The organism is Cohnella herbarum, assembly GCF_012849095.1.
In the GTDB taxonomy this organism is placed as follows: domain Bacteria; phylum Bacillota; class Bacilli; order Paenibacillales; family Paenibacillaceae; genus Cohnella; species Cohnella herbarum.
The window spans coordinates 173,015-230,685 of sequence record NZ_CP051680.1 but is presented as its reverse complement, the minus strand read 5'-3'; the positions used below and the strand labels follow the sequence as shown (position 1 = coordinate 230,685).

Genomic DNA, 57,671 nt, shown 5'->3' with positions numbered 1-57,671 from the left:
TGAACAGGCCGACGGTCGCTAGCGCGGGCAGCGACAGCGGCGCCACGACGCGCCACAATATCTGGACGTGTCCCGCGCCATCGATGAAACCGGCCTCGAGCAGCTCCTTCGGCAGCGCGCGAATGAAGTTCAGCAGCAGGATGACGTTAAATACCGGCACGGCGCCGGGCAGCACGAGCGCCCATAGCGTGTCCATAAGGCCGAGCTCCTTGACGAGCAAGTACGAGGGGACGAGCCCGCCCGCGAACAGCATCGTGAATACGAATATCCAGGCGTACCAAGTGCGCAACCGGAACTGAGGCACTTCCTTGGACAGTGGATACGCGGTGAACAGCGTCAATACCATATTAATGACCGTCCCCAGCGCGACGCGCTTAAGCGAGACGAGAATGGACGCGAGAAATTCCTTCTTTTGGGCGACGTAGTTGTAGGCGGTCGTCGTGAAATCGACCGGCCACATCGACACTTTGCCCGCGTCGATCGCGGTGTTCGAGCTGAACGATACGGCAAGCACGTTCAAAATCGGCATGATGCACAGCGCGGCCATCAGGGCCAGCGCGCTGTATATCGATGCGGTAATCAGCCGGCTGCCGAGCGTTTGAGGCTGTACCATGGGGCCATTCTCCCCCTCCTTGAAGCCCGCTCAGAAAATGCGGTAATTGGCGAATCGATAGGCGAAAAAATAGGACACGGAGATGAGCAGCAGCGAGATGACCGACTTGAACAGGCCGACGGCCGTGCCGACATCCAATTGCCCATTGATGAGCGCCATCCGGAAGACGTACGTGTCCAGGATGTCGCCCGTCTCGTAGACGGTCGGACTGTACAGGTTGAACACCTGGTCGAAGCCTGCGTTCAGCACGCTGCCGAGCGACAGGGTCAGCATTAGGATGACGATCGGCACGATGCCGGGAAGCGTAATATACAGCGTTTGCTTCAAGCGGCTCGCTCCGTCGATAACGGCCGCTTCGTACAGCGCCGGGTTGATACCGGTCAGCGCGGCCAAGTAGATGATCGTGCCGAAGCCGAATTCCTTCCAGACGTCCGTCCCGACGAGGACGAACGGAAACCAGCTTTTATCGCCGAGGAAAAAGATCGGCTGGAAACCGAGCCACTTCAAAAACTGGTTCACCATACCGGAATTCGGCGACAGCACGTCGATCAGAATGCCGGACAAAATGACCCAAGACAAAAAGTGGGGCATATAAATAATCGTCTGTACCGTCCGTTTGAACGCTTTTTTTCTCAGCTCGTTGAGCAGCAGCGCGGTGATGATCGGGGCAACGATTCCGGCGACAATTTTCATGACGGAAATGAAAAGCGTGTTGAGGATGACATGCATCGTCTCGGGAAGCGAGTATACATATTTGAAGTTGTCGATTCCGATCCATTTCGAACCGAACAAGCCTCCCGTCGGCAAAAATCTCTGAAAGGCGATTACGACGCCGACCATCGGGCCGTAGCAAAAGATGACGATCATTACCAATCCCGGCAGCAGCATGAGATGCAGCGGCCATTCCAGTATCCACTTGCGGCGGGATCCCGGCGCATTCGTCATTGGGGCAACCTCCTCGTAAGCCGTCGTTCCAACAAGCAGCCCGTTCCGCCGGCGCGGCTTACTTGAGGGCGCCGCCATCCGCCACTTCCTGCAAAATCTGGTCTCCGCCTTGTTCGTGCCAGCCTTTGACCCATTCGTCGAAATACTCGATCGGCTTATCGCCGGTTATGATGTCCTCGAACGCCCGGATTTCATTATCGCGCAGCGTCGGACCTTTCGTTTTCATCGTTTCGGTCGGCGGGCCGAAGTAGCTGCTCATGACATACAGGTCGTTTTTCTTGTAATCGCCGAGAATCGCGAACGCTTGGCGCACCGCTTCAGCGGCCCACAAGGTGTTGTCTCCCGCCTTATACTTCTCGATGTCTGCGTAGGCATTTTTCATGCCGGTGGACAACTTGGACGTATCGCCGGAGGCGATCGCTTCGTTCAGCGCGCGATAATCGTCCTGATTCAAATCCGCGAAGCTACCGCCGATCGCCGCGTACGCCCACGGACCATACGTCACGTCGTTCTCGGTCACGGTCGTATACTGCTTCTCGACCTCGCCGCCTCGTTCCAGGTAGCCGTACATTTTGTCGTTATAGTAGTTCAACAGCTTGAACACGGCTTCCGGGTGCTTCGCTTCCTTTTTCACGACGTAGAACTGCCGGGGCAGCGCGCCGGTCGTTAGGGCCTTGGCTGGCTTATCGTCCGCCGATACGAGCGGGTAAGCCTGCCAGTCGACTTTCGGATCGTCGTTCTTCATGTTGTTGACCGGCCACGTCGCGATCCACCAGGCACCGAAAGACATGCCGACCTTGCCCTGCGTCGCCAGATCGCCGGACTTCACGCCGTCAATGACGGTGAATTCCGGATTGATCGCGCCTGCCTTGTACAGCTCCTGCAGCTTGCCGAGCGCCGTCTTCACCTCCGGCTTCGTGTCGGCGAACACCGGCTTGCCATTCGCGTCCTTCAAGAACACGAGGTTGACACCAGAGCCTCTGGCCGGGTTGAACGGATAAGCGTGGTATCCGTTGAAGAAGCCGTCGAGCGCGGACCAGCCGCCGAACAGGTTGTAGTCCAGGCTCAGCCCCCACGTGTCCTTCTTGCCGTTGCCATCCGGATCGTTGTTGGCGAACGCGATGGCGATCTTCATGACGTCATCCATCGTTTTCGGCGGCTTGAGGCCGAGCTTGTCGAGCCAGTCTTTGCGGATCCACAGCATGTTGCCGTCGTCGCGTCCGCCGCCTCCGACCGGAATGCCGACGAGACGGCCGTTGTAGCGCGACGCGTCCAGCTTGATGCCACCCGCTTCCTCGAGGCTTTTCTTGGTCAGGGGGCTCGTGTATTTGTCGTACAGATCGGTCAGGTCGGCAAGTTGACCGGCTTGGGCGAGAGTCTGGAACTGTTGGTCGTCCACCACCAGGAAGTCGGGCAGTTCGCCGCCGACCATCGAGACGAGCACCTTGTTCTTATACTGCTGATCGCTTACTTTCCACTTGTTCGTCACCTTGATGCCGAGGTCGGTCGCATAATTCCGATACCAGACGTTGTCGTCGTACGAATCGCCCTCGCGGAACTTGACGCCCGCGTTAATCGCGCGGACGGTCGTCACTTCGATCGGCGGATCGTACTTGCCGAACGGCCCGTCTTCCTCCGCAGGCGCGCTCGCGCTTGGACTCGCGGCTGGACTCGCGCTAGTCGGCGGACTCGCCTTTGGCGACTCCCCTGCGTTGTTACCCCCGTTCTCGGTGCAGGCTGCGCTGAGCGTCAACGTCAACGCCACGGCCAGCAGCGCAGGAGCTTTGTACCATTTCCCCTTCATTGCCATTCCTCCCTAATTTGGTTGGTATCTGTTCTACAGCCCTCATTATGGAGAATCCGCAACCGCAGGAAAATAAGAATGTGTTGGCTTTGCTTATCCTCTGTCGTCCTCTTAGTCCAGACGGATCGAATCGCGGAATTCCTGGGGGGACATACCGGTCATTTTGCGGAAAAACCGGGTAAAGTAGGAGGGTGTCCAATACCCGACGCGGACACCAACATCGGCGATGCGCAGATCGGATTCCATGAGCAGCCGCTTCGCCTTGGCGAGGCGCTCGCGGTAAATGTAGTCGGACAGACTGCCGCCCGTGCTTTTGCCGTACAGCTTGGACAAGTAGGTAGGCGTCAGATGAACGACATCCGCCAGCCGGTTCAGCGACAGATCGCCTCCCAGATTGGCCTCGATGTAGTCGTTCACCGCGCGCACCGTCTCGCTCGTCTCCCGCTCTCCGTCCGCTTCGTCCGCGTCGAGCAGCAGGTCGGCGAGCCGCCGGAAAAAGGCGTCCGCTTCGGACCAGCCATCGTGCTCATGAACCGAGAACAGCTTGTACAGATCGATGCGTCCGGCGTATTGGGCGAACTTCCCCCGGCGATTCAGACGGGCGATGAACAATGCGGCCAGCGAATAAAAAACTTCCAGCGCCGGTCCGCTTCCCGCCCAGCCCTCGCCATCGGCGAACGCCATCACTTCGCCGTACAGCTCATCGAACTTGCTCTTGTCCCGGTCATCCAAATACGTGCCGAGCAAATGAATGCGATTGAGCGCCAAACGGTCCCGGCCGACATCCTTGTCCTCAAGGTATCGGTCGGACAGCAAAATTTCCTTCGTCGTACCGAGTCCGTAGGCGAACACTGCGCTCAGCCTGTCGTACATCGCGGGTAAGGCGCACCAGTCGGCCGGCTCGCTGGACACGACGAACGAGCAGACGAGCTTCAAGTACTCGCGGCACACTGCCTGCGCTGTCTCCAGCGTACCCTGAACGAAGCGCGTCCATCGACCCTCCTCGGCTTCCGCGGTTGGTTCGTTCGGATTCTTCCCCGCCTCTGTCTCCACTCCAGCTTCCGCTTCCGCATCGCCGAACGACGCGGTCGGCTGCATTAGCCAGACGAGCCGGTCGTGCCGCACCGTCAGATGAACGGACACCGCCCGTCCAGAAAGGTGTTCCTCGACGATATTGTTGATCGAATATAGATACAGCGCCTTGTCGCCCGGCCGCAACTCGCCGGGCCAGCCGTCGACGCGGCCGGCCGCCATGAGCACGGACCGCTCCGGATGCAACGGGATGCCGAGTTGCGAGAACCGGGCATGGCGCGAATCGGCGGTGCCGGCTTCACCCTGAAGAAGCTCCTGCAAATACTCCTTGCGAAGCATCGGCACCGAGGCCAACAGGCGCTGCCTTGCGCCCTCGATGAGCCGTTCGTAGGACATGTCTTGCGTCAGCTCCCGGATCGCCTTGCAGACCGCCTCGATGATCGCCTCGTCCCATTCGGTCTTCAGCACGTAATCGACCGCACCGCCGCGCATCGATGATTGGATGTATCCGAAGTCGTTGTAGCCGGTCAGGAACACGACCTTGCATCTCGGCCACAGTCGGTTGATCTTCACCTGCAAGCCAATGCCGTTAAGGCCCGGCATCTCGATGTCCGACAACACGATGTCCATCCGCAGACGGCTCGCGATCTCCAGCGCCTCGAGTCCGTCGTACGCAGCGTATAACTCGAGCGGCAGCTCCGACCGCTCGAACTGCTGCACTAACCCGTCGACGATGACCGGTTCGTCATCCACGATCAGCAATCGATACATCTCCATCTCACCTTTCGTCCTGATCGGGCTCAGCGACCTCTTCGCCGCAAGCCTGCCTGTCGATCGCCATCTCCACGCGCAGTCCGCCCAGCTCGCTGCGCGACAGGAACAGCCCGCTCCCCGGTCCGTACATGATCTGCAGCCTTCGCTGAACGTTGAGCAGTCCCGCGTGCTCCATCCCGTCCGGAGAGGCCTGCCCGGCCAGTTCGGCCGAAATGAGTCGCAGATTGTCGTCGGTCAACCCTTCGCCGTTGTCCTCGACGACGATCGCGTAGGCGCCCGCCCGCATCTCGAAGCCGACGCGAATGCAGCCGTCCCGGCGCCTGTCCTCCATCCCGTGCTTGTAGGCGTTCTCGATGATCGGCTGAAGCAGCAGCCGAGGAACGGGAATCGTCCGCCACGATTCCGGCAGCTTGCCGAACTCCACGACGATTTTGTCGGAGAACCGGATGTTCTGGATTTCCCCGTATGCCCACGAATGCTTCACTTCCGTCTCCAACGGCACCCGGTCGGAGGAATTGTACGTGATGTACTGGAAGTACTCGCCGAGATGCTGGCTGAAGCGGATAACTCCGCCCAGGTCGTTCATTTTGGCCAACCGGTACAGCACGAAGTATGTATTGTACAAAAAGTGAGGGTTGATCTGCGACTGCAGCTGCTTCAGCTCCGCGCTCTGGGCGCGTATTTTCTGCTCGTACACCTGCCGGATCAAATGGTGGATGCGCTCGACCATCCGGTTGAAATGCTGGAACAGGTAGCGGAATTCGTCGGTCGATCGCGGCAACGCGGCTGGCTCTATCATGCCGTCCTCCGCTTTGCGAAACGAGCGGATCAGCTTCTGCAGCGGCCGGTGAATGAGTCGGTAGATCCAGTAGGAATATGCGACGATGAAGACGAGCGAGAGCAGCGACATCAGCCAGAACATCCAGCGCGACGCCGCGATCTGCCCGAACACTTCGCTGCGCTTGACGTACGCAATCAAATAGCTGTCAAGCGAGGTCGAATACTCGAACGCAGCCAAATATTCGCCGTCGGGCAGCCGGAGCGGGGCGACGCCCGACGGTTCATCGCGCTCTTTTACGGTACGTAGGAAGTCCGCGAACTCGTCGGAAGATGACGTGCCCTTGCTAGCTACCGACCAGCGGCCCTCCGCGTCGAGCAGGATCGCACCCGACTGGCCGTAGCCGGCGAAGATGTCCAGCCTTTTGGAAACCACCTGCTTGTCGAGCTCGACCGACAGGACGAAGGACGGCGGCTTATCCGGCATCAGATCGGCCGGAAACGACAAGCCCAGGAACAGACGATCGCGCCACGGCACGAGCGCGAAGCCCGCTCCTAGCAAGCCGATGCGGTGCACGCCCGAGACGGCTTCGTACGATTCGGTCAGCCCGTCGCTGATCGAATGGCTGCTGGACAGCGTACGGCCGATCGTCACGATATGCGCACTGGCGTCGGCGACGTATTCGCTAGAATTTCTGATCCATTCCAGCCGGTTCTCGATGTGCCGAACCGCGCTGCTCCATTCGGAATGGCTCATGTACGTGCCGATAAACGCAAAATGCTGCAAATCCTGGTCGACGACCATCTCCAGGAGCATGTCGGCGATATGGTCCTGTTCCATCGTAAGTGCGTTCATATAGAAGCCGACCCGCGACTCCAGCGACTGGTTCAGCTCGCGGCGCACGCTCGATTCTCCCCATTGGTTCATCATCAGCCCGATGCCGTACATCGGCACGATGACGAGCATAAAGGCAAATATCAGCTTGGGAAATAGCGTTCGTTGCCAGCCGTTGCTGCTCAGTTCCATCGGTTCGCGCTCCTTCGCGCATAAATTCGGTGCGGCCGTACGTGCGGCGTCAATGCCTTCCCGCGCGATAAGCCGACACTCGGCTGCGGCGGTACCGCTTTCATAAATTGCCAAAGTGGAAATATTTCACGAATCGGCCTACCTTTAATTATTCAACGGACAGTCGGTCGTTGTATATAGCTTTTTAAGGACATCGCTTATCGTTTGTAGATCTGTTCGTTATATTCGCCAATAGACATCTCCATTGACGGCTCCGAGCAAGCTGCGTTAGACACGTCGACCTACTTCCTACCATAAATAACGTTTCGACATCCCCCAATGGGGTTCGTCATTCCATTCGCCAACGGTTCGTTTGACAATCACCAAATGCTCCAATTCATGCTCGACAAATCTTCGCAGCATCTTTCGAGCTGTCCATACCTCATGTGACTTTTCAGCCTGAAAAGTCCCTTCTCTAAGCTCAGCCTTTTTGCCGTATCCAACCCAAGGACGCGCGACAAGTACCACGGGTAACAATTTCGCACATGAATAGGTTATCTCTTTTTGTCCGTTTCCCCTGTCCCGATTCCGGCATTACCGTAACAAACTCTAGCAACTCGGTCCGCGCGTAATTCAAACTATTAACCGCCTGTACAAGTTCGGCGTCTGTGACTGAAACAAGATCTAACTCGAAAAGGCCAACGGCAGCGCCGGATATTCCGAAATTGACAATCTCCTGCTGTTCGCCCAACACAAAACTGAGCTCTTCCCCTGCGAAATCCGGAACCTTTTCACCGTGCCGTCTTAACCAGGTGTAAAAATTCACTGTAATTTGATATAATTCGATTAGTCAGTCGAGTGAAGGCTTCCGAAATCGGAACTAATAATGGAATTTCAGTATAGTTATCAATCGTGTTAGAGTACCCTTGTATAATACCTGAAATATTCATAGCTCTAAACTGAACATGCTGTAAGACCAGTAACAATAAGGGAAAACAGAACTTTAACGCTTCACTTAAAAAGTGAAATGATTATATGGAAAAAGAGCCCTTACTCTGGTAGTGTTAAAGGCGTCGAAACCACAACACCCACCAAAGGAGACTCTTCTATGGCAAGTCTACAAGAGTACGGCATGAACTTCAACCCCCGAATGAAAGTTAATTTTGAAGGCGGCGATCTGACCTCAGATGCTGGCCTGCTTCTCTATAAAGAATTTGATCATAAACTGGGCCTGTCTCAGACCGTTAAGCAATTGCTCGTCGTCAATGATCCCGTTCATCATCGGGATCATCCTAATTCTGATGTTGCCCTTCAGAAGATTTATCAGCATCTTTGTGGTTATCACACTGAGCCCCGTGACCATTTTGTACTGGACTTGGACTCCTCTGGATTTGCGGCTTTTGGCAAGCAGCATGGCGCGAACTACAATCATCACTATGCGCAAAATGAATTTCATCCGCTGTTTTGACGGATTAACCGGCGACTGTTTGCGTGCAGAGCTTCGTGCTGGAAATGTGTACACTTCTAGTCAGGTTGTAAGATTTATGGGACCTGTTCTGGAACGTTATCAATCTTGGGCACCTAAAGCCTTAATTGTCTTTCGCGGTGACAGCGGCTTTGCCGTTCCGGGCTTGTTTGAACTCGCTGAAACAAAAGGACATAAATACGCGATTCGCCTGAAAGCCAATGCCCGTCTACATTCTGCTGCGCAAGCGATGGCAACGGCAAGTCCACTACCGTGAATTCCAGTACAAGGCCAAATCCTGGAACTGTGCGCGGCGTGTGGTCGTGAAGATGGAGCGTCTTGCGGGAGAACTTCACATCCAATTTACTTTTATTGCCACGAACATGCGCTTGCAACCACGCAATGTCATTCGCTTTTACTTTCAACGTGGACACATGGAGAATTTCATCAAGGAAGCGAAAAACGGTTTTGCCTGCCATAAGATGAGCAGCACCGGATTCGAATCCAATGCGGTTAAATTGCAATTGGCGATGTTAGCGTACAATTTCAACAATTGGTTTCGCAGGCTTTGTTTACCCGAAGCATTTAGGCCAAACCGAATGGAAACGCTGCGTACCAAGTTGATTAAGATTGCTGGAAAGCTGATCTATTCCGGTCGATATTGGACATGGAAGCTGTGCAGCTCCTGCATCTACCAGAATCCCTTTATCCAAACGCTAAACAATATCCAACGGTTGCCTGGATTCGGGTGATTGGTGGACTTCATCACTAATTTCAAATGTAGCATTTCGGCGAAACGGGCAAGTGCGCCCAATTCTCAATCCATATAATGGATATTCCCATTTTATTCAGCGACGGTTTTAGAGTCCCTTCCAATATAACCACAAAACATAAATTTGAATGACTTCGGAAAGTTAATTTACCTTATATATTCAATTAAACCAACCAACTCATGGATCTATGAATATTTCAGGTTAAAGTAACTCAAATTAGTGCGGAAATAATAGTAAACTGTGTGGGTATTGCGTTTTTAATTGATGTGGATGACATATCTTGTCACACTCCTTGAAACAATTATAGCTTATTCTTTGTAGTGTGTGGCACCGGATAAACCACCATGTTCCTGGTGCCAGCGCTCAGTGATTATTTCGCCGACAAAGTGCGTGAGCGCTGACAGCATACGGGGAACGTATCGGATGAGTGGTTTTGTTATTCTCAAAAAACGGTCGAGGGTCCCTCTACCGTCCTTTTTATGTTTGAGATCAAACCGGACCCTTTTTTCAAAAATTGTGAATATAAAGCGACAGTATCAAGCTCTTAACAGAACCTGTGCTGCCGCCTTTTACTGTGTAACTGCATCCATTCCATAAGCTTGAAGGATCCATCCCTCTCATATTAAAGGAAATTGTATCACAGCTAGCTCTTTTGTTTCAGGACGATTTCTTAGGCTCCTATAGAGCTGAGCTAATTCCCCTCGTGCATCTATCCTACAAAAAGCTTGATTTCTACTATTTCAAACACTTTAAGCACACATCTATCCTTAAGTCACAGTGTTTCATACAGCAAAGCATCTATATATTTCAGAACATCTACGTACCCTGACAACTAAATACGTTTTATTCGGTACTTTCCCACTAGCCTGAAATGGAAAGTAGAAATGCAGACTACGCCACGACCATTTTGCTATTCAGAAACGAATGTTCAGCAAATTGCGAGCGATTTTGTTAACCGGATAAATCGAAACCTATTTAATAAGGAGATCGCTCATGCCGGATGATGAAAATCAACCCATTGTTGAAACTGACCCTTACCTGCTACTTTTTCAGATCATGCCCGATATCGTAATAGTCGAACAAATGTGTACCATGTTAGGCGGCATCAGTACCAAAACGGGCCGCAAATTACTCCAATCAGGACGTATCGCTCACTTTCGCATTGGTCGCTTTTACAAAATCCCGAAGCTGAGCATCATCCATTATTTACGTGAAAACTTAGCCCTCGGCACAAGCGTTCATGACACTTTATAGCTTTGAATCCTTTTTGATTCCGTTGTTATAATTAAAGTGTCGATGGTAGGTAGCTAGGGCTGCTAAACTTTGAAATTCCTTCTGAGTCCATTGAAGAGGAACTAGCGCTACCAGTTGAGGATGAAACAGCACCTGATGAAGAAAGTCCAGCCGGCATTCTGTTCGCAGATTTCATGTTGGCATGGCTTGGCATGATGAAGTATCAGGTTGAAGTGACTACTCATGCGGCTTATTGTTTTAATGTGAAGGGCAAAATTGTTCCTTATTTCAAGGACAAGGGGATTTTGCTGGAAGAACTTCAAGCGAAGCATCTGCAAGACTTCTATCTGTTTGTCCTGAACAAGTACAAGATTACTGCCCACACTGCTCAGAAGTATCATGCCAATATTCGTCAGGCCCTGCAACACGCCTTTCGGATGGACATGATTCCTTCCAATCCGGCAGATAAGGTTGATCGGCCTAAGAAGCAACAGTTTAACGGAAGTTACTACAATATCGAAGAACTTAATCAGCTATTTGAAGTCGTGAAAGATGATCCATTGGAATTGGGCGTGTATTTAGCAGCATTCTATGGCCTCAGACGGAGCGAAATTGTCGGATTGAAGTGGAGCGCTATCAGTTTTCAGCATCAGACCATTTCCATTCGTCACACCGTCACTTCCATATCGTATGAGGGGAAACAGATCATCGTAGAGAAGGATCGTGCAAAGAATAAATCGAGTTATCGCACTCTGCCGCTCGTACCTGCCTTTTTTGAACTATTGAAACGACTGTGGGAAGAGCAACAACAAAATCGTGCCTTGTTCAAAGATTCCTATTGCTACAAATATGAAGAATACATCTACGTGAACAAACTGGGAGACCGCATCAAACCGGGATATATCACACAACATTTCCCGATCGTTCTCCAGAAGCATGAGCTAAAACATATTCGTTTCCATGAGCTTCGCCACAGTTGTGCAAGCTTGTTGCTTGTCAATGGGGTCAGCCTGAAAGAAATTCAAGAGTGGTTAGGGCATAGCCATTACTCCACAACGGCTAACATTTATGCTCACCTGGATTATAACTCTAAGGTTTCGTCGGCACAGGTCATGAGCAACACGTTACAAGTCCCAATCAAACAAAAAGCTCCTGAACCGTCACAAGGACAAGTTCAAGAGCTCGTACATTCTTAGGGTGGTGCGGTCGAGAGGACTCGAACCTCCACGGCTGTTACACCACTAGAACCTGAATCTAGCGCGTCTGCCAATTCCGCCACGACCGCATGCGTGAACGTGAGCTTCGAATACTTCTAAGCCGAATTGGCTGGCGGCAAGAGTATCTTCGTCGAAATCACGTATATTAAAATATCATAAAAGACAAACCGAAGTCAAGCGAACGGACAAAGTTTAAATTTTCAGTTAAATTCGAGAATTTCAATAAGAAGGCGAGATCGGGCTCCATCCCGGTATCGACATTCCGGACTGAAACCGAATATTCCCGCTTGCAGCCGAAGAGATGGCAGCCGTCTCCATGATCTGAAGATCCGTCCCGCCCAGATCCCGTACGGCTTGCAAATAATAATGAGTGCTATTCTCATTATTCGCGAACAGGGCGACTCCCAACCCGATTAAATGTTTCGTCATCGCATCTAGTTCCCCTGCATCGAAAATTTCTCCGGTAAATTGCTCGTATCCGATATTTACCTCTGGAAGCTTGTCCGAAATCCGCGACTTCGCGGCATCGTTGTTCGATTCATTGATGATCATGCTTTTACCCTCGCGATCGTTCGGAAATAGAAGTCCTATCTTTCCTTCTTCCCTTCTACTCTTCCACAATCGCGCCGTTTTCATTCATGGGACCATTGCCGCGGTTCGCTTGCCAACTGAATATCGTATCCGCGTTTAACCTTCACGACTCTACGGTTCGGACGACGAATGAGCAATTGCTCCTCATCCCATGCGACTACGATGCCGACGACGTCGTTTAGTTCCAACGCATCCCTAACGATTCTGACTTTCGTTCCATCCACCCGGTATTGATTGAGTTGTTCATCATTCATAGCTTACCCTTCTCCTCCTCTTGTGACGAAAACCCGCAGGACCAAGGTCCTTGCGGGTTCTCCGGGGTTCTCTTGCCAGCAGCACCGAATAGCTTACCCGACGTGCTCCCTCGTATCGTTCGTTTCATACCAGTAATCCAGAACTTTGCTGGACATGACCCGTTTGCTGACGTATTCCGCCTGATGAGTCGCGAATCGTTCCGTCCATGGGATCTTGAGCTCTTCGCACAGCTTAACGATCGTGAGTAATTCGGACCAAGCTACATAACGTTTATACCAGAAAAATTGCGGGTGTTCGATCATGTATGGATACAGGTCGTCGAACTCCGTGTGTTTGCAGTCGAGCGCGCGCTCGAAATGGACTTTAGCCTCTTCCAACTTGTTCAGGAAGAAGTCCACCGACAAATTGACTTGATTATCGTTTTCCATTGCTGTTCGCCTCCCCACCTGCAGGTTAGTTCTATTATACGATATAGCATTCCGATTGGGAAAGGACGTTCATCGCCCTTATCTTAATCGGCAAACGTAATCGTGTTATCGTCGAGCGATTGAATCTTCACCAATGTTTCCACTTGGTAACCCAAGTCGCGCAACGTACGTCCTCCAGCTTGAAAAGATTTCTCGAGGACGATGCCGATTCCCTTAAGCGCGGCGCCGGATTGCTCGATAATCTTGATCAAACCGCGGGCCGCATCTCCGTTCGCGATAATATCGTCTATGAATAACACGGAGTCGTCGGCGCTCAACAGATGACGCGATACGATTAAATCCGTTACGATTCCTTTGGTGAACGAAGGAACTCTCTCGCAATAAGCATCGGGCTCGCCCAACAACGTCTTTTTCCTGCGGGCAAATACGAGCGGAACTCCCAATTGAAGAGCGGTAGCGAATGCAACGGGGATTCCGGACGATTCCACCGTGATCACCTTCGTTATTTTCTCTCCGGCAAATCTGGCCGCGAATTCTTTGCCCATCTCCATCGTCAATTGCGGATCGACGCCATGGTTAAGCAGAGAATCCAATTTCAACACCCCGGAATTTATGACGCTTGCTTCCTTTAGGATCCTTGCTTTAAGAATTTCCATCGTCTTCCCCACCACCCGTTGTCTTTTCCGTTTAACGTACCATATCCTTTTCCCGCGCGCAATATCGGGATGCACATTTTCGCATGACAATCTTTGGCGTAAGCGATGAAAAATCGACATGACTTTAGTCCCGACAAACTGCGACGTTATGCGACAAAAGAATGATTTCTTATATTTTTTTGACAAGCCCGAAACTTTTCCATGATCTGTTATGTCTTATATAGTATCAACGGTTATATTGGAGGGATGAACATGCCGAGATACTCCCCTGCCCGACTGAAAATATGGGGTGCGCTTCTGCTGTCGGTTAGTTTGGTATCGTGCAGTTCATCCCCGATCATAGAATCCGCATCCGGTCCCGCAAGCGATCCGCCTGCGATTTCATCGCCTGAATGGTCGCCTGAAGACTCCTCACCCGAAGAAGCGATCATTCAAACCATGGATCCGCCTGCCGTCACTCCGGAACCATCGCAACCGGCGGCCAGTAAACACCCGGACGCAGCTTCGCCGCCCGTCGAGGTATCTACGATTCAACCCAAATCGACAGAACCGGAGGACGCTCCAAATCCTGCTTTCCAGCCTAAAAGCCCTTCGTTGGCAAGCATTAAGCTCGGCGTCTCGGATAAGGAAGTCGTCAAGAGATACGGTCTTCCGTCGGACACCTACTTGCTACCCGGAGACAAGCAAACGGTTAATATATGGGAATACGACGGCTACTCCATAGGTCTTAACGACAAAGATAAAGTCGTTTACGTCGAGATCAGCTCTTCCGGCGTCAACACTGGCATACAAGGTTTGTTATACGGCATGAGCGGGTCCGAAGCGGCTCAATTGCTTGGAATTCCGAACGAAGATCATACGAACGTTCTCGCACTCGAAGTATCCGGCGGATGGTTAAAGCTCGATCTCGACCCCGATACGCAGAAGGTATTGTCGCTTAAGCTTCTGAGCAGAGAGATTTAAGTAGAAACGCCTTCAATCACCGGTTGTTCCGTGTGATTGAAGGCGTTTTTTTGCAGCTAATGAAGATGCTATTGCTGCTTGATAGATGATGTAAAGTAGTCTGTGTACCAACATTTGGAGCCTTAACAGGCAACAAAAAAGTAGGGTATCCTCGGGATTACGACATCACCAAGAAGGAGCCCTACTCGATGACTACTATATCCGAAAATGCGTACGACAATCTACTTGAAAATGCTGTAAAAAAGCTGTTGCAGGAGAAGCTAGAACTGCTCATGCGTGAAGAAATTAAGAACTACATGCTTAACGAGCAACAGGATCAGCGAAACAGTCGTAATGGTCACTACAAGCGTACGTTCCAAACCCGTTACGGAACCATAAACGAACTCCAAGTTCCTCGCGACCGTAAAGGCACTTTTCAAACGCGTTTGTTCCAACCCTACCAACGTAGAGAAGGCTGGTTGGAAGAGGCCATCATTCATATGTACAAAGGCGGAATGAGCACACGCGAAGTTGCCAAGTTCATCGAGAGCATGTTCGGTACTCAGTACTCTCCGACCACCATCAGTAACATTACACAGACGGTTATGGAAGACATCGAACAGTGGCAGAAGCGCCCGTTAGAGAAACGCTACTCCGTTATCTATTTGGACGGGCTCTATGTTAAGCTCAAACGTAATACAGTCAGTAGCGAGGCTGTTTACTTGGTCATGGGTATCGACGAGAAAGGGATACGTCAAATTCTAGGATTTTACGTCGGTGGCCAAGAGAGTTCTAACGTTTGGAAAGAGGTCTTAATTGACTTAAAGAACCGCGGAGCAACCGAAGTGCTAGTTGGCGTTTTTGACGGGCTACCTGGACTTGAGGAAGCTTTTCGAGCAGTGTATCCTCAGGCCGATGTGCAGCACTGTATCGTCCATAAAGTGAGAAGTACCTTTCCAAAAATTCGAGTCAACGATAAAACCGAGTTTCTCGAAGATTTGAAGGGTGTATACACGGCATTTGATGGCGATGTAGCTTTGGCGGTCTTCGATGGGTTCAAAGCCAAATGGAGCAAGCAATATCCGAAGGAAGTGAAGTCGTGGGAGGAACAACTCCCGACGTTACTGACCTTCTACAAGTTCCCAGCACTCACACGACCTGCGATTTACACTTCGAACCCCATTGAACGGACGAACAAAGAGTTACGCAAGCGCCTGAAGCCAATGAATAGTCTAACTAACATTGAAGCAGCAGAGAAAATCATCTACCTCCAATCCCTAGACTACAATGAGAAATGGTGCGGAAGAGCAATTCGAGGCTTTGTAGACCCAGACACCAAAGCAGCATTTGAGAAGATGTACACTGAGAAATATTCAAGACAAAAGACTTAAAGCTGTAGCTCCCGCGCCTTCGCTTGAGCTACGCGCCTCAAGTCACACGACCTTAAACAAATTGATTTTTTCTATCCATCGTCCCGATGGAAAAACCTACTACACAGACTACTTGACGCTACCGTTATGGAGCGGAATAGCGGTGCCTAGCACCGTTATTTGGCGTAAAACCCGGTTATGGAGCGGAATAGCGGTGCCTAGCACCGTTATTTGGCGTAAAACCCGGTTATGGAGCGGAATAGCGGTGCCTAGCACCGTTATTTGGCGTAAAACCCGGTTATGGAGCGGAATAGCGGTGCCTAGCACCGTTATTTGGCGTAAAACCCGGTTATGGAGCGGAATAGCGGTGCCTAGCACCGTTATTTGGCGTAAAACCCGGTTATGGAGCGGAATAGCGGTGCCTAGCACCGTTATTTGTCGTAAAACCCGGTTATGCAGCCAGATAGCGGTAACTAGCTAGAACCGTTATTTCCGCCAAAAACTCCCTTTACAGCTCCCCGCGCTCCGCCAACATATGAACAGCCAACACGAACATCGCGTGCGACCAAGTTAGAGGTACGACCCAAGCCGTCTCACCCGTTACCTGATCCACTTGCTCAGGGAGCAGGCCGGACGACGTGACATGCTTGACCGCATAGTCCAGATGACGCCTTGCCTCTTCATATCGGCCTTGAAGCGTTCGATAGTGGCTTAACCACAAAGTAGTCAAAATCCACGGATTGCCTCCGATATACGAATCATCCTCATATCTCCTGATGCCGCCGACGGGATGCGAAGTCAACAGTTGCTCGATCGTATCGGCCGTTCGGGCCATTCTCGGACTATCTACGGGAACGGCATTAAACGGTACGCTTATGCCTAGCAAGCTGATATCCACGATGGGATCGAACTCAAGGACGTACCTCATGTAGCCTTTGTCCCGTTGTTGAACGAAGCCGCGCTCTCCTCTAGCGATTGCCGCTTCATAGTCTTCCTTGGAAACCGTCAGCTTTAATCCGCGATAATACGAGCCTTTGGATTCGTTCCAGCAACGTTCCTCGATGGCCAAAGCGATTCGTTCGGCCGCGCTCCGCCATAGTTCCGCCAGGCGATCTTTCCCTTTGCGCGAAGCGAAGGAAGCCGCAGCCGTTAAGCCCCCGTACACGGCCGCTGCCGAGTAGGTATGCTCCGCTTCGCGTTCCTCCCACAAATCCCTCGTCGGCAACGGGAGCCCTGTCTCCGGGTCCAAATACTGGACCAAGAAGACCGCTCCCCGCTCAACCGCAGGCCACATCCGTTCGAGAAAAGCTTCTTGCTCCCCGGAATGAAGGTAATACTCCCACATCCCCCAGATCAACGAAGAACCCTCGTCGATCTGCAGTCCCCAATGAGGGGCCAAGCTTCCGTCGTGGTAATGACGCTGCTGCCAGGAACCGTCCGCTTCTTGCGCAGTGATGGACCAGTCGTAAAATTTTTCGGATAACGCGCCTAAGCCGGCTTTGTTAAACGCCGTCGTTACGAAAGCCGCATCGCGCCCCCAACTATAGGCATATCCGCCGCATCGGCTGAAATATTCATCGAACTCCGGAGCGGCGACTATCGTTCCCGTCGCTTCGTCCGCCATCAGCTTCATGGCTAGCTGGGAACGTTCGTATAACGCAACGATTTGTTCGTTCCCGCCGGGACATGGAGCCGCGTTCGCCAAATAATCGGACCAGTACGTTTCCATCTCCGTAAACCATTCCTCGTAACTCCGGCTCTTCGCTACCGTTAGCGCGCCTAAAGCTTCGTGACGAGAATGTCCGGCCGCGATATAGATAGGAAGAAGTACCGATTGTCCCGGCTCGATTGCCGCGAAAACCCACTTCATTGCGCCGTCCGGCTGCATGTCAATCTGATTGCCGTTCAAGTAGCCGTTCGCGGCACCGTGCCAAGCTCCGCTTCCAGCTTGGTATTCGCTGCATTCGATCGAGCTTCCGACTGCGAAAGCATATTGATGCCGGAAGTGAAGCAACGCATCTTCCTGAACAGCGAACTCGGTTGTCATATATAGCTCGTTGTCCATAATCTGAAACGAGCCATAATGATAGAACTCTAAATCTCTCGTTTCTTGCCCGCGATTCGTCAACCGGTAACCTCTAACCATAAGCGGTTGCCCGGGAACGGCATAATCCGTCTGTTCCACTTCGACCGAATAATCCGGATGCGTGGAAATAACGCGATAAGCGTTCGTACGCGGCAAGTAGTTTGCAGAATGCTGCCAACCCGCTTCCGGATCATCGAACCAAGTTACGCCCCCCGGCGTAGACCCGATTCTTAAACCGGTGCGAATTTCGTCCACATGCTGCGGATAATCGATGTGCGGCCACCATAGCCGGTATAATCTCCCCGTTTGTCCGAGCGAGACGAGCATGGCGGAATTGCCCGCAATGGCATCCACGAGATAAGGTTTCTTACGTAGATGATATTGCAGTTTTTGTTGTTTAATCATAGTGCAGCTCCTTTGAAGCCCGGAACGCGCGGACGATTCTCCCGGGCCGGGTTGTCGTTAGCTCACATCGCTGAACCGCGCTTCCGCGGTCAGCGCCCGAAGCGACGACTAACCGGCTGGAGCACCCAACCGGCAGTCATTCGCTTCCCCCTCGGGTCCATGAATCGTCCTTATCCTATTTTACCTAATCTAATCTATCTATCAACCCCATCTCGCATCATTCGTCATAAATCTAGTACTAATCGAGCCAATGCTGCAGCCAGAGTGCCCCCAACGAAACGAATAAGACCGGAATCGTAAGAATAAATCCGTATTTCATGTATGCCCCCCAGCCAATATGTATACCGTCTCTTCGCAGCAATCCGAGCCACAGTAGCGTTGCTAACGAGCCTAGCGGCGTAAGCTTGGCCCCTACCGACATTCCGATCAAGCTGGCGAACGGAAGCACGGACTGATCCTCGAGACCGGATATGGATAAGGAAGACACAAGCACTGCCGGAAGATTATTCATAACCGCCGCAAGCAACGAGAAGAGTACCCCCGATCCGAAAACAGCTCCGGCGAGTCCCGATTCGGCTACCGGCACCAATCCTTCGGTAAACCATTCCGTTGCCCCATGCAAATGCAAATTGTACACGATCATATTCATCGCCAACGCGAATATTACGATAAGCCACGGGGTTCTTCTCACGATACGCGCGGAATCGGAACTTTTCGTCGCTGCGCCAACAAGCCATAACACGATCGCTCCCCCGCAAGCAATGAACGAGACTGGCATGCCCATCGCCTCCGAACCGAAATAACCGATAAGAATCAGCAATAGAATTACCCATGATAACCTGAAAACGATACGATTGCCGATTGCCGAAGAAGGTTCGGGAAATGACTGTACTGTCCGCCCGGCTGCGGTATCTTTGCCGATCGTTCTGCCGAATACAGACACGAGAACCGCTATCGTAGCCATCGAGGCCGTAATTCCGGGGAATGCCATATTCCGCGCGTAATCTCCGAATGAAATGCCGAAGAAATCCGCGGTCAATATATTCGTTAGATTACTGACCATGAGGGTCGCGCTAGCCGTATCCGCCATAAAGCCGACGGACAGCAGGAATGCGATCCGGGCTTTTAATCCCATCCCGAGCAGCGCCGTCACTTCGAGCACGATCGGCGTCATGATCAGCACCGTACCGTCGTTATTGAAAAATGTCGTAATCAAACAGGACAACGCGGATAGACCGACCAGAAGAACAATCCGTCTCCTATGATAGCGTTGAACGATGTGGAGCGCCGCCCAGCGAAAAAAACCGTTGTCGTCCATGACTGCGGTCAGGATCATGATCCCGATAAGCGATAGAGTAGCATTCCACACGATCTGCCAAATATAGGCGGCATCTTCCCATGCAAGCGAACCCGTCAAGAGAAGCAATAATGCCGCCGGAGCGGCGAAGAACGCTTCGTTTAATCCTTTGGGTCGCCAAATAATCAAGGCTAGCGTAAGCGCGAATACGAGAATCGAGAAGGACAAGATCATAGATGATAACTCCTAAAGTCATGCCCGTCCTATTCCCGACATAGAGTATAGGAAGCGACGGACAAGGTTGTGTCGGGAGGTTCCTTGAAATGAAGCAATGGGCCAAAAGTATTCAGATAGCTCTCGTATTTATCGGAACCGTCGTCGGTGCGGGATTTGCCTCGGGAAGAGAGGTTCTGCAGTTTTTTACCCGCTTCGGTCATTGGGGACCGTACCTTATTATCGTATCCACGCTATTCTTCGTGTGGATCGGGGCCAAGGTCATGCTGTTATCCGCCGAGTTGAAAGCCAAATCGTATGAAGACCTCAATAAGTACTTGTTCGGGGAAAAAACGGGGCGCTGGGTCAGTCACCTCATGCTCGTCGTGCTGCTCGGAGTCAATGCGGTCATGCTGGCCGGAGCCGGCTCCGTATTCTCCGAACACTTGAATTTAAGCTATCAGACCGGGTTGATCGTGACGATGTTCGCTTGTTTCATGCTGCTGCGCAAAGGGATGAACGCGATACTGACCATCAACACGTTCGTCGTGCCGCTCATGATCGGATTTACGGCGTTCCTCGTGATCGAGACGCTGCGAAGTCCGAGTTCCGGTCATTGGCTAAAGGCAACAAGCGATGTTTCTCCCTGGGCTGCCTGGCTGTCCCCATTTCTATATGCCGCCTTTAACTTGTCCATGTCCCAAGCCGTATTGGTCCCGCTCGGATCGGCAATCGGCGATGCTAAGATTCTGCGCCGGGGAGCATGGATCGGAGGAATCGGAATCGGCGTGTTACTCCTCGCAGGCCACATCGCATTGTCCGCGCGAATGCCCGGTATCGCGAAATTCGATATTCCGATGGGAGGAATCGCCCTCGAACTGGGAGCATGGATTCACTGGATCTTCGTCTTCCTGATCTTCATGGAAATCTTCACGACCCTTGTCGCCGATATTTACGGATTGACTTTGCAATTGCAAGAAAGAACGAAAGCATCCCAATGGATGCTTACCGTCATTCTATTGCTGCTTTGTTTCCTTGCCGGTCAACTCGGCTTCGGACCGTTGTTATCGACGCTGTATCCGATGTTCGGACTTCTCAGCTTAGGATGGCTCTTCTTGATCAGCCGCGATAGAGCCCGAACTTCCAATCCGCCTAAACCTCCTGTTCCCCCAGAGACAGGATCCGGACTGATGGAATCCCCGAAGCTATCGTCCGCGCCATATACCGATGGCAGGTAAACAGTACGATCTGCCTCGAATTTGCCAACTCCGACAGCACGGGGAGCGCTTGCGTTAACCTTTGCTCGTCGAAATGAACGAATAGATCATCCAACAGGAGCGGCAACGGATGCTCTGGAGATGCCGCGTCGCATAAGGCAAAACGCATCGCCAAGTAAAGCTGCTCTTGGGTTCCCCGGCTTAAGAAGGCGCTATCCAGCGAGCGACGATCAGGCGTCTCTGCGAATAGGGTCTTACTGTCCCCGGGAGCAACGATTCGAACGTATGCGTCGTTCGTCATCCGCCGGAAGTAACGAGAGGCGCGCTGCAGCACTTCCGGTTGCTTCTCTTCCTCGAATACGGCTTTCGTCTGTACGATTAGTCTCTCGCCGATCGCTAGAACGGCATAACGCTCTGTTAAGCGTTCCAACTTCGCTTGAAGCTCCCGCAGCCTCTGCCCGTGATCCTCGAGCTCCGCCTCAGATCGCTGCCGATCGAGCTCTTGCGTCAGCCGTCCCCGTTGATCCAACAGCTCCGTACGGCGCGCTTCTTCCGCAATCAGCAGATCTTTACGTTCGCGTAGCAGCGACGTTAGCGAAGCTTCGTCATAGGCGCGAAGCAGCTCATACAAGCGCGACTGTTCTTCGGAATCTCTTCCCGACTCGAGTCGCAATTGAATTTCCCGCGCTTCCTTCCGAAGCGCCAGACTGCGCTCTTCGATTCTTAGCCGGCTCTCCAGCTCGGCTTCCGATCCGACATGGGCTTCGCGGAATAAATCTGCGATGCGAATGTCTATGTTCGCGAGGAGGGCTTGCTCTTCCTCAACAGTAGCTTCTATCAAGGCAAGCTGCCCCTCTAGTTGCTCCGCTTCATTCTTCAAGCCTACATGCCGCTTCGATTCCTTGTACAAGCCTTGCACGGCCTGAACGATATCCGCGGGTATTCCGGTCGGCGTAGAACAGATCTCGATTAAACGGACCGCCGTTTGTTCGAATTCCCTAATCGCCGCTTGAAGCGATTGGGAACGTTCGGCTACGCGTTGGCGTTGCCTAAGCGCGGCCTGTCCTTGCTCGGCGATTCCGAATAGTTCGGGCAGGCTGTCGGGGGTAAGATGGGGTGGCAACCGTTTCGATGCCAGCCATTGCTTCCAATTCGTCTGAAGTTGATTCATCCGCGAACGTTGTTCCAGCGCATCTCTTTCTACCAAATCCCGCTCCATTCGAAGCTCCTGCACCCGGTTTTGCAACTCTTGTTGCTTGTCTCTCAGCCGATCGCTCTCCTCCAAGCGCCCAAGCTGTTCGTGAACGGCGGTCCTAAGTTGTTGCCATACGGCGTCGATCGTATGCTGAGACTCCCTCATGTCCGGGACGAGCGATTCCGGGAGCTCCGGCAACAGTCGCGAAGCTGCCGTTTCCGCATGTTGAACGAGTTGACGAAGCCGGTCGTTCATCTGCTTATGATGGAATCGTACGGCGATCAGGTCGTCTTCAGCCGATGCGGAGAAGGCGTCGTCGCTGCCGCCTCTTGCCTCCTGTCGAAAATTCCGCCGAGATACGAATATAACCGCACCGGCTGCCAGCAGTAGCACTGACGATAGGAAATATACGAATAAGGGCACTGTGCGGCTTAAGCTTAAGCCTATTCCTATCGGCAAAGCTATTGCAATTGCTCCCAACAAGCCGGCGATCGCGTATCCCGGCGCGGAACCGCGTTTGGCTTTCGAGTTAACGCGAGAAGCGGTTGAACGAGGCGATCTAACGGACGACCTCGACCTCTCGTAATCCCGGCGGGCATCCTCTAGACCGTGCCAAGCTTGCAACAGCGCAGCCCGGGTCCGAGGAACGAAATATCCGAACGAAAACTCGCTCCCGTTATTTCCATCGGCGGGCTCCCGCCCAATTCCATATTCGTCGGCAAGGTTGTCTTCGGATTGAACCACTTCCTGCTGCCTTGCGAGCCTTCTCATTTCGGCCTGAAGAGCGATCGCCGCCTTTTCTTCTTCCTCCCACGACTGTTGAACTTTGCGTATTTGCTCGCGTTCCGCCGCCATTCCTCCGAATGTTAACAGCTCCGCCTCGCCCCAAGTCGCAGAAACCCGGGATAGGATGCTGCTTATCGTTTCCTCTAACGTCCTGCGCTCAGCCTCAAGCTCCGCACGTTCTTCGCGTTTGGCCGTTATCGCTTCCCGCATCGACTCCAGACGTTCCCATTCCAGGTGAACGTTTACCCATTCCGCTTGCCACGTCAACTTCTCCCGTAGCTGTAACAACTCCGTTCGCGCGTTCCTTGCAACCGCTAGCCTGCTTGAACTTTCATACTTATCTTTCTTCAATTCCGCCCACCTTAGGGCCGTATCTTCGCGTAACAATACGGTTGAAGGCTCCCTTAGCTGATCCCGCAATTCGGCATCCTCCGTAAGGAGCATTTCCCTCTTCAGCCACCATTCGCGCAACTCGAACGCTCCTTGAAGCTTCGCCGTTTCTCTGCGCAATTCAGGGATGCCCTCTTCCATGGAAAGTAACAGATGCTCGACACGGGCAAGAGCTCCCTTTGTCTCCAGATAGGCATGGATTCCATCCCGGCCTTGCCGTATGGCGGCTTCGGTTTCTTTGATCGCGACAAGCAGCCGATTCATCTCCTGCGTTGTCCCTTTCGGACGGTAGAGGCGATCCATCTCCGCGCCTAGCCGGCGACTCGCAGACGTGATCGCGGAGCCGCCCGCAAGCCCTGCGTGGTATAGATAATTGCCGACCTCTTCCCCTTGCAGCGTTCGCAATTCGTTCAGTTCGTTCAGCGATACGGAGAACAATTGCCGAAACAGCTGTTCCGAGATCCCCCCCAGCAGCATCCGTTGCCATTCCGCTTGCCTAACGGCGCGTTCCATCCCGCCCGGATCCCGAACGGTAACCTCCGATCCGCGTTCGGCATAACGTTCCAACAGCCATTCTTGCCCGGACTTGTCCGCGAGGAGAAGCCGTCCGCCATGTCTTCCGCCGAGTACGGGCTCTCCTCGCTCGACCGGTTCTTTACGCGTCGGGAATCCGTACAACATGCTGCGGACAAAACGAAGTAGCGTGCTCTTGCCCGCTTCGTTAGGACCATAAATGACGGTAACGGGAGCGTCTAACCGGAGCTTTACTCCCGATAGCGCGCCGTATCCGTCCACATGGAGTTCTTTTATGTACATCCCGTAACCTCCATTTTATTCCCCTGTCCGGCCTGTCCGACCTTACAACTATTCAATCTATCCGGCCTCTTCAACCCGCAATAGCGTTAAGGTAAGCTCCATTGCCTGCTGAATCCATTGCACGCGCTCGTCATGCGTTCTTGATTCCAGCCATTCCCGTACTTTCGGTTGCCGATGCAGAACTTCAAGCGACTCGTCCAACAGCGCCTTGGACAAATCCGCGGACCCCGTTGCGGCAATTCCCTTGCGGACCAATTCTCCTATGAATCCCTCATCCTCCGAAATCGTGTCCAGAAGAAGCGTTCCGCCCGTTCGCACGAGGATCGACTCCGGCCAGATCCAAGCTTCGGTCTCCTCGGGAGCCCCGATCCATTCCCTAAGCTCTTCGAGCCATTCCTCCGCTATACTCGGTTGAAGCAAGCGATCGTGCATGACTCCTCGGCCGATCAGCCGCACTCTCACAAGAGCCGGTCGACCTTGCGCATCTCTCCTGACGTCTTCGAGCGCCGACAACATGCGGTTTTTAAGATCTTGCTCTCTTTCCAATCCCTCGATCGTTACCGTAACCTCCCGCCAGAGGACGTCTGCTACGTCTTCGAAGCGCATGTCCACGGCTCCCGATTCGGCAACCGAGACGACGTAAGCGCCTTTGCTTCCCGTTTCCCGAATGCTGCGCCCTTGAATATTGCCGGGATAGACGACGTGAGGATACTCGTTTAACGTCCTGCGATCATGCACGTGGCCTAGCGCCCAATAATCGAAACCTGCCGTCTTGAGCTCTTCGAGCTTGCAAGGAGCATAATTATCGTAGGCCGGATCTCCGTCTACGTTGGCGTGAAGCAACGCCAAATGAAAAGGCGCCCCCTCCCGTTTCTTGAAGCGGAGCGCCAGGTTATCGGCGACGGCCGACGTCGGATACGAAATACCGTATACGTGAGCAGCCAGTTGCCCGCCGCGAGTATAAGCAGAATAGCAATCCACCGACGAGGATCCGAATACGAACACGCCTTCCGGCCAATCGAGCTTGGCTTGGCGTCCGCTCTCGGGATCGTGATTGCCGTGCACGACGAACACTTGCGCGCCGTTGGCCGTCATGTCTTCCAAAGCGCGTTGCAGACGAAGCTGCGCCTTCAACGAACGGTCCGCGGCATCGAATAAGTCCCCCGCAAGCACGACGAAGTCGACCTTCTCCCTCTTCACGACGTCGCATATCCCCCGTAAGGCAACGAACGTCGATTCCCGCAGCCGATCCCGAACGCTTTCGGGCACTTTGGTCAGCCCTTTGAACGGACTATCCAGATGCAAGTCGGCCGCATGGACGAACGTAAAAGGAACACCCACTTCGATCACGTCTCCTGTTTATTGATCCCTTGTTCCGCTTGGGGTGCATAAGAAACATAAATCCGTTTCAGTTCGCTGATCACGCGGTTAAGAGAGTAGGTTTTCTTCGCTTTGTTCCACCCTGCTCTCGCCATTTCGTAGCGGAAATGAGGATCGTTAATGACCGTCTCCAGCGCGTTAGCCAGAGCAATCGGATCTTCGGACGGTACCAGCAATCCGTTCGCTCCGTCTTCGATCTGTTCGGCGATGCCGCCCACGTCCGTTCCGACCAGGGCCAGCAGGCAAAGAGCGGCTTCGGCGAACACGGAACCGAATGCTTCCGCACGGGAAGGCAATACGAACACGTCGAAGAAGGGAAGCAGTTCTTCCGGGTGCAGCATGTAACCGTAGAAAATCGTGTCGTCGTAAATCCCCAACTTCTGGGACAACGATTCTAACTCTTCGCGAATCGGACCGTCCCCGATAATATGCAGCACGAATTTACTGTTCTTTCGCCGCAGCTCGGCGCATGCTCTCAGCAACACGTCCAAGCCTTTTGCCGGCACGAGCCGACAGACGGTAACGAGTTGAGTAACCTCGTTCTCATGAGGAATCGGTTTGAATCTTTTCTCATCGTAACCGTTAGGAATGACTAAAGTGCTGTTAGGTTCTTGCAAATAGTTGCCGATATAAGTAGCAAACGACTTCGATACCGTCATCAACCTGTCTGTACGATGCTCCAGTTCCCCGTAGATCGAAGTTAGAAACCGGTGCTCGGGGCTGCCTTCGGCGATCCGCCCGTTCAGAATCAGCTCTCTTTCGTAACTGGAGTGAACCGTCATCAGTACGGGCGTGTCGGGATAGATATGCTTCATGGCCATGGCCGCGATCGGATGATGGGCGTGAATAAGGTCGAACTTTTGCCCGGTAAGCCGCAGCTTGACCCACCAAATGTAATCTTTATAAGTTTGGATGTATTTGTCTACGATAACGTTGCCTGAATAAAGCCGCCAGTCGAATGTAGAGAACTCGATCTCGTCGTGTCCTTTGTTCCGGATTCGCTTCGGCAACGAGAACATTTCCATTTCCCAGCCGATCTTGCGGAACCGCTCTCCGATATAAGGAACCATGGACGAGACGCCGCCCGGCTGCTCCGGGGGGAAAAACAGAGCCTGTAAAATATTCAAGGGCGTTTCCTCCTCGTTTCCGATGATCTAATACGATCATAATGAATATTTAACGCTCTTAGTCTCTCAAAAAATATGATATATTAGAAACATATGTTCTGCAAGTTTCATAGTCTGCCTAAAGGAGCTCGCCATGTTCCAGATTACTATGTCGCCTAATCAATTCGGACTCCTATTTTCATCCGCGATGGCTGTCGTGATCGTCGCTCTGATGCTGTTCATGTCCTATCGCTTATTCGCGCGTAATCGCAGGCAAGCTTATAGGTCGTTGCTCACTTCCCTCGCGTTCATACTTATACACCACTTGTTGCAGCTTGCGATCTCGCTGGGTCTGACGCCTTCGACGCCTTCTTTGGTATTTATCGGGAAGCTTCTACAAGTATATGCGTTCATCGTCATCAATTTCGCTATTTTCGAACTTTATCACCGGCGCCGTCCCAGAACAAGGCTCTGGTTTTTCGGATTACTCGTCGTCGGGCTTCTCATCGCTCTCGGCGATATTCTGCCCGGCGTTTCTTCGACCGATCAAGATTGGCTTAGCAAGATGCAGTCCACTCCGGCATTGGACGCTTTCCTGCTGCTTCTAGGTCCGTTATTCGTATTGATGTTCGCCCCGCATATCGGTCAACCGCGCAAATATATGTCGAGTCTTATGATCGCGTTTACGATGCAGATTGCCGTTATCTCCGGTACCTATTGGGCGCCGGACGTTCAAATTTTCAAGACGATCGCCGGGCTGCTGCCGGTATTCTATTATGTTCTGTTGTTCGCGATTTTGTTTGAACGGGTTGTCGAAATTTTGCAATCCGTCTACCGCTCCTCCATCACGGACGGTTTAACGAATCTGTACAACAGAAGATACTTTATGGGAAGATTGGAGCAAGCGCTGCAAGCCGGTCGCCCGCTTGGCGTAATTTTCTGCGATATCGATAATTTCAAGAAATTGAACGACACCCAAGGCCATCATAAAGCCGACGGCGTACTCAAGCAAGCATCCGCGTTGCTCATGGAAGAAACGGAAGGCGTCGGGTTAGCCGGGCGGTACGGCGGCGAAGAGCTTGTCGCCTTCGTCATCGGGACGTCCGCCGCGGTCATGCAAGCCGCTGAATCGATACGTTCGCGGACGGAGAAGGAAACGATCGTCACGATAAGCGTTGGCTATAGCCTTGCCGCGCCGGGCGAAACCGCCGAGTCGCTAATGAAGCAAGCGGACCAAGCCATGTACAATAGCAAAACTTCCGGGAAAAACCGCGTCACGGATTACGCGACGATTGCGGGAAATGACGCTCCCGAATCTAACAAGAGACGCCGCGGAAGCTAATTAAGAACTAGAGGAGAGATGCACCCTGTCAACGCTTCTGATCTTATTCGAACTTAAACCTGAACAAGTTCAACAAATCCAATCGCTTGTACCCGATTGGACAATCATCTCCGGACAAGCCGATACGATAACGGACGAACAGCGTCGCAGCGCGGAGGTCGTGCTCGGCTGGGACTCCGCCATGGCAGGAGTTCTAGATTCCGATTGCCGATTGAAGTGGGTGCAGACGAGCTCCGCCGGAGTCGACAAGCTGCCTTTAGACAAGTTTCGAGAACTCGGGATCCACTTGACAAGCGCTAGCGGCATTCATCCGATATCGATGGCGGAAACGTTATTCGCGATGCTGCTTTCTTTCAATCGTAATCTGCATCTTGCGATTCGTAATCAAAGCCAACGCGAATGGAAGGTCTCGGAACGATACGATCAACTATCCGGCAAAACGATGGGGATCATCGGAGTCGGTACGATTGGGATTGAGATCGCCCGCTTGGCCGGAGCGTTCGGCATGCGAACCGTTGGAATCAGACGGAGTGCCGATCCATTGGCGGGAATCGACCGAATGTACGGAATGGAGCAGTTGGATGACGTATTGTCTCAGAGCGACGTTGTGGTGAACGTGCTGCCCTATACGGAGGATACCCATCATCTATTTAACGCCGAGCGATTCGGAAAAATGCGCCCCTCCGCTCTGTTCTTCAATTTAGGACGCGGACCATCGGTCGATACGGATGCTCTTGTCCGCGCATTAGATGACGGAAATCTGCGCGGTGCCGGATTAGACGTATTCGAAACCGAGCCTTTGCCTTCCGAACATCCGTTATGGACGATGGAGAATGTTATCATTACGCCGCATATCGGTGGATGGACGAGCCAGTATAAACAGAAGGTTGCGGATATATTGCTGCATAATCTGCATGCCTACATTACGACCGGCAAGCCTGCCCGCAACGTCGTAGATTTCTCTCGAAGTTATTAACCCGATTTCTTCAGCGCCGGTATACGTATAAGATGTCCTCGGATGACGTTCGCCTTGCTCCGCATTTACCCAAAATCATTTGCCGGGGGGTATTTGTCCAAACCTCTAACTTCCTTCTTCATACAATAAGTGTAGACCGAGGTGAGGGGCAGCATGTCGATGCTGTTACCCGCTTCGGCATCCCTACCTTTACTTTTTTCATGAAGGAGGAGTTAGCATGTCTGGTGCAGTCGGCGGATACTATGCATCGGCAGCCTTCGTGCTTGTCTTGTTCATCTTGCTGGTCATCATCTTGCGCGCTGGTTACTAAGTTTGGGACTGGGCGAAGTCCCCTTTGACCATGCGTAAAAAGCAAGCCGAGTCCGTTCGGCTTGCTTTTTTTTCGCTTATTCCCAATCAGGCCAGAACGAGTCGCTCGATGACCAAAGCCACCCCGTCCTCGTTGTTGGATGCCGTTACTTCATCCGCGATTTCTTTGACCTCCGATGGAGAATTATCCATCGCGACTCCCCAGCCCGCGTACTCTATCATTCCCGTATCGTTATAATAATTGCCCATCGCTAATACTTGTTCCCGAGGAATTCCCCTCATGGCGGCTAACTGTTCTAGAGCTTTTCCTTTGCTGGCTTGCAAATGCTGAATGTCTATAAAATAATCCCCGCTTCGAATCCATTGCAGCTCGTGCTGCCAGCTTTCCCATTCGGATTCCACTTGATCCAGCACGTCTTTGGGCGCATAGATGGACAATTTGACCATGCGATCCGGGAAAGCCTCATCCGCTTCGCGTATGATTGGACGAGCCTTGAGATTTCTATACATCTCTGCGGCCGCTTCCTTCAATTCGTCCACATAAAGATCGAATGCCGTATTCATATCGAAATGGATTTCCCGATCACGGAAGAAAGACGTGTAACGGGATGCCTTCTCCGACGAGATCACCGTATCATGAAGGATTTCACGAGATTCGCTATCCACGACGGATGCGCCATTATGCGTAATCATCGTTCCCTTCAGCCCTAACTCCCTCAGAACAGGCAATGCGCTCGTCGAGCCCCGTCCCGTGCAAAGTACGATTTCGATTCCCAGATTCGCAGCCGCTCGAACGGCTTCGCGAACCCGAGGCGTGATTTCGTGATGATCGTTAAGCAACGTACCATCGACGTCTAATGCGATCATGCGAAACTTCATCCCTGACCGTCCTTCCTATAATTGCGCAGGCTATCCAATTCTACATCCGTAAGCTCCCGCCATTCCCCAGGCGCCAGGCTAGGGTCTAATCGGAGAGGACCCATCGAGACGCGCCGCAAGTACAGTACTTTTTTGCCGACGGCTTCGAACATTCTCTTCACTTGATGGAACTTTCCTTCATGGATCGTAAGCTCGATCCAGCTAAGCGATTCGCCCGATACAAGATCTGCTTGGTTTGGTACGAGCTTAATCGCGGCCGTTAACTCTTCGGCGGATTGCTCTTCATCGCCCGTAGCGGCTGACCCAACGCTCGATTTCGCCAATATTTCGAGTTGCGCGGGCATCGTAACATAGCCGTCATCCAGCGTGACGCCTTGCCGGAATGCCGCTACATCCTCGTCGTTAACGGCTCCCGCAACCAACGCGCGATAAGTCTTGGGAACATGTTTGCGGGGTGACAGCAGCTCATGCGACAGCTTTCCATCGTTCGTGATCAACAGCAAACCTTCGGTATCTTTATCCAGACGCCCTACCGGAAAAGGAGACAATACCGCCAGATCCAAGTCCAATAAATCGATCACCGTACGATCCCGGCTGTCTTCCGTCGCGGAGACGACACCCGCCGGCTTATGGAGCAGAACATAGACGGTGTCCCGATATTGGATCGTTTCTCCGTCCAGTACCACTTCGTCCTGGTTCGGGTTAATCTGCAAGCCATGATCTTTGACCGGTTTTCCGTTAACGGTGACCGCCCCTTGTTTAATTAACTGTTTAATGACGCTTCTCGTACCGTATCCTAGATTTCCGAGCATTTTATCGAGTCGTATTGTCGCTTTCATCAGGTAACCTACTTTCTTTTTGTTACAGTTTGATGGATTTAAGAAGTTGACGGTTTTGCAGATCAATCTTATCAGGTATAATGTAAGAAAGTTCGGGGAGCTTGTCCATTCTTTCGTTACATAAAATCTAGATTAGATGGGGGAATCGCTTATGAACGCCAAAAAATTATCAATCTTCTTCGGAACTCTCGCGGTATTGATCGTAGCTCTCGTCGTATTAAACAACATGAGACCGGATACTGTCTATGGTAAACCTTCGGATGATCTTTTTCCAGCTACGAGAGATATTCTGAACGATCCGAACTATAACAATATCATGCTTCCCGACGTATTGGAGGAAAAGCTGAAAAATAAGGAAAGCTTCTTCGTCTATTTCTTCTCGTCGAGTTGCCCGCACTGTCTATTGACGACGCCGCAATTAAAACCGTTAGCGGATGAACTTGGAGTGAATCTGCACCAGTTCAATTTACTTGAATTCGGAGACTATTACGGAAAAATGAAAATCGAGGCTACCCCGACGTTAGTGTATTTCAAAAACGGCGTGGAGAGCGAACGAATGAAAGGCGGCTTGAAAGAAGGCTCCGCTTCCGACGGATATGCTCTTGACGACTTCAAAGCGTTCTTCAACAAACATCTCCCGGAAGGTAACAGCTGATGAAAGCGAAGTGGTTGCTCGCGTTGCCTGCGGCCGTTCTAGCTGGCGGAATCCTTATGGTGGCTTGCGGAGGCGGCGTATCCAAAGATAGCGAGCCCCATCGTCATGGAAACGAGACATGGGAGTTGGAAGCTTCTTACTCGGATATGCCCTCATTTCTCGATAAATTCTCCGGGCGCACGAAACATCTGTATTCGATCGTCGGAGATTACGAAGAAGTCATGAAGATGGTTAATTGCTACTGCGGCTGCATGAAATACGAGGATGACCCGCATGCATCCCTGCTTCGTTGTTACGTAGCGGACAAGAACGAGACAGGCATTACTTGGACGGATCATAGCGGGCAATGCGGCATCTGCACCGAGGAGCTCGCGAAGATCGAAGAGTGGAGCAAAGAGGGCAAGACGCCCGAACAGATTCACCAGTTGATCGAGGATAACTTTAATCCGAACGCCTAGGGGTTTATGATATCCAGCAGTACACTTCCCGCTCAAAAAAAGGGGTTAACTTAAGCGCAATGCTTAAGTTAACCCCTTTTTCACCTTATCCCCTTCGGTCAGCATCCCTCGTCCGCTTTCTCCCATTCCTCCGCCGCCAACCGTACCGACTCGTCGCGAATGTACAGTTCGAAAGCTTGAAAAGGCGCGTCCGTAGGCCTTAAAGCCAATGCTGCCAAACTTTGGTCTAGATCAATTCGCAACCGCGCCAGATCCAAGCCTAGCACCTCATCCGCGTAGACGCTCAATTTCTCTTGCGCCGCGTTCATCAGTTTCACGGCCCCCGAACGGTTGCCGTTATCCCAATGATGCAGTCCTACGGCTGCCTGGAGGAGCCCTTGAAGCAAGGGGCTGCGTCCATACTCCAACCACAGCTCCTCCATCACTTCGTGGCACTCGAAATAGTCCCGCTCCACATTGAAATACGAGAGATAGGCCCAATATCGAGAGTCGATCATCACGCCGCTTAAGCTCTCGGCACCTTTTCCCGCGCCTGCCATCTTACGCGTTGCCGCCCTTGCCCGCACGATCCAACGCCGCTTGGACTTCAATAGACAGTTCCTTGAGACCCCATATGTCGTCATGCTCCCACAGCTCGTTAAACCTGCGCTGAAATTGCGCGGCTTCCCTCACCCTGCGGAAAAAATACAGCTCTTGAATTTCATTCAGTACCCTACGCACGATTACGGAGCTTTCCTCGAAATCCTGCTGCGCTTCCACGATTTCCTGGCGGATGCTCGACATTTCGTTATCCAGCAAGAAAGCCGCTTCCGCCGCCTTGCGCAACCTTTCCCTGACATGGGAAGGCAACTGGTCGCGATATTTGTAATTAAGCGAATGCTCGATCGTTGCCCAGAAATTCATCGCGAGCGTGCGAATTTGAATTTCCGCCAATACGGGCTTAGAGCCTAGCGAGGTTTGAACGGGATACTCCACGATAAGGTGGTAGCTTCTATATCCGCTGTCTTTGAAATTCGTAATATAGTCCTTCTCGTAGACAAGCGTTAAATCCTTGCGTTGACGAATCAGATCCGCGACGCGATAGATGTCGTCCACGAACTGGCACATAATGCGAATGCCCGCGATATCTTCGATTCCTAACTCGATGCGATCGAGAGGAACGGATAACCTTCTCGCTTTCTCCAATATGCTCGATACCCGTTTCACCCTGCCGGTGACGAATTCGATCGGCGCATATTCATCTCTGGCTTTCAGCTCGGAGCGGAGAGCTTTCAATTTCACCTTCAGTTCCTCGGCCGCTTGCTCGTAGGGAAGCAGGAACTTCCCCCAATCTCTTCCGTCCATCGACATTCCTCCTAACGATGACCCGCTCCAACCGCTTGCGTAATCCGAGTAAACCCGTCTTGCTTAAGCCGCTTGATCAATCCGCCATGGATTTCTTTCAGCAGCGCCGGTCCCTTGTAGATCATGGCCGTATAAACTTCGACCAAGCTAGCTCCGGCCAGAATTTTCTCATAAGCATCGTCCGCCGTGAAAATCCCTCCGGATCCGATGATCGGAAGCTTGCCTTTCGTAATCTTGTACAGGCTGCGAATCACTTCCGTGGATCGTTGCGTAAGCGGACGACCGCTTAAACCGCCTGTTTCGCCGGCATTCTTATGCGTAAGTCCGTCCCTGCCGATCGTCGTGTTCGTGGCGATGACGCCCGACATCCCGCTCAGCTGAATGGCTTCCGCCATATAAGCCAGTTGGTCCTCCGTATTGTCCGGGGCAATCTTGACCAGAATCGGTTTAGGCAATTCGCCGTGTTTCTCCGCCTGCTTAGCCATCTCGTCTTTCACGGCGTCAAGCAAGTGGCGCAATTCGTCTCCATGCTGAAGAGCTCTCAGATCCGGCGTGTTCGGAGAACTGATGTTCACGACGAAGAAGTCACCATAGGCAAACAGCTTCCGAACGCACGCGCGATAGTCATCGGCCGCGTTCTCGTTCGGGGTCAGCTTGTTTTTGCCGATATTCACGGCCAGGGGAATCCGTCTACGAGGAAGCTTCGATAAGCGCTCGGCCATTACGTCCGCTCCATCGTTATTGAAACCCATCCGATTAATCAGCGCCTCGTCGGGAGGCAATCTGAACAATCGGGGCTGGTCGTTGCCCGCTTGCCCTTTCGGCGTCACCGTACCTACTTCCAAGAAAGATAAGCCCACTCTGGAAAGTCCGGTTACCGCTTTCGCGTTCTTATCGAGCCCTGCCGCTAGTCCTACGGGATGATTAAAATGAAGACCGAATAAATCGACGGCAAGCTCGGGGGAAGCTTTCGTCCCCCAGATCGCGGATAGAAGCGCGGGCATTCCCGGCACTTTCGCTGCAGTCCCCATCCCGTCTATGATCAAATGATGAGCAGCTTCTGGATCCATTTTGAATAAGAACGGTTTGGCCACTTGATACAACAATGAGTTCGACATCCTTTCACGAAAACCATGCCTGAATCGTTAAATCGGTTGCACTGCAAGAAAACCTTTCGGGTAACAGTTTAGCCTTTTCGCGCGGAAAAGAAAAGGGCTACCTGCCTCTGATGCATACTTTGATGCTTCTCAGCGGTTAGTTCCATCGATAATCCCCGGCTTGTCTGGTATTTCGCGAGGAAAACGATTACAATGGAAGAAGTTCGCGAATCATACGATAGAGAGGTTGATATTCATGAGCACAGCCAAAAAAAAACCACCCGTCACACCACGCCCTAAACAAAAGGAAACCGTCAATAAGAAGGCGCTGATATGGTTAGGGGTGGCTTTTGGAGTCATCGTAGTGGTTATGGCTTTGTTGCTTGCGTTGGATGTATAACCTGGCTTCATCTAACCTAACCAATCATATACCTTGTGGGGGTTTGTCTCGTTCTGCGTGCTCTTCAGCCGGAAGCGTTCCGGCGGTGCTCGCAATTCGTCGGGCAGGCCCCCTTGCGTTATCGTCACCGGCGTTCCCATCGGCACGAGATCGTACAGTTCTTCAATATCTTCCTTTTTCATTCTAACGCAGCCCAAAGATTCGTCCTTCCCCATGCTTTCCGGTTCATCCGTTCCGTGAATTCCGTATCGGCTATCCGATAAGGTCATTCCCCTGCTTCCGAATGCCCCCGTGCTGCTTCCGTTGGGGTCCTTCACTTTCTCCGTGATGACGAATTTCCCTTCCGGAGTTTTCCCGCCGCCTAATCCTACTTCATAATTGCGCAACATCACGTTACCGCTTACAACGGCTAACCTATGATTGCTCTTGTCTACGATAATCTCGAGCGGTTCCGAAGACAACGGCGCTAAATCTCCAGAGGGCGTGCCATGCCCGATTTCCGGTCCCGTCCGATCCGGCCAATCGACGGATTTCGGAATTTTACCATCCTTCTTGTTATCCAAAGTCGCTTTAAGCTCTTCGAACCATGGCGTCATATTATCCGTCCAGCCCGCCATCGTATTCGCCGGATAGTCCGCAGCAAGGGTTTCGGGCGACGCCGGCCATTTGCCCGTCTTCTCCCGATATCGAATCATCGCCGATCGAAGCGCGATTTTCTGTTCCTGCATCGGCTTCCAGCCCTGAACTAACTTCTGCGCCGACTTCGAATCTTCCGGTTTGCAATCGCACCATTTCGGATCGAACCATTGAATGCCTGCGGTGCCCGACTCTCTATCCGAGGTCGCCGTGGCGATCGGTTTACCTGTTTTTACCCAATCGCCCCACTTGCCAAGCGTCGGAGTAGAGACGAGCAATCGCGGCTGGCGCGAAGGTTTCTGCGTTAATAATTCGCCTAACACATCGTTACCCCGCTCGCTCGGCTCCGACGCGCCTGCAATCTGATCCGGCGGAATGACGTCCGGCGGCAACGAGGGCGTTTTCCCGGTCGGCTCGGGTTTCGCAGCCGGGCTTTCCGCGGTAACCGGCGAAGAGGCTCCCTCTTCTTGTACCGGAACATTGCCCGCGGGTTCGTCCTTATCGGGAGCTAGCTCCATAATCGCTATAACAGCCCCTCCGACTAAGACGAGCGGAATCAATATGGCGAGTAACCATTTCCGCCAGCTTCCCTTGTCTTTCTGTTTTCCTTCAGGCAGCTTCGGAGCCGGTTTCGACTCGAACGCCTCGTAGATATCCCCCGCTTGCGCGAAACAATAGGTGGCTTTGGCCGTATCGCCTTTACCCTCATACTCCTTGCCAAGCAAATACCAAGCCATGCGGCTGTCCTCGTGCTTAAGCAGGTGTTCCTTGAGCGGCAAGGCATCTCCGACATTGGGAACGTTGTCATAAAAGTGTTGGATCTGTTCGTCAATGCGCGACTCTTTGCTCATGCCGTTCACCTCGCTTCGGAAATACGTCTTTCTTATTATCGGTGTAAGCCGGCAAGATGTTTAGCGCAGAAGCATATCCCTTCGGTATCTTGCACCGAGTGGATATGCTTCTGGATACTGATTTACGTGCTAATTCATGCCGCGACTCACGGGGGTGGCGGGGGTGCCTGAACGAAGTTAATGTTTAAATAAAAGGGCTTATGAACCTGATGCGTAATATCTCGCAGCAAAATCTCGAACTGCTTCACTCCATACGGCGTGTTGTTGAAAATATAGGTGCCGGATTCGTCAGGGGACGTGTATCCCGATGCGTACAAAAACACTTCAGTCCGTTCATGCTCCAGCAATCGCAAGCTAAAATTATTAATTCCATAGACATTCTCGACTGCATTAAACGAATTCGGACCGGTTGAATAGACATTCATAGCGACCGAAGTGTTTTCCGAGAGGATCTGCTTGATCTCAAATTCACCTAGCGTGAGCTCAGGGAGCTCTCCTCTCACGATGACCAACTCATACTTGATGGGATAGTTCTCGTAATCCATTATCTCGAGAAGATATCTGTTGTATCCCGGTTCAAGAGACAGCGATTGAATAAACGAACCTGCACCGCCTTCTCCGTTGGCAATCCGGTCCATATCTTCATCGAACAACCGATAGGATAATGGGGCCTTCGGTGCTTCGGGATCCCATGACATCCGGAATTCGGCTGATTCCTGAGCTAACGGGATTTGGAGATAATAGCGGCTCTTCCCGTATAACCCTTTGACATAGTTCCAATATTCCCCATCCTCGCCACCGCTTGAGAGGCTCCAATCGGTTAACGGGTACGGTGCAGGCGCGCGGAATATCCTCAGTTCGTAAGTGTGGAAAAAGAATCCGGTTCGATCCGTTACGTATACGGTAAAATCGTTGTTGCCATATTGCAACAGAAGCTCCCAAGGCGACGTAATAAATTCATCTTTCTGATGATCGAATATAGCAAACGGTACTATCAGACTTTCATCCATTGGGCCAGGAATTCGAATCAGAGCTCCGTCTTGATGATGATCCGTTTCCGCGAAATAATGATCCTCTTCAGCTGTCTCGGAATACTCGATCGGATAAGGGCTCGGTACGTCCATCAGTAACTTGAATGGCTCTTCCACATCAAAATCAGGCTGCGAGAGACCATTCATTATCCACAGCGCTTTTTCCTGACCGACTAATGCATCGGATGAATCGAAGAGCTGTAAAGATAACAATACATAACTTGATTCCGGTAATCCGGTCAATCGCAAGTTTCCATCTACATCCGTTCTAACCGGCTCTCCAACCGACGTTCTCATCTCCGCATAAGAGACTCCCGAATCGAACTCGAAATGAAAGGTGATTTCGCTTAAAGAAGTTAGAGTCTGCCCACTAAAATAGTCCTCAGTTACTTTGTACCATTCCACTCCCTGATTGCTCGACCAAGATTGGACTCCATACATCGTCAAGGGACGTTGGATCTTCAACGTGTAGACTTCCGAGTTGATGCCGTTCGGAGCCAAGACGTTCACTGAGACCATATGGTAGCCGCTACTGAGAAAAGAATACTCGCCATTAGAAACCGTGACGGATTCGCCATCGACTTGTACCGATTGAATGGAGGCACCGGCAGCCACTGGAATCGCTTTAAGCTTAAGCATCGCGCTGTCTCTATCAATATCGATCTCGTATTGTTTCGTTTCGGGCTCGAAACCGAAATCAACGTTAGTCCAACTCTCGCCCTCTCCTTCATTTTCGCCCTCGCCCTCGTCCTCGATTTGAAGCGTTAAAGAACTGAGGAGCGCATTCGTTGCACTCGGGTCAGGCGACTGTGTCGGTGACTGTGTTGGTGACTGTGTTGGTGACTGTGTTGGTGACTCTGTCGGTGACTGTGTTGGTGACACCGTCGAGCTTGGCTGTGTCCCACCTCCACCGCCCAATGCCGGAGAAGGAGTCGGAATGCCATTCCCGAGTTTCAACCGCTCTTCATTAAAGCGCTTCTTCTCTGCCTCGTTCAACAAGCTTTCGTATTGCTCGGTTGCGCGTTTATTTTTATCTAACAACGCTTTCCGTTTCTCTTCTTCTCTTAACTTACTTTCTTTGTTCAGCTTCTCGGCTAACTCCCGATCCCGTATTTTCTCTTCTTGTTGCTTCTTTTCCAAAGCATGTTTCCGTGCTTCTTGCTCCTTACTGCGTTGCTCGTTCTGCCGTTGCTTCTCTTCAGCCGATAACTCGATTGTTTTCTTGCTCAAATCAATAGCCACGCCGGATTGCGCACGGACCTCTGCTAACATTTGAGTTAATCGCTCTTGAGTCACGAGCTGACTATTTAACGCTTGGGCAAAGACCGCGCCTAAGAGGTTCTCTACGTTGTTTCGATAACGCGATTCGTCCGACGGTCTGACAAACTCCGCCTCATTCACGTAATCGTCCATCCTAGCTTTATTTTCTTCGCTAATATCCGCTGCTGCCCGAATGATCGCCTGGACGATAGAAGCGTTGTTCAACTGCATCAACCGCTCTAGATCGACGGGAGCAATCGTTATTTCCGGACTCCTATTCCTATCATCACCAGTGATCAAAGCGTTTTCCGTCGGATAAACGTTCCGTGTATCGGGATTAGCGGAATCGGTCGTGCTCGCATTGACGACTCCTGCTACAACCGTCAGATGAGTCGCTCCGCTAAGCGGATCTACGTTTACCAGAAGATGAGTCCCCCGAACGCCCATGATGGTCGTAGGTGTTTCTAGGGAGAATGCATCCTCATTATTTTCGATCGACTTCACGTCTACCCAGGCGGACCCGTTAAACATGCTGACTTTGGTTGTCGTGCCCTTCTTGTTGGATAGCTTGGAGAATGATAAGGTCGAGTTAGCTCCGACTGTCATCTTGTCATCCTCTTCCGTTCCGTTGGCGAATTGCAGGATTGCTGAGCTGCTTCCGGCAACCGCAAGGATATCCCCTTCGTTTAGACTCATCTTGGCAAATGCAGTAAACTCCTTGGCACCGCCGGCTTTCTTGACTTTAACTGTTCCTGTCAGTTCTTTAATGACCGCTATCCTCGAGGATGCAGCCGAAGTCTTTTCCGTTAACGCACCGAAAATAGGACTAATAGCGATAAGAATGATCAAAAACCAGCGTAAAACCATACGCATAAATACACCCCTCTGCCCCTAAACTTGTTTGTTTCACTTATTTTTCGTTCATTAAAGAAGCTGACGCTCAAATAGAGGATCGTCAGCTTCATCGTAGTTGTTAGTTATTCCTTGGTACGCTTCTAGTTAGAATGTTTTACTTCGAATGACGACGAGTTGAGTGGACGAGTCCCATTGGATATCCAAGTTACTCTCATCGGCGAAAAATCTAACCGGTATGAACAAGCGGTTATCAACCGTGCTCGTTTTGGCATTTAGGGCAAGCTTTTCGCTCTTGCCTGCAATGGTTTTCGTTACGGAATCGGTTCCTTTACCGATGGAATAGACGGCGTCTCCTTTCGTCAGGAGCGCATCGCCCGTCTTCTTGTCGAATGCAACCGAGAATCCTAAAGCATTGCCTACGTCTCGAACAGGTAAAAGAACGGCATTCGATTGCAATTGCGCCGGCACTTCCGTAGGAACTAATTTTCCGTTAAACAGCACGGAAATTCCTTTGCCCGTTGGAAGCGTGGTCGGTTGGGCATATTTCTGAAGAATACGCACTTTATTTCCGAACTCGTCCACGATAACAAGTCTACCATCGCTTAGCACAGTAACGTCCGTAGGATGATTAAATTGAGCATGTGCAACAACGCCGTTAGCGCTGCCCGGCTCGATAGGAACGCCCGCTAAAGTAGATACTTTGCCGTTCTTCACGATACGGATGACATGGTTTAAGCTGTCCGCGACGATCAAAGCACCGTCTTCGGTTAATGCAAGCCCTTCAGGTGCGTTAAGGCGGGATTGCGCTACCGTTCCATCAACGTAATCCCCTTGCACGTAATAAGCGTTTTTCCCTGCGTAATCCCCGCCTCCGGCTACAGTAGATACCGTTCCAGTGGAGAAGTCGATATAACGTACTCTTTGGTTTCCACGGTCGCTCACGTAAAGATTATCTTTCGAGTCGATCGCCAATCCGCTTGGTTCGTTGAACTTAGCCGAAGCCAAAGGACCGTCTTTGAAGTCTCCTGCCTCTTCGACAGCTCCGGCCACGTACTCGATGATCCTCGTAGACGGCGCATTCAGCGTCGTCACTTTGCCATCCGGGGTAATTTTGCGAATCGAATTATTCAAAGTATCCGCAACGTATACGATTCCTTTGCTATCGACGGCAACATCGGAAGGATTGTAGAATCTCGCGTTCGCTCCCGTCCCGTTGTCCGAACCCATCAAGCCATTCCCGGCAAGCGTTGTAACTTTACCGTCTTTGCTAATTTTTCTAATCGCATGATTCGCCGAGTCGGCAACGTACACGACCCCTTTGGCATCAACCGCTAGTCCAGAGGGCATAGAGAATGCTGCTTTTGTAAGTTCATCGTCATTAAAGCCACCTAGCGGGAAAGTCGCTTCGTCTTCCCCCAGATTGATTCCCGCATAACCCGTTACTTTATCCGTGGTTATCATCCGCAGGAAATGGTTCGAAGAATCGGAAACTAGCAATCTACCGTCCGATAGAGCGACAGCAGATCTCGGGTGAAAGAATGTAGCTACTTTCAGACTCCCGTTTCCGTTCCCCAATTCGGATTTCCCGGCCCATGTACGTATCTCGTATAGCTTAGCGGATTGCGTCCAATCGGTTTGAACCGCCGCTGAAGTTATGCTCGGCGCTAAGAATAGCGTCATTGCGGATAAACCAGCGATGATTCTCTTATTCGTTCGATTCATTTCTAAATTCTCCTTTGAAAACTAAGTTAAGGTATCATTCCTAAAATCTTAATTTCGTAAACGATCCGACTACCATCGGCCCCAACTACCATGAAATAATATTCTCTCTGAGAATAATAAGAAGAAGATATAGGTATCTCGTATTTCCCTGGAGATTCCGGTTCAGGGGTTTCAGTCCCGGTTTCAGTGAAAAGCTCGATATGGGAAGTCGGGTTATTTAGTTTGATTTCAAATCTCAATGTCCCGTTCTGAGGCGGTACTGGAAAAGTAAGATTCGTCGGATCATTGAAATAAACTGCATCCGTAACGGATATGATCGGTTCAGATGGGAATTGATCATTCTTACCCGTTAAGTAGAGAAGTCGCAAATTTTCCGGAATTTCTCCAACATGAATATACAATTTCAATGGGATACCCGTGTTTTCGCTTCTTAATGGATCAATATCTATCAGGACTTCATTTGTCCCGGGTTGCAGGTCGCTTATTGTGTAGTTTGCATCCTCTGACCAAATGATTGAGTCGCCCCACTTGACTACTACATCGCTTGAATCCAGGTTGAAGTTATCCAAGTAGATATTCAGATCGAGTATAACCTCAACTCCATCTTCATCGACGCTTGCCGGTTGACCATTAACAAAAGTATTCTCTCCCGCATAGTTTGCAGAGGATAAATAATAGTCTTCTTCTCTGGATTCATTGTATACGTCAAATCCGCCATAATCGAATAAAAACTGATCCGGATCCCCGACCTTTATCACAAACTCATAATCTCTTGAATGTCCTTCGAATTCGATACTGGTTATATGAAGATTAAATTTATGGTATCCTTCTCCCCAAACGGGTAGTCCGATACGATTTATTCCCCCAACTAACGCACTACCCTCATTCGGTGATCTGTCGCTCTTGGTGATGGTGCCTGTGTATCCATTGGCTAGATTCAAGTTAAGTAAAACATCTTGAACTTCATTAGGTTCCTCAATAACCGAGTAGAATCGATAAACGCCATTCACCGCGGGTTCCGTAGACATCTGAATCGGAAATGTAGGAGCTTCTTCATCTGGATAGTCTTCTTCAATGCTTACATCCCACGATGATATCCCCTGAGGAAGCGGACTTCTATTTATCGTTAAGTCATATTTGTGCTTAAAGAAGTAGGCTTCATCCGTCGCGTAATATTCGAGGTTATTTTGATTGGCAACTAAGAACAGATCTAAACTCCCTTCAAACGAGTACACATCTCCATTGAAAATTACTTTCTCAGCATGTAATTGTTCACCGTATAAGCGCAGTTCTTGCGTGTATACCGGCACGTCTACGCTAAAATGACCGCCCTCATTGTTCAAAGCTAATGTACTTTCACGTCTAATATCGACGAGACTGAATGGATCATCAATCTCCGACCACACCGGCTCGTTCACGCCGTTCAACAAAATAAAATTCGTTTCATGGCCTGAGTACGACGCCTCCGGGTTATCCGCAGTTAATATTGTCACGTATATCTTCACATATCCAGAACTTAAGTGATTAAGAGTCTTCTCTTCCCCGCTCGACGTCCAAGTGAATTCATAATATTCCTCGTCTGATCCTTGATAGTTCAACTTGACCTTGCTAATGTCTGAGCCGAATTTGATTTCCATATTCATCGAATCGATCGGCGTCTGTGTTCTCACCGCGTAAATATCTTTTGTATCGGATTGCAAAGTCTTTTCCCATATAAGCTCTTCGCCGGTCGGTGTTGTCGTTTTCCAGCCCGTAATCCCATCCGGCATCGGTGTTGGTGTCGGCGTTGGTGTCGGCGTTGGAGTCGGTGTCGGCGAAGCCGGTCCGCCTCCACCACCGCCAGGCGTCGGACTTGGAGTCGGCGTAGGAGTCTGGTTTTTAAGCTCCTCTTCGCGTTTCTTGCTTTCTTCTTGAAACTTCTTCTTCTCGGCTTCGGCTAGTTGCTTCTCGTATGCCTCTTTAGCCTTCTTCTTCGCTTCCTCAAGAGCCTTCTTATTTGCTTCTTCCAGCTTCTTCTTCTGTTCTTCCAATTTCTTCTTCATCTCGTCTAGCTTACGTTGTTGTTCTTCCTGTTCCTTCTGTTTCTTGATCTTCTCTGCTTTCTCATTTTGCAGCTTTTTAATCTCATCTTGTTTTTTCTTTTCCGCATCGGTTAATTCAAGCGGAGCGACTTTATCCAAATCCAATTTCTTCTTTAACGATTTGTTGACTTCGTCGATCAATCTTTGCATTTCATTCCTATCAACTTTTTTACTGTCCAGTGCGGCTTTCACGATATTGCCGATCAGGTTATCCAAGTTTCTGGAGATTCTGTTCAGTTCTTCGAGCGTATTCGGTCCGGAAGGTTGGCCAGAGGGAGCGCCGTTTTCCAATTCCTTTTTTTTCTTCTGAATATACTCTTCGTTTTCTCGGTCGATGTCTGCTTTAGCCTGAATAATCGCTTGCAGCACTTGAGGAGAAATACCGTTTACGATATCGCTTAGCAAAATCGGGATAACTTCGTCGGGAAACTCGTTCGTTTGATCCCTATCGTCGACGGTAAGCTGCTGGCTAGGATAGACGAATACGTCCGGAGGCGTACCGTTTTGATTATTCGTTGGCGTAACCGTTCCTACGCCGGATGCGATCGTAAACCTCGAGCTTCCCGTTATCGGGTCGACCCATATGAACAAATTCGTTCCGCGAACGCCCATGATCGCCGTCGGCGTTTCCAGCGTGAATTTGTCTTCTTTATTTTTAATCGACTTGACTGTCGACCACACCGAGCCCTTCAACAAGCTAACCTGGGTCGTCGTGCCTTTGCTATCGGACAACTTCGAGAATGTTAAAGTCGAGTTCGAAGCCGCCGTCATGAGATCGTCCTCGGATGTACCGTTGGCGAACTGAAGCACGGCCGAGCTATTCGCCTCGACGGTTAGGATGTCTCCCTCGTTCAAGCTCATCTTGTTAAAAACCGTGAACTCCTTGGAACCCCCGCTTTTTTTGACTTTCGCGCTACCTTTTAACTCTTTGATGACGGCAACGCGGGACGAAGCTGCGGATGCAGACTCCGAAATAGCTCCTAAGAGCGGCAATGCCGCCAGCAAGAACGTCATGACATACAATAGACTTTTGCGCACGTGGAAAACTCCCTTCAAATCTGTTCAGTTTTTGTTGAGTAGGATGGTTTAATATAGTGAAAGGAATGTTCTGATCCCTATTTACTCAATGGGACCTAATACCTCGTATACCCTTATCGGATGCGACTTCCCTTTGAACATGCGGTCTTCCCCATCATCGAAACGGAAGTGATCCTTCGTTTGCTCGTAGACTTGCTCGGAGACGTGAACTTGTCCCTTCTTCGTCTGCGATTCGATCCTAGCCGCTATGTTCACGTTGTCGCCAATGGCCGTGTAATCGACCCTTAAATAAGAACCGATATTACCGACGACCACGTTACCCGTATGAACGCCTATCCCGACGTTAACTTCGCACTCGTATTTTTCCATAATTTCGTCGCGGATTTTGTTCATCCCTTGTTGGATTTCATAGGCCGTCTTAACCGCCTTCCGTTCGTGCTCGGCGACATCCAGAGGTGCGTTGAATAAGATCATCGCCGCATCTCCGATAAACTTGTCGATCGTTCCTTCGTTACGCAACGTCGTCTCGGTAATCATGTTAAACATCGTATTTAACGTATCGACCAGTTCAGGCGGCGTCAGTTTCTCCGAAAGCGGAGTAAAGCCTCGAATATCGAGGAACAAAATCGTAATGAGCTTCAAATCTCCGCCTAATTTGATCTCGATGTCCTGAGCTACGATCTGTTTAACGAGATCGGGAGAAATATAACGTCCGAACTGTCGGGTTACGAAGCTCTTCTGAACGCTGTCCATATAGGATTTAAGCGAGACGTTAGCCAGATAAGCAAGGATCATCGCCAACAACGCGTAAACGATGTTCATATGTATAGCGGAAGCTTGATAGAGAGCGAACTGCCCATAGAGAACTCCCGCGAAAACGGCCAGGAAAAGAAGAATCGAATAGATGTTCTTCAGTCTCCATGGAAGATACACGAATAAGGCAAACAATAGAAGAGACAATGCCAGCTCCGACCAATTCGGCATATAAGAGACCGTTGTCCCGTTCAGCAATTGATTCGTAATATTCGCATGCGCGTACATGAGCTTGAAATTTTTCTCAATCGGGGATGCACCGGTGTCTTGTCCCCATCGTTCGCCAATCCGACCGCGGTAAAACCGACGAATACAATCGAATCCTTAAACAAATCCGGGGGCAATGCTCCGTTAAGCACATCGACGAACGAAACGGTCATGAAATCATCGGTCACTAACTGGTAATCGATGGTCGCGGTATTTCCCGCCACGGGTTCGCCCGATTTGATCGGATCTGTTAATCCCTCGTATTTGCTAAGGTCCGCCCCCGCCATCTCCGCCGCTTTCCAAGCTAACGATGGGATAACCTCGCCGTCGGGGCCTTGAATATTCAGCCAAGTTTGGCGGATTACGCTGTCTTTGCTTACGACGCGGTTAATGTGGGCGAGCTGTACGAGATCGGAGAACATTTCGTAAGGCTTCGCTACGGCTTGAGCCTTGATCAACTCTGAGCGCTTCGCGATCGAAGTGCCGAACACGTCGCCCATGATTCCGGTAACCGGCAGGATCACGTTAGGATAACTCGCTAAAGCTTCCGCGAAAGCCATGTCGCTATCCGGATTCTCGCTCTCTTCTCCGAAGATGATATCGAAAGCAATCGCTTTCGGGAGGTTCCCCTCCTGATTCAAATTCGCTAGAAAAGGTGCGTAAACGGCCCTATCCCAAGGAAATCTCCCTAATTCCGCGAGCGAAGCATCGTCGATAGCGACCATAACGATTCTTGAATCCGGATTATGGTTCGCAACCTGCTTCATGTCGTAATCGAAGAGTAAATTGTCGATTTTTTGAAGCGAGTGCGACTGATAAACAAAGAACACGGCGATCAACAACAGTACGTTTAATACGATGGCAATCCTTTTTATTATTTCTTTCAAACGCAATCCCGCCCGCCGTATGTAAATGATTCCAATTACCCTTATTATAGCGTAAGCAATAGGTTTTTTGTTGCACTTTGTCTAAAAAGTGACTTTCGTGACGAGAGTCATGAGTCGCATGACAAAAAAAGCCCTTTTCTAGGTCGAATGACCTAGAAAAGGGCTTTTCAAATTCAAAATGACTACATATTGAATTGAGTTTCGGCGATCTTGATCGAATCCGTCGGGCAACCGTCGGATGCATCTTGAAGATCATCGTAAAGATCCTCGGGAATTTCCGTATTTCCATGATTGCCATCGCTGCCGTAAATCGTCTCCGCAAGGCCTTCATCGTCGTAATCATAAATGTCAGGAGCCGTCGCGCCGCATGCGCCACAAGCAATACATGTGTCTTTATCTACGTAAGTATACTTAGCCATGAGTTAACCTCCTTCATTCAATCCGAGTCGATTACATTAAAGAGTAGTCCACTACTGTTCAATATAATATAAATCAGCACTAAGATCAAACGAAATTACAGAATTTTACGCGATATCCGCTACTAAACCATATTCTTTCCATCGTCCGAACGTTCGCGCAAAAAGTCTTTTTGAAGGGAGGTTCCCCTTAGCTTTTTGTTGCGAATAAGAGTCGACGGATCATCTCCGAGCATGCCTGCCGTCAGTACCGCGCTCTCGCCGTATTTATCCCTTAGGATATCCATTGCCGTAATTAACCGATCTTTCTTGGGCTTCTCCTCGTAAGAAAACAAATCCAACTGTAACGGCGTTTCTTCTTTTGCAGTTAATCCCTGCAACGTAATCCCAAGCAATCTAACCGGCTTTCCCTCTTTCCAATGGTCATCCATCAAGCGGCAAGCGACCCGATATACGTCTTCGGTCGTATCCGTCGGAACGGCCAACGTGAAAGATCTCGTGATCGTACGCATATCCGGATCCCGGATCGAAATTTGGATCGTCGTGCTTACCATCCGTTGATGTCTCAATCTTCGGGTTGTCTGATCGGCAAGATTTAATAGTACCCTTCGATATTGATCCCGATCGGTTAAGTCGGCAGGCAAAGTCGTCGTATGGCCGATGGACTTGGGAGCTTCATGGAGCGGCTCGACCGGCGAGTCGTCTATACCGTTAGCTGCCTGCTTCATCCAAGCTCCGTAGACGCCGAATCTTTCCAGCAGTATTTTCTCGTCCGCTGCGGCTAGCTCTCCGATCGTCCTAATATTCAGCCGTAATAGCTTGTCCGCGGTCCGGGAACCGATTCCATACAAAGTTTGGCAAGGCTTGCTCCATAACAGCTTGGGTACTTCCCGTCTGCGGAGAATCGTTATCGCATCGGGTTTGCGCATATCGGAAGCCATTTTGGCCAGCAGCTTGTTCGGCGCGATTCCGATCGAGCAAGGAAGCGTCAACTCATCCTTTACCCGCTTCGCGATCGACTCGGCAATCTCGACCGGCGTTCCGAATTGAGAGCTTCCGGTGATGTCAAGAAAACATTCGTCTATCGACACCGCTTCGACCAACGGCGTATAGTTTCCCGCGATGTTAAGGAATGCTCGACTGTATTTGCGATACAGATCGAAATTCGGAGAGATGAGCATTAACTCCGGGCATAGGCCGAGCGCCTGTCTAACCGTCATTCCCGTTCTTATGCCCCTTGCCCTTGCCTCGTAAGAGCTCGTAACCAATATCCCCTTGCGCATTTCGACGCTGCCCGCTACCGCGGTCGGTTTGCCTTTATAAGTTTCCGGGTCTTCGGCGGCATGAACGGAGCAATAGAACGCATTCATGTCGATATGTAAAATAATTCTACGTTTGCTCGCGCTCTCGCTCACATTCATTCCTCCTGTTCTTTTTCTTATTATACAGAGATAAACGGCATAGCGGCAATGACGGTTGGACTCTACTTTTGGTCCAAGCCATGCTATAATAGTTTCACCTGTTTTTACTTAAGGAGGCATTCCGGTAACGCATGTCAACTCCCCTTACTATTTTCGATACTACTTTGCGCGACGGTACGCAAGGCGAAGGTATCAGCTTAACCGCTGAAGACAAAGTCAAAATCGCGCTAAAGCTCGATGCTTTGGGCGTCCACTATATCGAAGGCGGCAATCCCGGCAGCAACAGCAAGGATATCGAGTTTTTTCGACGGGTTCGGGAATCGAAGCTGCAAGCGAAGCTTACCGCCTTCGGAAGCACCCGCAGGAAGAATAGCTCCTGCGAACATGATATTAACTTAAAGCATCTCACGGAATCGGGTGCCCAAGCCGCGACTCTCGTCGGCAAATCGTGGGATTTCCATGTCCACACCGCTCTTCAGACGACATTGGAAGAAAACTTGGCAATGATATATGAATCGCTGGCCTTCGTTAAAAATAGCGGAATGGAAGCTTTGTTCGACGCCGAGCATTTTTTCGACGGATACAAGGCTAACCCCGAATACGCTTTAGCAGCGCTCGCCAAAGCGAAAGCCGCGGGAAGCGCTTGGATCGTCTTATGCGATACGAACGGAGGAACGTTACCCGGAGAGATCAGCGAGATCGTCTCGCGAGTCGTCAGGGAAATCGATGCTCCGATCGGCATCCATACGCATAACGATTGCGAGCTTGCCGTCGCCAATACCCTTGCCGCAATTACCGCGGGAGCGCGTCAAATCCAAGGCACGATTAACGGATACGGCGAACGTTGCGGCAACGCTAATCTCTGCTCTATTTTGCCGACATTACAGTTGAAAATGGGCTATAGCTGCGTCAGCGATGACCAGTTGAAGTCTCTTACCAGCGTCGCCCGTTACGTTGGCGAAATCGCGAACGTACATATGCCGGTCAACCAACCTTACGTCGGTAACGCGGCATTCGCGCATAAGGGCGGCATCCACGTCTCCGCGATTATGAAGGATTCCAAAACCTACGAGCACATCGAACCGCATCTCGTCGGCAACAAGCAGCGCGTGCTCGTCTCCGAACTTGCGGGTCAAAGCAACATCTTGTCCAAAGCGCAAGAAATGGGCCTAGACGTTAACGCCGAGGGAATAAAATCCCGCGATGTCATCGATCGGATTAAAGAGCTGGAGCATCAAGGCTACCAATTCGAAGGCGCGGACGCTTCGCTGGAACTTCTCTTGAGAGACGCTTACGGCGGATCCGTTCAAGTCTTTACGGTCGACTCGTTTAAGATCATGGTCGAGAAGACGGCAGGACAGATGGTTACGGAAGCCATTGTGAAGATTACGGTAGCGGGAGAGCAAGTGTATACCGTCGCCGAGGGAAACGGCCCCGTGAACGCGCTCGATAACGCGCTTCGCAAAGCGCTGGTGCAGTTCTATCCGGGAATTCGCGATATCCATCTGACGGACTACAAGGTGCGCGTGCTGGACGAGAAAGACGCGACGGCCGCCAAGGTACGCGTGTTGATCGAGTCGACGGACTTCAAGGATACATGGAGCACGGTCGGCGTATCCTCCAATGTCATCGAAGCCAGCTGGGAAGCGCTGATCGATAGTATCCGCTATGCATTGCTTGGCATGGTCAAAGATAATTGCGAACCCGAATTTACCGGCGGCGCGCATGGTTTGGTTAATCACTAGCAACTAATGAAATGAATGCAATCTTTGAAATAAAGGCAACCCTCGAGAGGCTTAGGCCTCTCTTTTTTTGTGCCATTATAAGTTTGTGGGATTACAGGGGCATAAATGAATACAGCTTGGCCGCCTATCGCACAACAAAGCGACCAGGTCGTCGACATCTGAGTTGACGGAATGACCGGGCAGCTTTTCATCCAAACTCTTACGGATCGATAGTTGGAAGAGGCTATATTGGTGAATTCTGATACTATGGCGTCTGATCGAGGGTTGGAAGAGGCTATAGTGGTGAATTCTGATGTTATGGCGTCAGATCGATCGTTGGAAGAGGCTATAGCGGTGAATTCTGATGTTATGGCGTCAGATCGATAGTTGGAAGAGGCTATAGTGGTGAATTCTGATGTTATGGCGTAGGGTCGATGGTTGGAAGTGGCTATATTGGTGAATTCCGATGTTATGGCTTAGAATCGAGCCGATGTTTTCGCACAAAACGATTTGCGCGATCGAGATAGCAAAGAGACAGCCCATGAGTTCACTTTCAGGGACCGCCCCTCTATCTCTAATGTCGCGGTACACCGCTGTATCATTCGGACACAGAATCCCTTATTTGTTAAGATTCCGCTTCAAAGATTTGCAAAGCATCAAAAGCCACCAAGGGAATTCTCCCTGACGGCTATTTGAATTTAAAGCGGCACACCCGTTACTACTCAGGTCTCCCCAAAATCGGGGAGATTTTTTCTTTGCTATTTAAAGGAATTCGAGCATCTCACAGCGAAGTAGTAGTTAAAGAAACTTTGCTAGTGAGGAGCGCGTGACACCCGTGAAACTAACTTCGCAACAAGTGAATAAGATTTGCAAGGGCGACAAAGAAATTGCGGGTTATTTCAGTGCGCTCCTTACTCAAAACCAACAGTTGACCCAACTTGTCGAAAAGCAGGCCGCTCAAATCGAGAAGCAAACCCTCCAAATCGAGAAGTTAGAAAAGCGCGTTAACGATTTAGAACGGCAACTCGGCCAAAATAGCAACAACAGCAGTAAACCGCCCTCCAGTGACGGATTGCGTAAACAGAATAATTCGCGCCAGTCTGGCGGCAAAAAGGGTGCGCCTACCGGCCATGATGGACATACACTTCGTTTCAGCACTTCGCCGGACGAAATCGTCGTGCATTCGGTATCCACTTGTAAGCATTGTGCCCAATCCCTTGATGGGGTGGCCGTGCAAGGCTATACCAAGAGATAAATATTTGACTTACCACTTCCCCGTTTGGTTGTCACTGAACATCGCGCGGAGGAGAAGTATTGCCCAGCTTGCCATGCACGTCAGCGGGCTACCTTGCCCGCGTCCCTTTTGACAACAACCAGGCCGAACGAGACATCCGTATGTCCAAGGTGAAGCAGAAGATTTCTGGATGCTTCCGTACGGCGACTGGCGGCGAACAATTTGCAAGTATTCGTGGCTTTATTTCCACTCTCCTCAAACAGAAGCTTCCTTTACATGCCTCACTCGTATCCGCACTCCGTGGTAATTTCCAATTTAAGACTACCTGAGTAGTAACGGCACACCCACTCTATTTTCTCCCAAAGTGCCTCTATGCTCGATTTAAAGCGGCACAGACGCTCTATTTTCTCCCAAAGTGCCTCTATGCTCGATTTAAAGCGGCACAGACGCTCTATTCCCACCTACGGTGCCTCTTCGCTCGATTTAAAGCGGTACAGCCGCGACTGCTCAAGTCACCATATTAGCTAATCCTCTATCCTGCCGAGTCTCGATGCACATTCGGAGAAAGCCTATAAATGCTTCAGAATAGTGGAACAAAGCAGCGATAAACCCCACTCTAATTTCTTCCGATTCCAAAGGGCTTTTCTATGTAATAATTCATGCATTCTGATCGTCTTTTTCATCAGTAAGTTATTCACAACTTTTCTATTGATCATAATTTCCATACGACAACAAAATCGCCCGAACTCTCCGTCCGAGCGATCCCTCTATTTTCTATTTAGGAAGAGATAACGTCCTGCAAGTAAATCTCCCATTGCTCCCGTTCGATGATCCCTTCGATCCGATGGCGAATTACGCCGTCTCTGTCTATGATAAAGCTTACCGGATATCCGCTGACCTTGTATTTATCCAACACGTCGCCCTTCGGTTCCGTTAGAACAGGAAATACGAGTTGTTGCTCTTTGACGAAATCCTTGGCTTCCCTAAGCTTGTCGTATTTCGTCGCATTAACCGCGTATAGATCCAGTTGATCCTTATGCGTCTCATAGATATCTTTAAGATCCGGCGCCTCCACCTCGCAAGGTCCGCACCATGCTGCCCAGAAATTAACGATCAGCACCTTATCTCTTTTGCCGCCGACATTGTATGAAGTCGTACCATCCAACGAGGCCAGGTTAAACGACGGCGCGTAATGGTTTACTTTCGGAGCAGGCGCTGCCGGTATATTCCCTTTCCCTACAGGCTGATTTGTCGTTTGAGCTATAGGCTCCTTGCCGGAAGAATCCCAGAACCACACGGCCGCAACGGCAATTACAACGAGGGCTAATATCATCGCGTTCTTTTTCATCTGTTTGTTCACTCTTTTCAAGCATTGATATTTGACTATATCTTACCCCATTTGCCGCTTCCATTCCAACCTAAGCCACAAAACGTTCACGAACTCGGCATGTGAAATGCCCTTTCCCCACAGCGCATATTGAACGCTATTGCGGGAACTCTAATCCTGTTCTCGGCTTCAAACTAAGCAAGTTCCAAGGAGGAATAGGGAGTGTCCGCTACAACGAAGTCCAAAGGGAAGCTAACCGTAACGTTCACAAGCGAAATCACCTCGCAAGCTCCTCCCGAAAACGAAAAAACGAAATCATCTCCGGATGCCCAAGGAGGTCGGAAAAGCAAAATTTGGGAATACATAGCGCTTTCCACCGTCCCATTGGTTCTCGTTCTCGGAAATTCGATGTTAGTTCCCATTTTGCCGAAGCTTAAGACCGAACTCGGGGTTTCCCAATTTCAAAGCAGCCTTGTCATTAGTTTGTTTTCCTTTGCCGCAGCTCTTATCATTCCCATCGCCGGTTATCTATCGGACAGGTTTAGCCGCAAAGCCGTCATGATCCCTTCTCTAATCCTTTACGGCGGAGCAGGAATACTGGCTGGATTCGGCGCGGTTTGGGATTCTTATGGCGTCTTGATCGGCGCGAGAGCGCTTCAGGGGATCGGCGCAGCGGGCACTGCTCCCATTGCCATGGCTCTTGTCGGGGATTTGTATAAGAACGGCCAGGAAAGCCAAGCGCTCGGCTTGATTGAAGCTTCCAACGGAACCGGTAAAGTCGTCAGTCCGATATTAGGCGCTCTCCTGGCTCTAATCGTCTGGTATGCGGCGTTTTTCGCCTTCCCGGCTTTCTGCTTATTGTCTCTTCTCGCCGTCATATTTCTGCTGAAAGAACCGAAGCGCACTGAACCGCCCCAGCCTTTGAAGCAATATATGGAATCGATTAAACGGATATTCGCCGCGAACGGACGTTGGCTGATCTCTTCCTTCTTCGGCGGATCTCTAGCCTTGTTTATTTTATTCGGCGTACTGTTCTTCCTGTCGAATATTCTGGAAGAGCCTCCCTATTCCATCGACGGCGTTCGAAAAGGGTTCATCCTTGCCATCCCGCTTTTCGGCATGGTACTGACCGCCTATATAACGGGAACAGTTATCCGCAAGAACGGCGTCCTCATGCGCTGGCTAATGAACATCGGCTTGGCTCTGATGGTCGTTTCTTTAGCGCTCGCCATATGGTTAAATACGAATTTGTACGTGTTTATCGGATTGTTGACCATAAGCAGTATCGGAACCGGACTGTTGCTTCCCTGTCTGAACACGATGATTACCGGCGCGGTGGAAAAAGCCGAACGGGGGATGATCACTTCTCTCTACAGCAGCCTTCGGTTTTTCGGAGTCGCATTGGGGCCGCCATTGTTCGGTTGGCTCATGGGAATCTCGCATCAACTCGTATTCATTACCGTCTCGGCGTTGTCCTTAATCGCGCTCGGTCTTGTTTTCTTCTTGGTTAAACCCGGAAAACAAGTGCAATAACGGTTGCTTGCCGCCCCGCGATCGCTCATACTCGTTTTGTAGGAGTTGATCCGCTCAATGGAACGCATGAAGGAAGTATATCTCGATTCGACTTTGGAAAATGATCTGATCGCTATTTCGCGTCAGCGGTCATCTTACGAAATTTGCGGTGTCATTTACGGCACGATAAGCGGAGGAGTCGTGTTTGCCGACGGATTTAGTCTTATTCGCAATTCGTCCCCCTTCTCCCGGGAATCTTATTCTTTCCACCCCGAAGATTGGGTTTCCGTCTATTACGAAGCACAAAAAAACCAACGAATGATCGTCGGTTTATTCCATACTCACCCCGAAGGAAGTACCGCTCCGAGCGTCAGCGACACATCGGGTTCCCTTCCTTGGAGAACATATTGGATTATCAGCCTCGTCCGCGACGAACACGAGATCGCGATTTACGAGCGAAGAGCCCAAGGCGATTGGAACCCGTTGCCCGTCGTCCGAAGACCGCTGTAGTCAATGTCGGCTTAAATACGCGTAGAGTTCGCCAAGCGTCGTAACCTGCCGATCCATGATCAATTTCAGGAACCTAAAATATAGCTTAGCCGTCATGACCGAATCATGAAGCGCATGATGACGCTCCGATATTTCGATCCCGTAACGCTCCAGAACTTCATCCAATCCATAATGGATAGCTTTCGGCTCCAGCCACTTCGCGATCATCATCGTATCGATAATCCGGTGGGTTAGATTCACCTTCGACGTGCGCCATAACGCGCAATTCAGAAATTGCTTATCGTGACCGCTGCCGTGGGCGATAAGCACTCTTTTACCCGCGAAATCCATGAAATCGTGCAGCACTTGCATTAAATCGGGCGCATTCTCGGCCATCTCGTTCGTAATGCCCGTTAACTCCGTAATGTGGCGAGGAACTTTGCGCTTGGGATTGACGAGCTGATAGAACGGCTCCGCTTCATCGAAATTCCCTCCTCGGATAATCACTCCGCCGATAGACAATATTTCGTCTCCGTTATACGGGTAGAAGCCGGTTGTCTCCAAATCGAAAACAACCGCCTCCATCTCCGAAAGCTGCATTTCCAAGGAGCTTCCCTTGCGTTGATCGCGCGACATGGAACGGATAAAGGCCATCTGTTGAGCATTGGATGAACCCAGCATGGAAGCTATGGCCGGCGTAATCCCGCCCATTTTATACAAATTCCACATTCTACCCATCGAGTTCGTGTCTTTGGGTTCCTTCATAGCTTTCACCTCCCGCCGAAACGGTGCTGCAACTCCCTTTGTACTCTGCGTTGTATTTTTTTGCCGGCTTTCAAAGCTTTCTTGAGCGGAATTTTTAGTTCCTTCGTAATATGCTCCGCCGGAATTTTACCCGCGCCTCCGGGTTGCCCCTCCTCGACGGCCAGCGTCGCAAGCAGTCTTAATTTCAAGAAAAATGAAAAAGCTTCGTAAGCCTCGGTCTCCTCTTCCTCCGCGAGCAAATCCGCTTTACGCAGTGCGTTAATTCGCTTTAACGTGCTTGTTTCGCGTATGCCGGCTTGTATCGCGAGCAATCTGAACGCATTCACCATAGGGATATAGGCGCCGTATTTAATATCCAAGCTTCCCGCGTTTTCTCCGTATCTTTCCGTCAACAACTGCCCGAACACGCCGACAAGCACTTTATGCCTGATCGTGTTCTCCATCATTCGTCGCGCGATTATCGGACGGTTGAGCATATCCGTATAGAAGCGATCTTGTAATCTGTCCGCCAGATTCCGGTCCCCGGACACGGGCCGTCCGTCGGCAGCGATAAGCAAATACCTGACATTCTCCCAACTCGGTTCAGCGAACCAATTGTCGATCTTCTTCTCCCAATCCCGAAGCGACAAACACCATTCCGGGTTAGAAGCAATGACGCTGCCTTCGCAAGGAGGGTAGCCAAGCCGGATTAAGTTTCGGACTACGGTCTCTGCAAATATGGGGAAAAACTTGCGGCATCGTTCGTCTTCGACTTCGTTAGAGGCATCCGCGTACACAAGACCGCTGTCTTGGTCGCTGTACAACGTCTGCTCAAAGCGTCCACCGCTGCCATACAGCATATACGTATAAGGCACGGGTGGGGCGCCCAGCCCCAACCGTGCCAAATCGTTCTCCGCAAGCTTTAACGCTTGGGCGATAAGAGCGTCATGAAGTTCGTTTAACGTCTCTACTACTGCTTCGGCAGATGAGGTGGACAGCTCCGTCGCCAACCGGGATTGCTCCTGTTCCCTTATCGATCTTAATTGCTCAAGATCCTCGGCTCCGGCGATGTCGAGCAACCGCTTCTCCCAAGCGGGATTAAGCATGCGGTTTCTACCCCTCCTGTGTTTACGCCGGTGAAAGGACTATTGGATTAGACCGATGTTCCGGCTTTTTTCATTTGCTCAGGATAACCGTAATTCCCATGCTCGCTCAAATCCAAACCGATAATTTCTTGCTCTTCCGTTACGCGGAAGCCGATGACTTGTTTGACGACCCACAATACGATGAAAGACGCGATGAAAGCGAACGCTCCGCATACGACGACGGATTCGAATTGAACCCATAATTGTTCCCAACCTCCGCCTTCGAACAGACCCGCTCTTCCGATCCCGACTTTGGCGGCCAATTCTTCCGTTGCGAATAAACCATTCGCCAACGTTCCCCAAACTCCTGCCGCTCCGTGAACGGAGAGAGCAAAGATCGGGTCGTCGATTTTCATTTTCTCGAAAAATTTAGCGCTGAAGAATACGAGCACGCCGGCAACTAAACCGATAACTACCGCAGCCCAAGGATCAACGAACGCGCAAGATGCCGTGATGGCAACCAAACCGGCAAGAGCACCGTTCAGCATCGCCGTAATATCCGCTTTACCGTTGACTAACCACGAGATCAATAACGCGGCTACCGCGCCTGCCGCTGCGCCCAATTGCGTGTTGAAGGCAACGAATCCGAAGAAGCCATCGCCGATCGCAACCGTACTACCCGCGTTAAATCCGAACCAACCTACCCATAGAATCAATACGGCAAGCGCGGTGAATACTTGGTTGTGTCCAAGAATTTCGTTCGCGGAACCGTCTTTGTTGAATTTACCGATACGAGGTTTCAACAAGATCGTTGCAGCCAACGCTCCGATCGCACCCGTTAAGTGAACAACCGTCGATCCGGCGAAATCTTGCGCGCCGTCTTTGGCCAACCAACCGCCGCCCCAGATCCAGTGAGCGACTACCGGATAAATAACCGATACGAAGAATAAGGTAAAAATAAGGTACGCGGACAATTTAGCTCTCTCCGCGAACCCGCCCCATGCGATCGAGAGAGATACGGCCGCAAAGGCCAACTGGAATACGAAGAATACCGAGGATGGCAATGCGTTATCTACCGATGCTACATCCGGACTGAAGAAGAAGTTTCCTAATCCGATAAATTTGTTGAGCGATTCCGAAGCATCGCCGCCGAATGTGAATCCATAACCGACTGCCCAGTATACAATAGAAGCAAGACCGAGCGTGAAGATCGTCTTACCGGCCACGTGCCCGGCGTTTTTCATACGGGTGGAGCCTGCCTCAAGCA

Annotated in this window: 48 protein-coding genes, 1 tRNA gene and 3 pseudogenes (2 of these 52 running past the window's edge); 19 read left to right on the top strand and 33 right to left on the bottom strand. The window is 51.0% G+C overall.

Annotated features, from left to right (window positions below; genetic code table 11):
- The 5 genes from HH215_RS01075 to HH215_RS01055 all read right to left on the bottom strand — a co-directional run.
- A protein-coding gene (locus HH215_RS01075) for a carbohydrate ABC transporter permease (protein WP_169278215.1) crosses the window boundary here: on the bottom strand, positions 1-613 show its 5' portion. Its footprint begins 275 nt before the window's first position; the window shows 613 of its 888 coding nt (coding positions 1-613); it begins with the start codon at positions 611-613; its stop codon lies off the left edge, out of view.
- Between the two features lie 30 nt (positions 614-643).
- Positions 644-1,558 (bottom strand): ABC transporter permease, encoded by a 915-nt coding sequence (locus HH215_RS01070; RefSeq protein WP_169278214.1) that lies wholly within the window; start codon positions 1,556-1,558, stop codon positions 644-646.
- A gap of 58 nt (positions 1,559-1,616) precedes the next feature.
- On the bottom strand, positions 1,617-3,362 hold the full coding sequence (locus HH215_RS01065; RefSeq protein ID WP_169278213.1) for a type 2 periplasmic-binding domain-containing protein: 1,746 nt from the start codon (positions 3,360-3,362) through the stop codon (positions 1,617-1,619).
- A 111-nt stretch (positions 3,363-3,473) separates the two neighbouring features.
- Entirely contained in the window at positions 3,474-5,165 is a 1,692-nt protein-coding gene (locus HH215_RS01060) for a helix-turn-helix domain-containing protein (RefSeq protein WP_169278212.1), read from the bottom strand.
- A 7-nt stretch (positions 5,166-5,172) separates the two neighbouring features.
- Positions 5,173-6,972 (bottom strand): sensor histidine kinase, encoded by a 1,800-nt coding sequence (locus HH215_RS01055; RefSeq protein WP_169278211.1) that lies wholly within the window; start codon positions 6,970-6,972, stop codon positions 5,173-5,175.
- A gap of 1,087 nt (positions 6,973-8,059) precedes the next feature.
- Between HH215_RS01055 and HH215_RS01050 the strand changes: the two genes are divergently transcribed.
- From HH215_RS01050 to HH215_RS01030, 4 genes and pseudogenes are all read left to right on the top strand, one after another.
- Entirely contained in the window at positions 8,060-8,419 is a 360-nt protein-coding gene (locus tag HH215_RS01050) for a transposase (RefSeq protein ID WP_169278210.1), read from the top strand.
- Positions 8,364-9,168, top strand: a pseudogene (locus tag HH215_RS01040) (IS1380 family transposase). Before HH215_RS01050 ends, HH215_RS01040 begins: the two are co-directional and overlap by 56 nt.
- Positions 9,169-10,182: 1,014 nt before the next feature.
- Positions 10,183-10,443: a helix-turn-helix domain-containing protein gene (locus HH215_RS01035; protein ID WP_169278207.1), complete on the top strand. Its 261-nt coding sequence runs from the start codon at positions 10,183-10,185 to the stop codon at positions 10,441-10,443.
- Positions 10,444-10,616: 173 nt separating this feature from the next.
- Entirely contained in the window at positions 10,617-11,618 is a 1,002-nt protein-coding gene (locus tag HH215_RS01030) for a site-specific integrase (protein ID WP_169278206.1), read from the top strand.
- Positions 11,619-11,620: 2 nt separating this feature from the next.
- Here the strand turns inward: HH215_RS01030 and HH215_RS01025 are convergent.
- From HH215_RS01025 to HH215_RS01005, 5 genes are all read right to left on the bottom strand, one after another.
- A tRNA-Leu gene (locus HH215_RS01025) sits at positions 11,621-11,707 on the bottom strand.
- Between the two features lie 151 nt (positions 11,708-11,858).
- A complete protein-coding gene (locus HH215_RS01020; protein ID WP_169278205.1) occupies positions 11,859-12,191 on the bottom strand; it encodes a carboxymuconolactone decarboxylase family protein in 333 nt (110 codons plus the stop codon).
- A gap of 80 nt (positions 12,192-12,271) precedes the next feature.
- Entirely contained in the window at positions 12,272-12,484 is a 213-nt protein-coding gene (locus HH215_RS01015; protein WP_169278204.1) for a hypothetical protein, read from the bottom strand.
- A 93-nt stretch (positions 12,485-12,577) separates the two neighbouring features.
- Complete coding sequence (locus HH215_RS01010; protein WP_169278203.1) at positions 12,578-12,913, bottom strand: hypothetical protein; 336 nt, start codon at positions 12,911-12,913, stop codon at positions 12,578-12,580.
- An 83-nt stretch (positions 12,914-12,996) separates the two neighbouring features.
- Positions 12,997-13,569: a xanthine phosphoribosyltransferase gene (locus HH215_RS01005; RefSeq protein WP_169278202.1), complete on the bottom strand. Its 573-nt coding sequence runs from the start codon at positions 13,567-13,569 to the stop codon at positions 12,997-12,999.
- A 252-nt stretch (positions 13,570-13,821) separates the two neighbouring features.
- Between HH215_RS01005 and HH215_RS01000 the strand changes: the two genes are divergently transcribed.
- The 3 genes from HH215_RS01000 (at position 13,822) to HH215_RS00990 (ending at position 16,362) form a co-directional block, all read left to right on the top strand.
- The gene (locus HH215_RS01000) at positions 13,822-14,532 is read left to right on the top strand and encodes a hypothetical protein (protein WP_169278201.1); all 711 of its coding nucleotides are present in this window, start codon (positions 13,822-13,824) and stop codon (positions 14,530-14,532) included.
- Positions 14,533-14,720: 188 nt separating this feature from the next.
- Positions 14,721-15,902 carry an IS256 family transposase gene (locus HH215_RS00995; protein WP_169278200.1) on the top strand — a complete coding sequence of 394 codons (1,182 nt, stop codon included), beginning with the start codon at positions 14,721-14,723 and terminating at the stop codon, positions 15,900-15,902.
- A gap of 142 nt (positions 15,903-16,044) precedes the next feature.
- Complete coding sequence (locus HH215_RS00990) at positions 16,045-16,362, top strand: hypothetical protein (protein WP_169278199.1); 318 nt, start codon at positions 16,045-16,047, stop codon at positions 16,360-16,362.
- A gap of 27 nt (positions 16,363-16,389) precedes the next feature.
- Here the strand turns inward: HH215_RS00990 and HH215_RS00985 are convergent, their stop codons facing one another.
- Together HH215_RS00985 and HH215_RS00980 are read right to left on the bottom strand one after the other, a co-directional pair.
- Positions 16,390-18,372 (bottom strand): glycoside hydrolase family 15 protein, encoded by a 1,983-nt coding sequence (locus HH215_RS00985; protein ID WP_169278198.1) that lies wholly within the window; start codon positions 18,370-18,372, stop codon positions 16,390-16,392.
- A 238-nt stretch (positions 18,373-18,610) separates the two neighbouring features.
- Positions 18,611-19,903, bottom strand: coding sequence for an ArsB/NhaD family transporter (locus tag HH215_RS00980; protein WP_169278197.1), 1,293 nt, complete (start codon positions 19,901-19,903; stop codon positions 18,611-18,613).
- 89 nt (positions 19,904-19,992) lie between these two features.
- On the opposite strand from HH215_RS00980, the gene HH215_RS00975 reads away from it, so the two are divergent.
- Positions 19,993-21,120: a YkvI family membrane protein gene (locus tag HH215_RS00975; RefSeq protein WP_254450328.1), complete on the top strand. Its 1,128-nt coding sequence runs from the start codon at positions 19,993-19,995 to the stop codon at positions 21,118-21,120.
- On the opposite strand, the gene HH215_RS00970 is transcribed toward HH215_RS00975, so the two are convergent.
- The 3 genes from HH215_RS00970 to HH215_RS00960 are packed head-to-tail and all read right to left on the bottom strand — an operon-like array spanning position 21,035 to position 26,793.
- Positions 21,035-24,286 carry an AAA family ATPase gene (locus HH215_RS00970; RefSeq protein ID WP_169278196.1) on the bottom strand — a complete coding sequence of 1,084 codons (3,252 nt, stop codon included), beginning with the start codon at positions 24,284-24,286 and terminating at the stop codon, positions 21,035-21,037. The genes HH215_RS00975 and HH215_RS00970 overlap by 86 nt on opposite strands.
- Before the next feature lie 57 nt (positions 24,287-24,343).
- Entirely contained in the window at positions 24,344-25,627 is a 1,284-nt protein-coding gene (locus HH215_RS00965) for a metallophosphoesterase family protein (RefSeq protein ID WP_169278195.1), read from the bottom strand.
- Between the two features lie 5 nt (positions 25,628-25,632).
- Entirely contained in the window at positions 25,633-26,793 is a 1,161-nt protein-coding gene (locus tag HH215_RS00960) for a glycosyltransferase family 4 protein (RefSeq protein WP_169278194.1), read from the bottom strand.
- A gap of 133 nt (positions 26,794-26,926) precedes the next feature.
- On the opposite strand from HH215_RS00960, the gene HH215_RS00955 reads away from it, so the two are divergent.
- The 3 genes from HH215_RS00955 (at position 26,927) to HH215_RS00945 (ending at position 29,400) form a co-directional block, all read left to right on the top strand.
- Entirely contained in the window at positions 26,927-28,114 is a 1,188-nt protein-coding gene (locus HH215_RS00955; protein ID WP_169278193.1) for a GGDEF domain-containing protein, read from the top strand.
- A 25-nt stretch (positions 28,115-28,139) separates the two neighbouring features.
- A complete protein-coding gene (locus HH215_RS00950) occupies positions 28,140-29,090 on the top strand; it encodes a D-2-hydroxyacid dehydrogenase (protein ID WP_169284164.1) in 951 nt (316 codons plus the stop codon).
- A gap of 217 nt (positions 29,091-29,307) precedes the next feature.
- Positions 29,308-29,400 (top strand): sporulation protein YjcZ, encoded by a 93-nt coding sequence (locus tag HH215_RS00945; protein ID WP_106359402.1) that lies wholly within the window; start codon positions 29,308-29,310, stop codon positions 29,398-29,400.
- An 86-nt stretch (positions 29,401-29,486) separates the two neighbouring features.
- On the opposite strand, the gene HH215_RS00940 is transcribed toward HH215_RS00945, so the two are convergent.
- Together HH215_RS00940 and HH215_RS00935 are read right to left on the bottom strand one after the other, a co-directional pair.
- A complete protein-coding gene (locus HH215_RS00940; RefSeq protein WP_169278192.1) occupies positions 29,487-30,278 on the bottom strand; it encodes a Cof-type HAD-IIB family hydrolase in 792 nt (263 codons plus the stop codon).
- Positions 30,275-31,117: a pseudouridine synthase gene (locus tag HH215_RS00935; RefSeq protein ID WP_169278191.1), complete on the bottom strand. Its 843-nt coding sequence runs from the start codon at positions 31,115-31,117 to the stop codon at positions 30,275-30,277. The genes HH215_RS00940 and HH215_RS00935 overlap by 4 nt, the downstream gene beginning before the upstream one ends.
- Before the next feature lie 151 nt (positions 31,118-31,268).
- Here HH215_RS00935 and HH215_RS00930 point away from each other — a divergent pair, with 151 nt between their 5' ends.
- Together HH215_RS00930 and HH215_RS00925 are read left to right on the top strand one after the other, a co-directional pair.
- Entirely contained in the window at positions 31,269-31,772 is a 504-nt protein-coding gene (locus HH215_RS00930) for a thioredoxin family protein (protein ID WP_254450327.1), read from the top strand.
- Positions 31,772-32,230: a PCYCGC motif-containing (lipo)protein gene (locus HH215_RS00925; protein WP_169278189.1), complete on the top strand. Its 459-nt coding sequence runs from the start codon at positions 31,772-31,774 to the stop codon at positions 32,228-32,230. Before HH215_RS00930 ends, HH215_RS00925 begins: the two co-directional genes overlap by 1 nt.
- A 98-nt stretch (positions 32,231-32,328) precedes the next feature.
- Here the strand turns inward: HH215_RS00925 and HH215_RS00920 are convergent, their stop codons facing one another.
- Genes HH215_RS00920 through HH215_RS00910 form a run of 3 tightly spaced genes read right to left on the bottom strand, consistent with a single transcriptional unit; the run spans position 32,329 to position 34,680 of the window.
- Positions 32,329-32,769, bottom strand: a complete 441-nt coding sequence (locus tag HH215_RS00920; protein WP_254450326.1) for a DUF309 domain-containing protein — start codon at positions 32,767-32,769, stop codon at positions 32,329-32,331.
- A 1-nt stretch (position 32,770) separates the two neighbouring features.
- Positions 32,771-33,574, bottom strand: coding sequence for a GTP diphosphokinase (gene yjbM, locus HH215_RS00915; RefSeq protein WP_169278188.1), 804 nt, complete (start codon positions 33,572-33,574; stop codon positions 32,771-32,773).
- An 11-nt stretch (positions 33,575-33,585) separates the two neighbouring features.
- Complete coding sequence (locus HH215_RS00910; RefSeq protein WP_174887594.1) at positions 33,586-34,680, bottom strand: quinone-dependent dihydroorotate dehydrogenase; 1,095 nt, start codon at positions 34,678-34,680, stop codon at positions 33,586-33,588.
- A gap of 247 nt (positions 34,681-34,927) precedes the next feature.
- On the opposite strand from HH215_RS00910, the gene HH215_RS00905 reads away from it, so the two are divergent.
- Positions 34,928-35,071 carry a hypothetical protein gene (locus HH215_RS00905; RefSeq protein ID WP_169278186.1) on the top strand — a complete coding sequence of 48 codons (144 nt, stop codon included), beginning with the start codon at positions 34,928-34,930 and terminating at the stop codon, positions 35,069-35,071.
- An 11-nt stretch (positions 35,072-35,082) separates the two neighbouring features.
- On the opposite strand, the gene HH215_RS00900 is transcribed toward HH215_RS00905, so the two are convergent.
- The 9 genes and pseudogenes from HH215_RS00900 to HH215_RS00865 all read right to left on the bottom strand — a co-directional run bounded on the left by HH215_RS00900 (position 35,083) and on the right by HH215_RS00865 (position 48,289).
- Entirely contained in the window at positions 35,083-36,558 is a 1,476-nt protein-coding gene (locus tag HH215_RS00900) for a L,D-transpeptidase (RefSeq protein WP_169278185.1), read from the bottom strand.
- Positions 36,559-36,704: 146 nt separating this feature from the next.
- Complete coding sequence (locus HH215_RS00895; RefSeq protein WP_169278184.1) at positions 36,705-39,722, bottom strand: cadherin-like beta sandwich domain-containing protein; 3,018 nt, start codon at positions 39,720-39,722, stop codon at positions 36,705-36,707.
- A 126-nt stretch (positions 39,723-39,848) separates the two neighbouring features.
- Positions 39,849-41,426, bottom strand: coding sequence for an NHL domain-containing protein (locus HH215_RS00890; protein ID WP_169278183.1), 1,578 nt, complete (start codon positions 41,424-41,426; stop codon positions 39,849-39,851).
- A gap of 26 nt (positions 41,427-41,452) precedes the next feature.
- On the bottom strand, positions 41,453-44,098 hold the full coding sequence (locus tag HH215_RS00885; protein WP_254450325.1) for a hypothetical protein: 2,646 nt from the start codon (positions 44,096-44,098) through the stop codon (positions 41,453-41,455).
- A gap of 3 nt (positions 44,099-44,101) precedes the next feature.
- Positions 44,102-44,368 (bottom strand): annotated as a pseudogene (locus tag HH215_RS36940) (FecR domain-containing protein); the annotation flags it as partial.
- A 258-nt stretch (positions 44,369-44,626) separates the two neighbouring features.
- On the bottom strand, positions 44,627-45,586 hold the full coding sequence (locus HH215_RS00880) for an adenylate/guanylate cyclase domain-containing protein (RefSeq protein WP_169278181.1): 960 nt from the start codon (positions 45,584-45,586) through the stop codon (positions 44,627-44,629).
- Positions 45,550-46,452 (bottom strand): CHASE2 domain-containing protein, encoded by a 903-nt coding sequence (locus HH215_RS00875; protein WP_169278180.1) that lies wholly within the window; start codon positions 46,450-46,452, stop codon positions 45,550-45,552. Before HH215_RS00875 ends, HH215_RS00880 begins: the two co-directional genes overlap by 37 nt.
- Positions 46,453-46,634: 182 nt before the next feature.
- Complete coding sequence (locus HH215_RS00870; RefSeq protein ID WP_169278179.1) at positions 46,635-46,871, bottom strand: ferredoxin; 237 nt, start codon at positions 46,869-46,871, stop codon at positions 46,635-46,637.
- Positions 46,872-46,993: 122 nt separating this feature from the next.
- The gene (locus tag HH215_RS00865) at positions 46,994-48,289 is read right to left on the bottom strand and encodes a DNA polymerase IV (protein WP_169278178.1); all 1,296 of its coding nucleotides are present in this window, start codon (positions 48,287-48,289) and stop codon (positions 46,994-46,996) included.
- 131 nt (positions 48,290-48,420) lie between these two features.
- On the opposite strand from HH215_RS00865, the gene cimA reads away from it, so the two are divergent.
- The 3 genes and pseudogenes from cimA to HH215_RS36935 all read left to right on the top strand — a co-directional run.
- Positions 48,421-50,034, top strand: coding sequence for a citramalate synthase (cimA, locus tag HH215_RS00860; protein WP_169278177.1), 1,614 nt, complete (start codon positions 48,421-48,423; stop codon positions 50,032-50,034).
- A gap of 814 nt (positions 50,035-50,848) precedes the next feature.
- Complete coding sequence (locus HH215_RS00855) at positions 50,849-51,268, top strand: DUF6444 domain-containing protein (RefSeq protein WP_169278176.1); 420 nt, start codon at positions 50,849-50,851, stop codon at positions 51,266-51,268.
- Positions 51,269-51,369: 101 nt separating this feature from the next.
- Positions 51,370-51,576, top strand: a pseudogene (locus HH215_RS36935) (IS66 family transposase); the annotation flags it as partial.
- Between the two features lie 449 nt (positions 51,577-52,025).
- On the opposite strand, the gene HH215_RS00845 reads toward HH215_RS36935, so the two are convergent.
- A complete protein-coding gene (locus HH215_RS00845) occupies positions 52,026-52,595 on the bottom strand; it encodes a TlpA family protein disulfide reductase (RefSeq protein ID WP_169278174.1) in 570 nt (189 codons plus the stop codon).
- A gap of 201 nt (positions 52,596-52,796) precedes the next feature.
- Between HH215_RS00845 and HH215_RS00840 the strand changes: the two genes are divergently transcribed.
- Together HH215_RS00840 and HH215_RS00835 are read left to right on the top strand one after the other, a co-directional pair.
- Positions 52,797-54,107, top strand: coding sequence for an MFS transporter (locus HH215_RS00840; RefSeq protein WP_169278173.1), 1,311 nt, complete (start codon positions 52,797-52,799; stop codon positions 54,105-54,107).
- A gap of 57 nt (positions 54,108-54,164) precedes the next feature.
- The gene (locus tag HH215_RS00835; RefSeq protein WP_169278172.1) at positions 54,165-54,596 is read left to right on the top strand and encodes a Mov34/MPN/PAD-1 family protein; all 432 of its coding nucleotides are present in this window, start codon (positions 54,165-54,167) and stop codon (positions 54,594-54,596) included.
- Here HH215_RS00835 and HH215_RS00830 read toward each other — a convergent pair whose 3' ends face one another.
- The 3 genes in view from HH215_RS00830 to HH215_RS00820 are tightly spaced (at most 47 nt apart) and all read right to left on the bottom strand, a layout consistent with a single transcriptional unit that may run on beyond the window.
- Positions 54,597-55,340 carry an exonuclease domain-containing protein gene (locus tag HH215_RS00830; protein ID WP_169278171.1) on the bottom strand — a complete coding sequence of 248 codons (744 nt, stop codon included), beginning with the start codon at positions 55,338-55,340 and terminating at the stop codon, positions 54,597-54,599.
- 5 nt (positions 55,341-55,345) lie between these two features.
- Positions 55,346-56,425 carry a DUF294 nucleotidyltransferase-like domain-containing protein gene (locus HH215_RS00825; protein WP_169278170.1) on the bottom strand — a complete coding sequence of 360 codons (1,080 nt, stop codon included), beginning with the start codon at positions 56,423-56,425 and terminating at the stop codon, positions 55,346-55,348.
- 47 nt (positions 56,426-56,472) lie between these two features.
- Positions 56,473-57,671, bottom strand: partial view of an ammonium transporter gene (locus HH215_RS00820; protein ID WP_174887660.1) — the 3' portion only. Its footprint extends 109 nt past the window's final position; only the last 1,199 of its 1,308 coding nucleotides appear in the window; its start codon lies off the right edge, out of view — the gene reads right to left on this strand; it ends in the stop codon at positions 56,473-56,475.

Bases quoted from the DNA above. Each gene is read 5' to 3' on its own strand.
- HH215_RS00930 (WP_254450327.1), top strand. From the start codon at position 31,269: ATGAACGCCAAAAAATTATCAATCTTCTTCGGAACTCTCGCGGTATTG.
- HH215_RS01015 (WP_169278204.1), bottom strand. From the start codon at position 12,484: ATGAATGATGAACAACTCAATCAATACCGGGTGGATGGAACGAAAGTC.
- HH215_RS01060 (WP_169278212.1), bottom strand. From the start codon at position 5,165: ATGTATCGATTGCTGATCGTGGATGACGAACCGGTCATCGTCGACGGG.
- HH215_RS01055 (WP_169278211.1), bottom strand. From the start codon at position 6,972: ATGGAACTGAGCAGCAACGGCTGGCAACGAACGCTATTTCCCAAGCTG.
- HH215_RS00865 (WP_169278178.1), bottom strand. From the start codon at position 48,289: ATGAATGTGAGCGAGAGCGCGAGCAAACGTAGAATTATTTTACATATC.
- HH215_RS01070 (WP_169278214.1), bottom strand. From the start codon at position 1,558: ATGACGAATGCGCCGGGATCCCGCCGCAAGTGGATACTGGAATGGCCG.
- HH215_RS00890 (WP_169278183.1), bottom strand. From the start codon at position 41,426: ATGAATCGAACGAATAAGAGAATCATCGCTGGTTTATCCGCAATGACG.
- HH215_RS00945 (WP_106359402.1), top strand. From the start codon at position 29,308: ATGTCTGGTGCAGTCGGCGGATACTATGCATCGGCAGCCTTCGTGCTT.
- HH215_RS00925 (WP_169278189.1), top strand. From the start codon at position 31,772: ATGAAAGCGAAGTGGTTGCTCGCGTTGCCTGCGGCCGTTCTAGCTGGC.
- yjbM (WP_169278188.1), bottom strand. From the start codon at position 33,574: ATGGACGGAAGAGATTGGGGGAAGTTCCTGCTTCCCTACGAGCAAGCG.
- HH215_RS01020 (WP_169278205.1), bottom strand. From the start codon at position 12,191: ATGATCATCAATGAATCGAACAACGATGCCGCGAAGTCGCGGATTTCG.
- HH215_RS00995 (WP_169278200.1), top strand. From the start codon at position 14,721: ATGACTACTATATCCGAAAATGCGTACGACAATCTACTTGAAAATGCT.
- HH215_RS01010 (WP_169278203.1), bottom strand. From the start codon at position 12,913: ATGGAAAACGATAATCAAGTCAATTTGTCGGTGGACTTCTTCCTGAAC.
- HH215_RS00980 (WP_169278197.1), bottom strand. From the start codon at position 19,903: ATGATCTTGTCCTTCTCGATTCTCGTATTCGCGCTTACGCTAGCCTTG.
- HH215_RS00900 (WP_169278185.1), bottom strand. From the start codon at position 36,558: ATGAGCAAAGAGTCGCGCATTGACGAACAGATCCAACACTTTTATGAC.
- HH215_RS00935 (WP_169278191.1), bottom strand. From the start codon at position 31,117: ATGAAAGCGACAATACGACTCGATAAAATGCTCGGAAATCTAGGATAC.
- HH215_RS00985 (WP_169278198.1), bottom strand. From the start codon at position 18,372: ATGATTAAACAACAAAAACTGCAATATCATCTACGTAAGAAACCTTAT.
- HH215_RS00870 (WP_169278179.1), bottom strand. From the start codon at position 46,871: ATGGCTAAGTATACTTACGTAGATAAAGACACATGTATTGCTTGTGGC.
- HH215_RS01005 (WP_169278202.1), bottom strand. From the start codon at position 13,569: ATGGAAATTCTTAAAGCAAGGATCCTAAAGGAAGCAAGCGTCATAAAT.
- HH215_RS00830 (WP_169278171.1), bottom strand. From the start codon at position 55,340: ATGAAGGAACCCAAAGACACGAACTCGATGGGTAGAATGTGGAATTTG.
- HH215_RS00955 (WP_169278193.1), top strand. From the start codon at position 26,927: ATGTTCCAGATTACTATGTCGCCTAATCAATTCGGACTCCTATTTTCA.
- HH215_RS00905 (WP_169278186.1), top strand. From the start codon at position 34,928: ATGAGCACAGCCAAAAAAAAACCACCCGTCACACCACGCCCTAAACAA.
- HH215_RS00975 (WP_254450328.1), top strand. From the start codon at position 19,993: ATGAAGCAATGGGCCAAAAGTATTCAGATAGCTCTCGTATTTATCGGA.
- HH215_RS01035 (WP_169278207.1), top strand. From the start codon at position 10,183: ATGCCGGATGATGAAAATCAACCCATTGTTGAAACTGACCCTTACCTG.
- HH215_RS00920 (WP_254450326.1), bottom strand. From the start codon at position 32,769: ATGGCAGGCGCGGGAAAAGGTGCCGAGAGCTTAAGCGGCGTGATGATC.
- HH215_RS00970 (WP_169278196.1), bottom strand. From the start codon at position 24,286: ATGTACATAAAAGAACTCCATGTGGACGGATACGGCGCGCTATCGGGA.
- HH215_RS00940 (WP_169278192.1), bottom strand. From the start codon at position 30,278: ATGAAGTTTCGCATGATCGCATTAGACGTCGATGGTACGTTGCTTAAC.
- HH215_RS01050 (WP_169278210.1), top strand. From the start codon at position 8,060: ATGGCAAGTCTACAAGAGTACGGCATGAACTTCAACCCCCGAATGAAA.
- HH215_RS01000 (WP_169278201.1), top strand. From the start codon at position 13,822: ATGCCGAGATACTCCCCTGCCCGACTGAAAATATGGGGTGCGCTTCTG.
- HH215_RS01030 (WP_169278206.1), top strand. From the start codon at position 10,617: ATGTTGGCATGGCTTGGCATGATGAAGTATCAGGTTGAAGTGACTACT.
- HH215_RS00825 (WP_169278170.1), bottom strand. From the start codon at position 56,425: ATGCTTAATCCCGCTTGGGAGAAGCGGTTGCTCGACATCGCCGGAGCC.
- HH215_RS00895 (WP_169278184.1), bottom strand. From the start codon at position 39,722: ATGCGTATGGTTTTACGCTGGTTTTTGATCATTCTTATCGCTATTAGT.
- HH215_RS00880 (WP_169278181.1), bottom strand. From the start codon at position 45,586: ATGTACGCGCATGCGAATATTACGAATCAATTGCTGAACGGGACAACG.
- HH215_RS00835 (WP_169278172.1), top strand. From the start codon at position 54,165: ATGGAACGCATGAAGGAAGTATATCTCGATTCGACTTTGGAAAATGAT.
- HH215_RS01065 (WP_169278213.1), bottom strand. From the start codon at position 3,362: ATGAAGGGGAAATGGTACAAAGCTCCTGCGCTGCTGGCCGTGGCGTTG.
- HH215_RS00845 (WP_169278174.1), bottom strand. From the start codon at position 52,595: ATGAAAAAGAACGCGATGATATTAGCCCTCGTTGTAATTGCCGTTGCG.
- cimA (WP_169278177.1), top strand. From the start codon at position 48,421: ATGTCAACTCCCCTTACTATTTTCGATACTACTTTGCGCGACGGTACG.